Genomic DNA, 55,331 nt, shown 5'->3' with positions numbered 1-55,331 from the left:
GGACTTCCTCGCGACCTACCCCGGGGAGTACCACCTGCCCGACGCGGCTCCCGTCGGCATCCCGGCGTGGCTCGGGTGGCAGCACTTCTTCAACGCCTTCCTGATGGTGCTGATCATCCGCTCGGGTCTCACGATCCGCCGCGAGAAGCGCCCCGCCGTGTTCTGGGCGCCGAAGAACAACCCCAAGGGCAAGACGAGTCTCACGATCTGGTTCCACCAGGCGCTGGACATCTTCTGGCTCGTCAACGGCGTGGTCTTCGTTGTGCTGCTGTTCGTCACGGGGCAGTGGATGCGGATCGTGCCGACGAGCTGGGAGGTCTTCCCCAACGCCCTCTCGGCGGCGCTGCAATATGTGTCGCTCGACTGGCCCACCGAGAACGGATGGGTCAACTACAACTCGCTGCAGCAGGTCGCGTACTTCTCGACGGTGTTCCTCGCCGCGCCGCTCGCGGCGATCTCCGGATACCGGATGAGCGGCATGTGGCCCAAGGGTAACGCGAAGCTCAGCGCGGCGTACCCGATCGAGTGGGCGCGGAAGATCCACTTCCCGGTGATGCTGTACTTCGTCGTGTTCATCGTCATCCACGTCGCGCTCGTCCTGGCGACGGGGGCGCTGCGCAACCTCAACCACATGTACGCCGCGCAGGGGTCGGTGGATCCGACCGCCTACGCCGACAACTGGACCGGGTTCTGGATGTTCGTGCTGTCGCTCGTGGCCATCGCCGCCGCGTGGGTCGCGGCGCGCCCCCTCGTGCTCGCGCCGGTGGCTCGGCTGTTCGGCACCGTCAGCGGACGCTGACCCGCCCGATCACGGCCGCTGACCCGCCCGATCACGGGCGCTGACCCACCCGATCACCCCGCGCTGACCCGCCCCGGATCAACGCGCGCTGACCCGCTCGATCAGCGAACGAAGCGGACTTCGGTGAGGGTCTCGCCGAGGAACGGCTCGGTGTGGCTCGCGCCGTCCAGCGTGAAGCCGTTGCGCGTGTAGAAGCGGTGCGCGCGGGGGTTGTCCTCGGCCACCCAGAGGTAGAGCTCCTCGCCGGCGTCGACCGCGGCATCGAACAGGCGCTGGCCGGTCCCGGTGCCGTGGAAGGCGTCGAGCAGGTAGATGAAGTACAGCTCGCGCGCCCGCGGGGCGTCGCGATCGCGGGCAGGGCCCGAGCCGACGAACCCGACGATCTCGCCGCCGGACAGTGCCGCGAACATGCGGAAGTCGGGTCCCTGCACGGCCCAGTGCGTCCACAGCTCCGCCAGACGCTTGGGGGAGACGTTCTCGAGCGCCGCCGTGCTGATCAGGTGGTCGTACGTCTCGTGCCAGCACGTCGCGTGCACCCGCCCGAGGGCCTCGGCATCCACGTCGCGCACCGGACGGACGACGATGTCGGTCTGTGCTGTGGGTTCGATGGTGGCTTCCATGGCCAGACTCTACGTCCGGGCTCTGCAAACGCGAAATCGGCCGAAACGGCGTCGACGACGGATGCCGGGTAGCATCGCCGTTCGTGAATGTGTGGTGGCGGACCCTGCTGACGATCTGGCGTGCGAAGGTGCTGCTGCGGCGGCGCGGACCCATCCCTCCGGACAGCGTCGGGCGGGTGCGGCTGCGCACGCTCCCCACCGACCTCGACCTGCTGGGGCACATGAACAACGGCCGGTACGCGTCGCTGTTCGACCTGGGCCGGTTCGACCTGCTGATCCGCACCGGCATCTGGGATGCCATGAACGCGGAGGGCTGGTACGCGGTTGTGGCCAGCGAGACCGTGACCTTCCGGAAGTCGCTGCAGCTGTGGCAGCGGTTCACCGTCGAGTCCCGGCTGTACGGGCACGATGACAAGGCGGTCTACCAGATCCACCGCGCCGTGGTCGACGGGGAGATCTACGCCGAGATGATCGTGCGCGCCCGGTTCCTCCGCCGCACCGGCGGCGTCGTCAACACCGCGGAGCTCTTCGAGGCGCTGCACCGCCCCGACAACCTGCCTCCCCTGCCGCAGTGGATCGTGGACTGGGCCGCGGGCGCTGCCCTGCCGTCGACGAAGGCGCCGGCGCCGAGCATCTGGGAGTGAGGCGGCGGCAGCGGGTGCCGCTACCCTTGGCCTCGTGCTGACCGTCCTCGCCCGCGCCGCCCGGCTGCTCGGCGCGCACTGGCCGGCCCTGCTGGCATGGATCCTCGGCGGGACGCTCGTGCACTTCCTCGCGCTGAAACTCGCCGCGTTCGTCGGGGCGGGGAGCGCGGTCGGCGGCATCCTGCTGCTGCCGATCGCCGCGCTCGCCCTGCTGGTCGCCTACGTCGCCATGCTCCTCGTCGTCCGGGAGGGGATGCCTGCGCTCGGAGCGATCGCGCCGCTTCCGGACACCGCCCGCGAGCGGCGTGCGGCTTTCCTGGACGGCGTCCTCGGCGGCATCCTGCCCTTCGTGGCGTTCTATGCGGCGTGGGGATTCATCGCCGACGACGTCACCGCGTACATCAACGACGCGACCCAGTGGAGCTTCTGGTGGGGGATCGAGGCCGCGACGAAGCTCGAGGATTACGACTCCGCGGGTCGGATCACCGACCTCGGCCTGAACGCGACGACGATCGGCATCGTCGTGATCGCCTTCGCGGCGCGGTGGGCGTTCCAGCGCTACCGCACGCGCCTGCCGCGCGGGGCGACGCGGACCGTGCTCGGCATCGTCGCGGTGTACCTCGAGGTGCTGTGGGTCTATCTCGCGGCGTACGTCGTCACGGATCTCCTGGCGCTGGTGACCGACTGGGTGGAGAGCCGGCAGGCCATGGTGTGGCTCGGTGATTTGCGCACGGGCCTCACCGGATGGCTGACGCCGTTCGGGGTCCTGTGGGACGGCGTCGAGTGGTTCCTCGGCGAGGCGGGCGGCATCATCCTGCTGCCGGTGGCCTGGCTCACCATCGCCGGCGTCGTGTACGGCCAGGCGGTCAAGGCCGAGGCACCGCGGCTCTCGGGCGCCGTGGTCACCGCCGCGCGCACGCGCTACGCGTCGGTGCCCACGCGCATCCGTCGCCGGCTCGGCGACTTCTGGCAGTCCCTCACCGCGCCGTTCCGCTCGATCGGTGCCGCGCTGGTGCTGATGTGGCGCGCGGGGGCGGTGCTCATCGCGTCGTACATCCTGCTGTTCGCCATCGTCGAGTTCGCCGAGCAGTGGATGCTGGTGGGCGCGGGCCGGGCCATCGGCCCGCACGACGTGGCCTCGTTCTGGCTGCCGATGTCGGTCGGCCTCGTCGCCGCCGCGGCCGTGCTGACCGAGCCGGTGCGCGTCGCGATCATCGCGGCGACCTACGACGGTGCGCTCGCGTCGCTGCGCCCCGCGTCATCCGCCGGTCAGGTCGACGTCGAACCGCAGGTCGACGACGGTCCCGTCGCGCATGACGCTCATGGTGACGACGAAGGGACCGCTCGCGTCGGCGTTCAGGAGGAACGGCGCCGCGAAGTCGACGGCAGCGCCCGTCTCTGAGCGGCACGTCTCCTGCTGACCGGCGCCGGGCGTCCACCCCAGCACGAGACTCGCGACCCGCCAGGTGCGCCCCGTCGCAACCTCCGTGATCGTCGCGCCCTGGCAGCTCGTCGTCTCCACGGGGTGCGCCACCGGCACCGTCACGAGCACGGGCTGCGCCCCGGCCGGCACGTCGAGACCGTCGTCGTCGAGCGGCTGCAGGCGGGCCGGGCCGAAGCGGGCGCCGTCGACGGTCGTGCTCGTGCCGGCATCCACCGCCTGCTGCGGGTTGCGCGTCGTGCCGAACTCGATCGTGTCGAGCGCGAGCCAACTGGCGGGCACGAGGACCGCAAGAGCGACGAGCGCGACGGCGTTGCGGCGCCACCACCCGGCGCCCGGCACGCTCACGGTGCCGCCCCGTCCGCCGGGTCTGCCCAGGCGAGGCTCGGCAGCTCGATCTCGGCCTCGTACGCGAGCGCGCCGAAGTCGACGGGCAGGTCGATGACCGAGTCGGCGGTGCCGTCCGACATCGCCAGATGCAGGATGCCGCGCTCCTCGGTGATCGTGGCGGGCAGCTCGAACGCGACCGTCCCGGTGCGCGCGCCGGCCAGGAACAGCCCCGCCCGCCGCAGGCTCGCGTCGTGGTCGTAGAAACCTGGGCGCTCGCTCGCCGTGTAGGTCACCTCGCCCACCTCGATCCAGACGTCGGTGAGCGCGGCGGGTGATTCGGTGCGCACCGCCCAGGCGTCGAGGTCGACCACGAGCCAGGTGCCCTCCGCGAACCAGCCGCCGGTGGTGACGCGGTCGGCGAGCGTGAGGCTGTGCACCGTGACCCCGAGGTTGCGCCCCTCCGCGGGAGTGCCGACGGTCGCGGCGACGGGGAAGGGGTCGCTCAATCGCTCCTCGCCGTCCGGCGTGCCGCGGGCGACGAACCACGCGCCGATCAGCAGCACGGCCGCGACGGCCGCCGACAGCCACCGGCTCATCCTGCCGCCCCCGCTCCGACGTCCTCGATCTCCACGCTGACGTGCGCGGCCGGTTCCGGCGTGCCCCAGTAGTCGCCCGAGAAGAGCATCTGGCCGTGCTCCAGTGCGGCATCCTTCAGCACGACGGTGAGCTCCTCGCCGTCGCGGTACGCGGTGCCGGGGATGACCCAGCTGAAGGCGATGAGCGCGGGCACCCCGGGCTGCAGCACCGGGTCGAGGGTCTGGTCGTCCTCCCGGACGATGCCGTCGGCGACCGCGCCGTCGCCGGCGAGCACCACGTTGCGCCGGTAGGTCGCATCGAGCAGCCCCGCGAAGGCCGACGCGATCGCCGGCTCGCTCCAGCGGTTCTCCATCCGCACGAGGAGCACGAGCAGGCGCTCGCCCTTGTCGGCGTCGGGGAACGCCCCCGACCCGCTGAGACGATCGATGAGGACGGCGCGCTCGACCGTCATCGCCAGCTGCGCGCCGGTGTGGGTCTCGCCGACGGCGAGCTGTTCGAGCGGCTTCTCCTCCGCCGCGACGGGCGCGAGCCCGCCGAAGGCGGCCGTGACGGCCAGGAACAGGCCTGTGCCGATCGCGGCGAACCACTTCGTCGGCACCCGGTCGGTCGCCGCCTGCAGGCGCGCGAATCGGGAGCGCGGGGCGCCCGTCGCGGGTCCGTTCGGCGGTGGCGTGCTCACGCGTTCAGGGTAGCGGGGCGGGCGAAGGCCTCGGCGATGGCCTCGCGGACGAGGCGGATGCCGGGGCGCGGCGTGGCCCCGCGGCGCTCCGCCGTGAAGATCTCGCGCACGGGTGAACCCGGCAGATCGGTCAGCGCGATCCCGTCCGCCTGCGGGCGCCGGCCCGCCCACAGCAGGTCGGGCAGCAGGCCGACGGCGTGTCCGGCGGCGATGAGCTGCACGTGCGCGGCGAGGTCGGCGAGCTCGAACCGCACATCGGGCTCGAACCCGGCGGCGCGGCACTGCTGCACCGCCCATTCGCGCGCCGCGGTGCCGCGCGGCTCCATGACCCACGCACGGTCCGCGAGCATCGACAGCTCCACCCGCCCACCGCGGGCGCCCGCCCCGGCGCGGTCGGCGTCCGCCCCGGCCGCCGCGCCGCCGGCGGTCGCGATGCGGATCGGGTCGGTGCCGAGCGTCCGGCGCTCGAGTCCGCTGCGATGCTCGCGGGTGAGGCCCGGGTACTGCTCCGCGATCGCGAGGTCGAAGCCCCGGGCGGCCAGCTCGAACAGTCCCTCCTCCGGCGGGACCTCGGCCAGTTCCACCCGCAGTCGCGGCGCGCGCTCGGCGAGCAGCGTCAGCGCCGCCGGCATGACGGTGCGCGCCGCTGTCTGCAGCACGGCGACCCGCACGGGGGCGATGCCCGGCTGCAGGGCCTCGAGCTCGGCGCGGATCTGCTCGTCGGCCTCCAGCGCCCGCGCGGCGTGGGCGGCGAGCGCCGCGCCGTGCTCGGTGAGCCGCACCCGCCGACCCTCCGGCACGAGCAGCGGCACCCCGGCATCCCGCTCGAGTTGCGCGAGTTGCTGCGAGATCGTGGACGGGCTGTACGAGAGCGCCTCCGCGACGGCGGCGAGGGTGCCCCGCTGGGCCAGCTCGTGCAGCAGGCGCAGCCGGCGCAGCTCGAACACGGGTCACGTCCTCTCTCGCGAACCATCGGTGAAACCGAACGGTATCCGTCACGGATCATCGCTTTTGTCGAATCGTACCCGTGCCGCACCCTGTACGGATGGAGACGGTGCACTCTGGTGATGTGACTGACGCAACTGCACGCGCGGCCGAGGCCATCGAGCTCGCTCGCCGCTGGGTCGACGAGTCCGCGGCCGCCGACGTGGACCCTGCCGCGCAGAAGCTGGCGGGAGTGCTGAAAGACCCCAACGGGCTGCCGTTCACGATCGGCTTCGTCGACGGCGTGATGCGTCCGGAGTCGCTCGTGGCCGCGGCATCCAACCTGCGCCGCGTCGCCCCGCTCGTGCCGGAGTTCCTGCCCTGGTACCTGCGCGCCGCGGTGCGCGCCGGCGGCGCCGTCGCCCCCGCCCTGCCGAGCCCGGTCGTGCCGATCGCCCGACGGGTGCTGCGCGAGATGGTGGGCCACCTCATCGTCGACGCCCGTCCCGACAAGCTCGGCCCCGCCCTCGCCGCCCTGCGACAGCCTCAGGGCCGGGGCCTGAACGGCGCACGGTTGAACCTGAACCTCCTCGGCGAGGCGGTCCTCGGCGAACGGGAGGCGCTGCGCCGGCTCGAGGGCATCCACGACCTCATCCGTCGCGACGACGTCGACTACGTCTCGGTCAAGGTGTCGGCCATCGTCAGCCACATCTCCATGTGGGCGTTCGACGAGGTCGTCGACACGGTCGTCGAGCGGCTGCTGCCGCTGTACCTGACGGCATCCGCCACGGGCACCTTCATCAACCTCGACATGGAGGAGTACCGCGACCTCGACCTGACGATCGCGGTGTTCACGCGCATCCTCGAAGACCCGCGGCTGCAGCGGCTCGAAGCCGGCATCGTGCTGCAGGCGTACCTGCCCGATGCGCTGCCGGCGCTGCAGCAGCTGACGGCGTGGGCGCAGCAGCGCGTCGCCACCGGCGGCGCACGCATCAAGGTGCGCCTCGTGAAGGGCGCGAACCTCGCGATGGAGCGGGTGGATGCCGTCATGCACGACTGGCCGCTGGCGACGCACGCGTCGAAGCTCGACTCCGACGCCAGCTACCTGCGCTGCCTCGACATCGCGCTGCAGCCGGAGCACACCGCGGCGGTGCGGATCGGCGTCGCCGGCCACAACCTGTTCGACATCGCCTACGCCTGGCTGCTCGCCGGTGACCGGGGCGTCCGCGACGCGATCGAGTTCGAGATGCTGCTCGGCATGGCCCAGGGGCAGGTGCAGGCCGTCTCCCGCGAGGTGGGGCACGTCCTGCTCTACGTGCCGGTGGTGCGTCCCGACGAGTTCGACGTCGCGATCAGCTACCTCGTGCGGCGGCTGGAGGAGAACGCCTCGAGCGAGAACTTCCTCTCCGCCGCCTTCGATCTGCACTCCGACCCTGGCCTGTTCGCGCGCGAGCGCGACCGGTTCCTCGCCTCGCTCGAGCGCGCCGCCGACCCGGCGCTGCCCGTCGGCCCCAACCGCACGCAGGACCGGCTCCCCGCCGCGTCCGCGGCGGGGAGCGCTGCCGGGGCTGACGCTGACGGCGCCGCGGACACCGGCGACGACACCCGCACCCGCACCCGCCGCCCCGCCGACACCGCACTGACCCAGGTCGTCCTGGACCTCGCCCGCGGCAGCGGCGACGACGAGGAGGGAGGCGTCGCGGTGTTCGGCGGCGCCGAGGTCGTCGAGACCGCCGTCTTCGCCCCCCGCGAGCTCCCCGGTGGCGACCCGCGCACGCTCGGCGCCCCCGGGTTCGCGAACGCCCCCGACTCCGACCCGGCCCTGCCGGCCAACCGGGAGTGGGCGGCGGAGGTCGTCGCGCGTGTCGAGACCTCGACGGCGGGGGATGCCGCGATCAGCGCCGCCCGCATCGACGACCCGGCCGTCCTGGAGGAGACCGTCGCGCGGGTCCGCACCGCGGGCCAGTCGTGGGGCGCCCGACCCGCGGCGGAGCGCTCTGACGTGCTGAAAGCGGTCGCCCGCGCGCTGGAGGCCCGGCGCGGCGAGCTCATCGAGGTCGCGGCGAGCGAGACCGGCAAGGTGTTCGCCGAAGCGGACGTCGAGGTCAGCGAGGCCGTCGACTTCGCGAACTACTACGCCGCCACCGCGCGCGAGCTCGACCGCGTCAGCGGCGCGGTGTTCGTGCCCGCGCGGCTGACCGTGGTCACCCCGCCCTGGAACTTCCCCGTCGCGATCCCCGCCGGCGGCGTGCTCGCCGCGCTCGCCGCCGGATCGGGCGTCGTCTTCAAGCCCGCGCCGCAGGCGCGCCGCTGCGCGGCCGTCGTCGCGGAGGCGGTCTGGGAGGCGCTGGATGCGACGGGCGTCCCCCGCGACGTGCTCGCCCTCGTCGACGTCGACGAGGGGACGCTCGGGCAGCGCCTGGTGTCGCACCCCGAGGTCGACCGGGTCATCCTCACCGGCTCGTGGGAGACCGCGCAGCTGTTCCGCTCGTGGCGCCCCGACCTGCCGCTGTTGGCGGAGACGAGCGGCAAGAACGCCATGATCGTCATGCCGTCGGCAGATCTCGACCTCGCGGCATCCGATCTCATCAAGAGCGCGTTCGGCCACGCCGGCCAGAAGTGCTCGGCGGCTTCGCTCGCGATCCTCGTCGGGTCGGTCGCCCGCTCCGAGCGCTTCGCCCGCCAGCTGGTCGACGCCGCCGAGTCGCTGCGGGTCGGGCCGCCCTCCGACCCGCTGAGCGAGGTCGGGCCCGTCGTGGAGGTGCCCCGCGGCAAGCTGCAGTGGGCGCTGACGACGCTCGAAGAGGGCGAGCAGTGGCTCGTCGCGCCGCGGGAGGTCAACGATGCGCCGCCGGAGTACGCCGGTCGGCTGTGGCGGCCCGGCATCCGCGTCGGCGTCCGTCCGGGGTCGCGCACCCACCTGGAGGAGTTCTTCGGGCCGATGCTCGGGGTCATGCACGCGAACTCGCTCGCCGAGGCGATCGAGCTGCAGAACGCCGTCGCGTACGGGCTCACCGCGGGGCTGTACACGCAGAGCCCGGCCGACCTCGAGCTGTGGCTCGACCAGGTGCAGGCCGGCAACCTGTACGTCAACCGCGGCATCACCGGCGCGATCGTGCAGCGCCAGCCGTTCGGCGGCTGGAAGCGCTCGTCGGTGGGGGCGGGCACGAAGGCCGGTGGCCCCAACTACCTCGTCGGGCTGGGGTCGTGGCGACCGGCATCGGGCGGCCCGCCGTCGTCGACCCTGCATCTGCGCGGTCTCGACGCGCGCATCACCGACCTCATCGAGGCCGCCCAGTCGTCCCTGGACTACGAGGGTTTCGAGTGGCTGCGCCGCGCCGCGCTGTCGGACGCCGTCGCCTGGAGCCGCGAGTTCGGGCAGGTCAAGGACGTGTCGCAGCTGACCGTCGAGCGGAATCTGTTCCGCTACCGGCCCGTCGAGGTCGCGATCCGTGCGACGCAGGATGCCGCGTGGCCGGCGCTCCTGCGCGTCGTCATCGCCGCCGTGCGTGTGGGCGGCGCTTTCACCGTCAGTGCGCCCGTCGGGCTCCCCGCCGAGGTCCGCCGGGCGCTCAGCGGCCTGGACGTGGCCGTCCACGTCGAGACCGACGACGAGTGGATCGACCGGCTCCGTGTCACCCGCGACTCGGGCACCGCGCCGCGCGTGCGTCTCGTGGGGCCGGCGCCCTCCCGCGACGGCGAGACCGCGGCATCCGTCACGGCACTGCATCGTGCGCTCGCCGAGGCGACCGGCGGCGACCCCGACATCGCCGTCTACGACGGACAGGTGACGACGGCCGGGCGCATCGAACTGCTGCCGTTCCTGCACGAGCAGTCGATCACGATCACCGCGCACCGTTTCGGCAACCCCGATCGCTGGAGCGAGCAGGTCATCTGAGGCGGCCGGTGGCTGGACCCCGTCCAGAAACACCGCCCAGAGAGAAACAAGTTATCTTTCTGGCCTTGAGGTAGCGCGAAGGTCACCATATGAGTGGCGCATCTGGGGAGCGCCGACGGAGACCGGTTCCAGCACGGCAGAGCCGAAGGTCGAAACCGTCAAGACACACCGGGGGGAGTGTCGCTCTGGGGCCGGGGGAATCATCCGACCCCAGAGCTCCCGCCCCCGTCAGGGGGCCGGAGCGATCGGCGTCTCCGGTGTCACGGGCGCGTCCGCGAACGGCATCCGGGCGGCCGCGTCGATCGGCGTCATGAACTCGTTCACGAGCGCGCGCACCCCGAGCGCGAACAGCGTCCACTCGCCGGTGGGCACATCGTCGTCTTCGGCCGCGTGGTAAACGGGGTGCTCGAGCCCCTCCATCGCGCGCACCGCGAAACCCTCGCCCATCGCCGCCATCGCCTCGGTGAAGTCCGTCACCGTCAGCGGGGTCTTCATCCGCAGCCCGTACGCCTCCATCAGGTAGGCGTAGAACTCCGCGAACGCGGCGATCGACTCGTGATGGCGCTGCCGGCTCGCCTCCTTCAGCTCGGGCCATGTGTCGGCGGTCGTCCGCAGCGCCAGCGCGATGAGGAACTGCTGCGCATCGACCGCGTCGGTGGGGTCGGTCACGTCGACGGCCGAGGTGCGCACGTGCGCCTCGGCGGCGGCGCGGATGATGTCGTCTCCCCGCGCGCCATCGGCGATCAGCTTGTCCACGGCGACGCGGGCGTAGTCCGCGGGGCTGCTCAGACGCAGCCGCACCATCGCGACCGCCAGGTCGCGCTGGTAGTCGTTCTGGTCCGCCCACAGCCGATACGCCGCCCCCGTCGTGAGCCCGGCGCGGCGCAGCACCTCCTGCAGCCGGATGTGCTGCACTCCCGCCGACACGCCGCGTTCGAGCAGCATCTGCATCCCGACGCGCAGCAGCAGCGCCCGTGTCTCGTCCCCCGTACGTCTCCCCATGAGAAGAAATCTACTCACAACACCGACACGGGCAACCGGTGCGCCCGCGGGGCGGTCTGGCACAATGGATGCCGGCGTGCCCGGACCGTCGGCTCTCTCAGCTCCACCGGGCCTCTGGACAGCGTCCGCCGCCCCGCCCGGGAATCACCGGATAGAGCGAGAAGCCAGGAGCGAGAAGATGTCCACACCCCCGTCGCTGAGTGAGCGCAGCGAGACGCGACCCGATGCCCCCGCGCGCATTCAGCAGCACCGCCGCTACCTGATGTGCCGGCCCGAGCACTTCACCGTCAGCTACCGGATCAACCCGTGGATGGAGCCGGCCAAGCCCACCGACACGGCGAAGGCGCTCGCGCAGTGGCAGACCCTCTACGACACCTACGTCGCGCTCGGCCACGAGGTCGAGCTCATCGACCCGGTGCCGGGTCTGCCCGACATGGTCTACACCGCCAACGGCGGATTCGTCATCGACGGGCGCGCCCTCGGGGTGCGGTTCCGCGTCGACGAGCGGCGCGGCGAGGAGCGGCCCTTCATGGACTGGTTCGCCGCCCACGGCTTCGAGGTCATCGAACCGGTCGAGGTGCAGGAGGGGGAGGGCGACTTCCTGCTCGTCGGAGACACCATCCTCGCCGGCACCGGATTCCGCTCGGTCGGCGACAGCCATCGAGAGGTGGCGGACGTGTTCGGCCGCGAGGTCGTCTCGCTGCGGCTGGTCGACCCGCGCTTCTACCACCTCGACACCGCGATCTCGGTGCTCGACCCGGTCGCGGGCCCCGGCGGCGTCGACCGGGCGAACATCGCCTACCTCCCCTCCGCGTTCGACGAGGCCTCGCGCCGCATCCTCGAGGAGCGCTACCCCGACGCGATCCGGGTGTCGGATGCTGACGGTGCCGTGTTCGGGCTGAACTCGGCATCCGACGGCTACAACGTCTTCATCTCGCCGCGCGCGACGGGCTTTGAAACCCAGCTGCGCGAACGCGGCTACCACCCCGTGCTCGTCGACCTGTCCGAGCTGCTGCTCGGCGGCGGCGGGATCAAGTGCTGCACGCTCGAACTGCGAGGAACGCGATGACCACCACCGCCACCGACGACGTCACGACCGAGATCATCGCGGCCGAAGACGCTCACGTCGCCCACAACTACCACCCGCTGCCGGTCGTGATCGCCCGCGGCGAGGGCGCGTGGGTGACCGACATCGAGGGCAAGCGCTACCTCGACCTGCTGTCGGCGTACTCGGCGCTGAACTTCGGGCACCGGCATCCCGCCCTCGTCGCCGCGGCGACCGAGCAGCTGGGCCGGCTGACCCTCACGAGCCGCGCGTTCCACAACGACCGGCTCGGATCGTTCGCGGCGGCGCTGGCGGAGCTGTGCGGCAAGGATCTCGTGCTGCCGATGAACACCGGCGCCGAGGCCGTCGAGACGGGCATCAAGGTCGCGCGCGCGTGGGCGTACCGCGTGAAGGGCGTCGCCACCGGCGCGGCGAAGATCGTCGTCGCCGACGGCAACTTCCACGGCCGCACGACGACGATCGTCGGCTTCAGCGACGACCCGCAGGCCCGCGACGGCTTCGGTCCGTTCACCCCCGGTTTCGTCTCGGTGCCGTACGGGGATGCCGCCGCGATCGAGGCTGCGATCGACGAGAACACCGCGGCCGTGCTCATCGAGCCGATCCAGGGCGAGGCGGGTGTCGTGATCCCGCCGGAGGGATACCTGCGGGCGATCCGGGAGATCTGCGACCGCCACCGCGTGCTCTTCATCGCCGACGAGATCCAGTCGGGCCTCGCGCGCGTCGGCACGACCTTCGCGTGCGATCGCGAAGGGGTCGTCCCCGACGTGTACCTGCTCGGCAAGGCGCTGGGCGGCGGCATCCTGCCCCTCTCGGCGGTCGTCGCGGACCGCGACGTGCTCGGGGTCATCCGCCCCGGCGAGCACGGCTCGACCTTCGGCGGAAATCCGCTGGCGGATGCCGTGGGCCTGCGCGTCGTCGAGATGCTGTCGTCGGGGGAGTTCCAGACCCGCGCGCAGGCGCTCGGCGATCACCTCGGCGCGAAGCTCGGCGAACTCGTCGGCCACGGGGTCACGACGGTGCGGATCGCGGGCCTGTGGGCCGGCGTCGACATCGACCCGGCGATCGGCACGGGGCGCGAGGTCGCCGAGAAACTCCTCGCCCGCGGCGTGCTGGTGAAGGACACGCACGGTCAGACGATCCGCATCGCGCCGCCGCTCGTGATCCGCGCGACCGAGCTCGACTGGGCCGTCGAGCAGCTGCGCCTCGTGCTCGCCGGCTGAGCCGAGCCGCCTTCGGCGCCGCGCCCTTGGCGCCGCTCGCCTGGCGCCGAGCCTCTGCCGCCGAGCGGGCCCCTTCTCGCCGAGTGTGCCCGGTGCAGCCCGTCCACAGTGGGCGCACTCGCGGATAATGGGCGCACTCGGCGCAAAGGCTCGGCACAGAGGCGTGGGGTGGCGCGGTGGGGGGCAGAGCGGGCGGGGCGCGGCATCCGTCATATTCACGAAACACGGCCCGGGCTAGGCTCGTGACATGGGTGACCTCTTCGACGGATACGGCTCGACGGCGACGCCGCGCAAGACCGCGTCGGGGGTGCCGGCATTCGACGAGATGTTCGCCGCGCCGGCGTCGTCCGGGTCGACCGCCCAGTCCCGTCCGGCGTACCGCGAGCTGTATCAGGCCCTCGCGAAGATGACGCAGGAAGAGCTGCGGGGACGCACCGAGTCGCTCGCCAGCTCGTACCTCGCGCAGGGCGTCACGTTCGACTTCGCGGGCGAGGAGCGTCCCTTCCCGCTCGACGCGGTGCCGCGCGTCATCGAGTACGACGAGTGGTCGCGCATCGAGAAGGGCGTGCAGCAGCGGGTGCGCGCGCTGGAGGCGTTCCTCGACGACGCCTACGGGCACCAGCACTGCGTCCGCGACGGCGTGCTGCCGGCCGCGCTGATCGCCTCGAGCCAGTACTTCTACCGGCAGGCGGCCGGCATCCACTCCGCCAACGGCGTGCGGATCCAGGTCGCCGGCATCGACCTCATCCGCGACGAGCACGGCGAGATGCGCGTGCTCGAGGACAACGTGCGCGTGCCCTCGGGGGTCAGCTACGTGATCTCCAACCGCCGGGTCATGGCCCAGACCCTGCCCGAACTGTTCGTCTCGATGCGCGTGCACCCGGTGGGGGACTACCCGAACAAGCTGCTGCAGGCGCTGCGGGCGTCGGCCCCGCCCGGCATCGACGACCCGAACGTCGTGGTGCTCACGCCCGGTGTCTACAACTCCGCGTACTTCGAGCACACGCTGCTGGCGCGCCTCATGGGCGTCGAGCTCGTCGAGGGGCGCGACCTGCAGTGCATGGGCGGCAAGGTGTTCATGCGCACCACCCGCGGCCCCAAGCGCGTCGACGTCATCTACCGCAGGGTCGACGACGACTTCCTGGACCCGCTGCAGTTCCGCGCCGACTCCATGCTCGGCGCCCCCGGCCTGATGCTCGCCGCGCGGCTGGGCAACGTCACGATCGCCAACGCCGTCGGCAACGGCGTCGCCGACGACAAGCTGCTGTACACGTACGTGCCCGACCTCATCCGGTACTACCTGTCGGAGGAGCCGATCCTGAAGAACGTCGACACCTGGCGGCTCGAGGAGCCCGAGGCGCTCGCAGAGGTGCTCGACCGCCTCCACGAGCTCGTCGTCAAGCCCGTCGACGGCTCGGGCGGCAAGGGGCTGGTCGTCGGACCCGACGCCTCGCCCGCCGAGCTCGAGAAGCTCCGCAAGAAGCTCATCCGCGACCCGCGCGGCTGGATCGCCCAGCCCGTCGTCATGCTCTCCACGATCCCGACGCTCGTCGAGGACGGGATGCGCCCGCGCCACGCGGACCTGCGCCCCTTCGCGGTGAACAACGGCGACGAGGTGTGGGTGCTGCCCGGCGGCCTCACGCGCGTCGCGCTGCCGGAGGGTCAGCTCGTCGTCAACTCGAGCCAGGGCGGCGGCTCGAAGGACACGTGGGTCGTCGGGGGCGAGGCGCCTCGCCGCCGCGACTACGCCGTGCAGACCTCGGGCGGGCTCGCCGGCCTCGTCGCCGACCAGGCCTCGGTGACCGAGGCGATCCCGATCATCTACGACCCGCAGGGCGAGCAGGCCCACTCCCCGCAGGACCGGCCGCTGACCACGCGCGAGCAGCAGGAGCAACAGCAGCAGGCGCAGGATGCCGCGGCATCCGCCACCGGCCCCGCGCCCTCGTTGCGCTGGTCGGCCCCGTCGCCCTCGTCGCCCCCGTCGCCCCCGTCGCCGAGAGAACAACGGGCCGCCGAGAGTATGGGTGATAACCGTTCCCTCGGCGCCCAGATGTTCTCTCGCGGGGAGGGGGGTGGCGGATCATGCTGAGCCGCATTGCGGAATCCTTGTTCTGGATCGGGCGCTACATCGAGCGTGCCGACGGCACCGCCCGCATCCTCGACGTGCACCTGCAGCTGCTGCTGGAGGACCCCTGGATCGACGAGGACACCGCGTGCCGCTCGCTCATGGGCGTCATGGGCACGTTCCCGCCGGCGGATGCCGGGGCGGTCACCCGCTCCGACGTGCTCACGAGCCTCGCGGTGGACCGCGCCAACCCGTCGAGCATCGCCTACGCCGTGCAGTCGGCCCGCGAGAACGCGCGGCGGGCACGCGAGATCGTCTCGACCGAGCTGTGGGAGACCCTCAACACCACCAACTCGCGCATGCCGCGGCGCCTGAACAACGAGAAGGTGCACGAGTTCTTCCAGTGGGTGCGGGAGCGCTCCGCGCTCGCCGTCGGCATCACCGACTTGTCCACGAGCCGTGACGAGACGTGGCAGTTCCTCACCCTCGGTCGCTCCATCGAGCGCACCGACATGACGGCGCGGCTGCTCGCGACACGGGCGCTGACGGAGGCATCCGGCCCCTCGTGGACCACCATCCTGCGCTCGTGCGGCGCCTACGAGGCGTACCTGCGGACCTACCGGGGCATGCCGAGCGCGTCGAACGCGGCGGAATTCCTGCTGCTGGACCGCCTGTTCCCCCGGTCGGTGATCCACTCGATCGCGCAAGCCGAGAACTGCATGAGCGCGATCGATCCCGTCGCCGACCGCGTCGGGCACTCGAACACCGTGCTGCGGGCGCTGGGACGCATCCGCAACGACCTGGAGTACCGGCCGATCACCGAGATCCTCAGTGAACTGCCCGAGCACATGGAGCGCGTGCAGAAGGTGACGCGTGAGGCGTCCGAGGCGATCCGCGGCCGCTTCTTCCCGACCCACGCCGAGCCGAGCTGGATCGGAGAGACCTCGTGAGACGACTGCGGATCGAGCACACCACGGGCTTCACCTATCAGGGAGCCGTCGGCGCGTCGTACAACGAAGCGCGGATGCTGCCGAGCTCCACCGACACGCAGTTCGTGCTGAGCTCGCAGCTCGACATCGAGCCGTCGACGAGCGTCAACTACTACGTGGACTACTTCGGCACCCGCGTGGCGGCCTTCGACGTGCTCGCCGGCCACGCGGCGCTGGAGATCACGGCGCGCTCGCTCGTGGAGGTGCGGCGGCGTCCGCTGGAGTTCTCCGACCTGACGTGGGATCGCCTGGCCGCCGCGAGCGCGCGCTCCATCGCCACCGTCGAGATGCTCGGCACCTCGCCGCGGACGGCGGCGCACCCCGAGGTCGCCGAGATCGCCCGCTCGATCGCAGCGCAGCACGACACCCCCGCGCGCGCCGCCCACACCATCGCGGTGGCGATCGGCGAGGCCGTCGAGTACGTCCACGGCATCACCGGCGTGCACTCGACCGCCGCCGAGGCGTGGACCGAGCGCAAGGGCGTCTGCCAGGACATCACGCACATCACCCTGGGCGCGCTGCGTGAGGTCGGCATCCCGGCCCGGTACGTGTCGGGCTACCTGCACCCCAACGACCACGCCGAGGTCGGTGCGCCCACGGTGGGCGAGTCGCACGCGTGGGTGGAGTGGTTCGCCGGCGACTGGCAGGGGTTCGACCCGACCAACGGCATCGAGATCGGCGACCGGCACGTGCTCGTCGGCCGCGGGCGCGACTACAACGACGTCCCGCCGCTGCGCGGCGTGTACGCCGGGCCGCACAAGGGCGACCTGCACGTGCAGGTGCTGATCACGCGCGAGGCGTAACCGGCGTCCGCCAGCCGCGGCGGGCGGCTCAGCGCTGATCCTGGAGGAGGATGCCGGTGAAGCCGGCGAGCACGAGCGGCGGGCCGAACTGCAGGGCCATCGTGAAGCCCATTGCGGTCGCGTCGTTGTCGGTCAGACCGTTTCGCACCTTACGCCCGCGGGCGTGGGGTCAGGCGGGCGGGGCGTCGGGGTCGAGGGTCGCCAGTGTGTCCTCCTCGGCCGGGTTGTCGGCTTCGAGCTGGTCTTCCGTGGTCTCGTCGCCGCCGAGCGGCGCGTCGGGTTCGGTGTCGTCTGGTCGCTGATCAGTCATGTGCCCACGGTAGGCCGCCGTCCGCGGCCGGGACAGGGGGTTGCGCCGGGTCGGATTCCGAGGAGATGACGGATGCCGAGGAGCTTTCTCCCCGGCAGCGTCCTCGGAATCCTGCCATCTCCTCGGAATCGTTCACCGCCGGGCGACCGCCCGTCGGGGGCCGCGGGTCGGGGGCCGCGGGTCGCGTCCGGGCGGGCGCAGCGTCAGTCGGGTTCCACGCGCGCGACGACGGCGCCCCGGGCGACCCGGTCGCCCACCGCGACGTCGATGCGCACCGTCCCGGCCACGGCGGCGCGCAGCACGTGCTCCATCTTCATAGCCTCCACGACGACGAGGGCGTCGCCGGGCTCGACGTGCGCGCCGTCGGATGCCGGGATCAGCACGACGGTCCCCGGCAACGGGGAGACGGCCTGCGGCGAGGCTGCGGCGTCCGCCTGCCGCTCCGAGCGCGTGATGCGCTCGCGGACGCAGACCGTGACGCCGCCGCCGGCCACCCACAGCGCCGCGCCGTCCTGGGCGGAGACCACCTCGCGCGACACGTCGCCGATGCGGACCACCGCTCGCCCGTCGCCGAGGGTCGTGATGGCGGCGGGCGCCGGCGCGCCCTCGTCGACGGCGACCCGGAGGGTGTCGCCGGCTCCGCCCACGCGCACCTCGGCGCGTCGGTCGCCGGATTCCAGGGCGTAGCGCCGCGGCGCGGGCGGCCCCAGCCGCCACCCGTCGCACCGCCGCCACGGGTCGCCGAGGCCGGGGGCGGACGCCGCGGCATCCTGCACGAGCGCCGCCTCGGCGAAGAGGCGATCGGACACGTCGGCGAACCGCAGCTCGTCGAACGCGCGCGCGATGAGACCCGTATCGAGGGCGCCGGCGGCGACATCGGGGTGCGCCAGCAGCAGTCGGAGGAACTCGATGTTGGTCTCGAACCCCAGTACGACGGTGTCGGCGAGCGCGGCCGACAGCCGCCGCAGCGCCGTGGCGCGGTCGGGACCCCACGAGATCACCTTCGCGAGCATCGGGTCGTAGTCCACGCCGACCTCGAGCCCGTCTTCGAGCGCGGAATCGACGCGGATGCGCCCGCCGACTCCCGCGCCACCGCCTCCCGCGCCGCCGCGCTCATCCGTCTCCGGGTGCACGACGCACAGCACGCGGCCCCCGGTCGGCAGGAAACCGGACCGCGGATCTTCGGCGTACACGCGCGCCTCGATGCTGTGACCGGTGAGTGTCACGTCGTCCTGCGTGAACGGCAGCGGGTCACCGGCGGCGACCTGCAGCTGCAGCGCCACGAGGTCGAGACCCGTGATCTCCTCGGTGACGGGATGCTCGACCTGCAGCCGCGTGTTCATCTCCATGAAGAAGAACTCCTCCGGCCGGTCGGCCGACACGATGAACTCGACGGTCCCCGCGCCGACGTAGCCGACGCTGCGCGCGGTCTCGCACGCCGCCGCCCCGAGGCGCTCGCGGATCGCCGCGCCCTCGGCGAGGTCCGACAGCAGCGGGGAGGGCGCCTCCTCGATGACTTTCTGGTGCCGGCGCTGCAGCGAGCACTCGCGCTCGCCGAGGTGCACGACGTGGCCGTGCGCGTCGGCGATGATCTGCACCTCGATGTGGCGGGGCGTCGCGACGTAGCGCTCCAGGAACAGGGCGTCGTCGCCGAAGGATGCCGCGGCCTCCCGCCGCGCCGCAGCGAGCACCTCGGTCAGCTCCGCCGCGTGGGTCACGACGTGCATGCCCTTGCCGCCGCCACCGGCGGAGGGCTTGATCAGCACCGGGAATCCGACGGCGCCCGCGCCCGCGCTCAGCTCGCCGTCCGACAGGCCCGGCCGGGCGAGGCCCGGGACGGTCGCGACGCCGCGGGCCTCCACCGCCGCGCGAGCGGCGATCTTGTCGCCCATCACTTCGATGGCCCGGGCGTCGGGGCCGATGAACACGATGCCGGCGTCGGCGCACGCGCGGGCGAAGGCGGCGTTCTCGGCGAGGAATCCGAAGCCCGGATGGATCGCCTGCGCGCCGGTGCGCCGTGCGGCCGCCAGAACGCGCTCGATCGACAGGTAGCTCTCGGCCGCGGCCGCCGGTCCCAGTCGGACGGCCTCGTCGGCCTCGCGAACGTGGCGGGCACCGGCATCCGCGTCGCTGTAGACGGCGACCGATCGGATGCCGAGACGGCGCAGCGTCCGGATGATGCGGACGGCGATCTCGCCGCGGTTGGCGATGAGGACCGTGTCGATCCGTTCGCGGGACAGGGGGTGCACCATCGCCGTCACATCCGGAAGACGCCGTAGGCCGGCGCCGGGTCGATCGGGGCGCGCACGACGACGTCGAGCGCGAGGCCGAGCACGTCGCGCGTCTCGGCGGGCTCGATGATCCCGTCGTCCCACAGACGCGACGTGGAGTAGTAGGGGCTGCCCTGCCGCTCGTACTGCTCGCGGATCGGCTGCTCGAAGGCGGTGCGCTCGTCGGCGGTCCAGGGGGTGCCGGCGGCGTCCAGCTGGTCGCCGCGCACGGTCGACAGCACCGACGCGGCCTGCGGTCCGCCCATGACCGACACGCGCGCGCCCGGCCAGATCCACAGGAACCGCGGGGAGTAGGCGCGACCGCACATGGAGTAGTTCCCGGCGCCGAACGAACCGCCCACGACGACCGTGAGCTTCGGCACGCGGGCGCACGCGACGGCGTTCACCATCTTCGCGCCGTGCTTGGCGATGCCGCCCTGTTCGTACTCCCGCCCGACCATGAATCCGGTGATGTTCTGCAGGAACACCAGGGGGATGCCGCGCTGATCGCAGAGCTCGATGAAGTGCGCGCCTTTCAGCGCCGACTCGGCGAACAGGACGCCGTTATTGGCGAGGATGCCGACGCGGTGACCGTGGATGCGGGCGAAGCCCGTCACGAGGGTCTCGCCGTACTCGCGCTTGAACTCGTGGAAGGCGGCGGCGTCGGCGATGCGGGCGATGATCTCCCGGGCGTCGTACGGCGTCGTCAGCTCGACCGGCACGACGTCGACGAGGGTCGCGGGGTCGGCGGCGGGCGGCACGGCGCGCACCGGTCGCTCCAGCGGCGGCACCGGCTGCGGGGTGTCCGGGAGCGTCGCGACGATGTCGCGGACGATCCGCAGCGCGTCGGCGTCGTCGTCGGCGAGGTGGTCGACGACGCCGGAGATGCGGGCGTGGGTGAGTCCGCCGCCGAGATCCTCGGCGGTGACCTCTTCGCCCGTCGCCGCTTTCACCAGGGGCGGCCCGCCGAGGAAGATCGTGCCCTGGTTCCGCACGATGACCGTCTCGTCGCTCATCGCCGGGACGTACGCGCCGCCGGCGGTGGAGGAGCCCATGACCGCGGCGATCTGCGGGATGCCGTCGCGGGACAGTCGCGCCTGGTTGTAGAAGATGCGGCCGAAGTGGTCGCGGTCGGGGAACACTTCGTCCTGCAGCGGCAGGAACGCTCCGCCGGAGTCGACGAGGTACACGCAGGGGAGGCGGTTCTCGGCGGCGATCTCCTGTGCGCGCAGGTGCTTCTTCACGGTGAGCGGATGGTAGGTGCCGCCCTTCACGGTCGCGTCGTTGGCGACGACCATCACGTGCCGGCCCTGCACGAGGCCGATGCCCGCGACGACGCCCGCCGCCGGCCACGCGTCCTCGAGATCGCACGCCGCCAGAGGCGCGATCTCGAGGAACGGCGAGCCGCGGTCCAGGAGCGCATCGACGCGGTCGCGGGCGAGCATCTTGCCGCGCTCGAGGTGCCGGCGGCGGGATGCCTCGGGGCCCCCCGCTGCGGCCTCGGCGCGGCGGGCGCGCAGGTCGTCGATCAGGGCGGCGTATCCGGACGTCGTCGTCTCGGCCATCGGGCATCCTCGATTTGGTTAGGAATCATTAACTGAAGAGAGCGTATCCTCGCCGCCCCCGCGCGTCCACCGCCCCGGTGCCACACCGCGCGCCGCGCACGGGACAGAATGGGGGAGATGAGTGTCACCCCCGAGCAGCCGGCGTCGTATTGGTACGTCGAAGACGACGCGCGCTCCACGTCGGTCATGGAGGCGATGCGGTCCTACCGGGCGGCGGAGGTCGCGATGCGCCGCCGGACCCAGCAGGCGATGGACATGGGGGAGAACGAGCTCCTCGTGCTGCGCTTCCTCGCGCGAGCGCGCCTGCGCGGCGAGTCCGTCACGCCCGTCGCACTCAGCCGGTACCTCGGCATCACGTCGGCCTCGACGACCGCCCTCCTCGACCGGCTCGAGCGGTCGGGGCACGTCAGTCGCGGCCCCAACCCGACCGACCGGCGCAGCGTCCTGGTCACCTTGAGCGAGAAGTCGGACGACGAGATCCGGCATACCCTGTCCGCGATGCACGAGCGCATGATGGCGATCGTCCGCGGCATGGACCCGGATCAGCGCGCCACCGTGATCGGCTTCCTGGACGCGATGCGCGACGCGGTAGACCAGATCGACGCCTAGCGTCGATCTGGTCGGGGTGAAGGCGCTTCAGATCGACGCGTGACGCGGCTGCGGAGCGGCGCGCAGCGCGTCAGCCGGCCGCGACGTTGTCGGCGGCGGCGGCGACCTCGTCGAGGAAGGTGAGGATGCAGTCGCGGCCGTGGGCGTCGAGGCCCCCCGCGATCGCGGCGACACGGTCCGCGAAGGCGTCGACCAGATCGGCGACCGCCGTCTCGGCGTGCGCGGTCGGAGCGATGAGGATGCTGCGCCGGTCGGTGGGATGACTGACGCGTTCGACGCGCCCCTGCTTCTCGAGGCGGTCGAGGAGCGCCGTCGTCGATGCTGAGCTGATGCCGAGGTGGCGGGAGAGCTCGCTCGGGCGCACGACCGCCCCTTCGCGCCGACGCAGCAGCAGATACTGCAGCATGCGGAGCTCGTTGTCCCCGAGCGCAGAGGTCTCCCGGACGCGGAGGTGCATCGCCGCGTCGGCCGCGCGGAAGCGCTCGAGAGCGTCGAGCACGTCGTCCTTCGTCACCATGTTTTCGTCCATGGCGTTGTGACCCCCGATCGCACGTGAACAATATATCTCCCCACAAGGATAACTCGAAACATGTCTCGCTTGACTAACTACTTACCGACGGAATAACCTTTCGACGAACCGACCGTGATCATCACGGCGACCATATGAGGAGTCGACATGGGAAACCTGTACTACGGGAACAGCGCCGAGCCGATCACCGTTCCGGACGTCGAGCTGGCCCATCTGAAGATGGTGGCGACGACGAAGCTCCGCCGCTCCGAAGGCTTCAGCATCTCGTTCTCGTCGGCGCGCACCGGCCGATCCACGCTGTGGGTGCACTGCGCGATCCCGCTGCGCTTCGACTTCGACTCCGCCGAGCCGGTGAAGCTCGACCCGGCCTACGTCAACCAGCTCGCCCAGGACGCGACGTCGGCGATGGGGATCGTCATCGACCTCGACGCGTCGCGCATGGCGAAGCGGGAACTGGCGGCGGTCGCATGAGCGCCATCCTGAACGCGCCGGCGACGATTCCCGCTCCGACCCGCACGACGGGCGGCCGCGTGACGTGGATCCACGTCGAATCGGGCTTCCACGTGGCATCCTGTGCGGGAGAATACGTCGGATTCGCCGAGCGCACGCCGGACGGGCACTTCGTGGGATTCGACGCCCGGTCCACGCCGGTCGGCCGTTACGCCGACCTCGGCGAGGCGAAGGACGCCGTCGTCAGTGCGCGCAGGCACGCGATGACCGAATCCAAGTCGCCTCGCGTGCAGGCGGCGCTGCACACCGCCGCGGCGGCAACGGGGCTCGTCGCCCTGGGAACGCTCGCGACCGCCGTCGCGACGCTGCCCGGCTTCTGAGCAGGCGGCCACGACAGCGGCGGATCAGGCCTTCGCGGCCATGGCCTCGTCGGTGCGCACCTGCAGATAGTCGCAGAGTCCCGCGACGACGAGGAGGTCTTCACTCAGCTGCGCCACGCCCGCGGCGTCCATGTCGAATCCCTCGGTGCGGGGCTCGAACGTCACGAGCCAGTGCGGGCCCGTCTCGTCGACACCGGCCTGGATGTACGTGATCGTGGAGACGTTTCGCAGCGCGACGACGACCATGCCGGATTCGGGACCGGGGGTGAAGTCCTTCTCGAGGACCGTGACGGAACCGGTGCGCTCAGGGTGCTGGGCGAGGTAGTCGTCCACCCAGCCCTGGACGGTGGCCTTGTTGCGGTACGGCATCGAACCTCGGATCCTCCCCGGGAGCGTCCCGGGATTCTTCGCGCCGAACGGCACTACTCCAGTATGCGGGATGTGTGAACCGATTCCGGCTGATTCCCGCGGCGCCCGTGAATGTGCTACGCCGCGGGCGCGGGCCGCAGCACCGCGCTCAGGAGTGCCCCCATCGCCGCGACCGGATCCGTGCCGTCGGCGAGCCAGCGGATCTGGATACCCTCCCAGCCCGTCACCACGAGTCCCGCGAGCTCGAGGGGGTCGCCGTAGGTCGTGAGCCGGCCGGCAGCGACGTCGTGCGCGATGAGCGCGGAGTACGTCGCGGTCACCGACGCGTAGCGGTTCTGCAGCCAGTCGTGGGCCTCGTGGCCGGGGTACGTCGCCTCCGCCGAGACGATCGAGAACATCCGAGCCCGTGGCATCCATGATGTCGATGCACTCGAGGTGGTGATCGATCGCCTTCTGGCGGATCGCCGCATCGTGGTGCGTGAGGGCGCCGAACTTGTAGTCCTCGTCCTGGAAGGTGTTGGAGTTGATCGTGCCGAGGGTGACGCCGAGGTCTTCGGCGTGGCGGCGCAGCGCGCTGTAGTCGTCGACCTTGTCCCACGGGATGTGCAGCGCGACGCTCGGGGCGAGGCCTCCCAGCGTGCGGCGACCTCGGAGGACGCCAGATACGCCTGCGCGGCCGCGTCGTCGTCGGTCTCGTAGTATCCGAACAGGGTCGCCGTGGATCGGTCGAGGAAGATCGAGGAGTTGCGGCGGCCGGACGCCGCGATCTCAGCGAGCATCTCGGGCCAGACGGGACTGTGCCGGGCGATGTACTCGTCGATGAGCTCGGGGCGCACCGTCAGCGAGAAGGCGACGCGTGCCATGACTGTCCTTCCAGTGGTGAATCGTTTCAAACGATAGTGTGAGTGAAACGATTCGTCAAGCGCGGATCCGAGAGGGGTGGAGGCGCCGTGGCAGTGAGCGTGAAAGACGTGGCGGTCGCGGCATCCGTTTCGGTCGGCACCGTCTCCAACGTGCTGAACCGGCCCGAGAAGGTGGCGCCCGAGACCGTCGCCCGGGTTCAGGATGCCATCGTGCGACTGGGGTTCGTCCGCAACGACGCGGCGCGACAGCTGCGCGCCGGGCGCAGCCGGTCGATCGGGCTCGTCGTGCTCGATTCCGCGAACCCCTTCTTCGCCGAGGTCGCCCGCGGCGCGGAAGAGCGGGCCGCCGCGGAGGGCATGTCCGTGCTGCTGGGCAACAGCGATCAGAACCCGGAGCGCGAGGGCGCCTACCTCGATCTCTTCCGCGAGCAGCGGGTCAACGGTGTGCTCCTGACCCCGGCCGAGCTCGACGCCACACCCGTGCAGCGGCTGGCGGATGCCGGCATCCCGCTCGTGCTCGTCGATGGGGAACTGCCGGGCGCGGAGGTCTCATCCGTCTCGGTCGACGACGTCGAGGGCGGGCACCTGGCCGTCGCCCACCTGCTCGCGCTCGGTCGGCGACGGATCGCCTTCGTCGGCGGACCCCTGTCGATCCGGCAGGTCGCCGACCGCCTCGAGGGCGCGCGGCGGGCGCTCGCCGAGGTGCCGGGCGCGACCCTCGAGGTCATCGAGCTGGGCGCGCTGACCGTGCTCGCCGGGCGCGCAGCGGGCGAGGAGGCCGCGCACCGGTCGGCGGACGCACGGCCCGATGCGGTGTTCTGCGCGAACGACCTGCTCGCGGTGGGCGTCATGCAGGGGGCGGCGATCTTCGGCGGCATCCGCGTGCCGGACGACATGGCGCTCATCGGGTACGACGACATCGACTTCGCGCAGGCGACCGTCGTGCCGCTCAGCTCGGTGCGCCAGCCCGCGCGCGAGATCGGCGCGACTGCGGTCGACCTGCTGTTCGAAGCGCTCGCCGCCCCGGAGGCCGCGCCGCGGCACGTGCGCTTCCGGCCCGAGCTCGTGGTTCGCGCCTCGACCGCGGGGTAGCCGCGCGGCGTCACGGGGCCTTGCGCGCGCACCCGCCGCACGCGAGAAACCACATTCGTGGCGAGAAACCACGCGTGGCATGGTTTCTGGGCGGGATGTGGATTCTCGCGGGGCTGGCGCGGCGCGCGCGTGTTGCCTCAGCGCGGCCCCGCCCGCGTCAGCGCCGGACCGGCCCAGGGAGGGTGATCGGCGTGGTGCCGGCGACTTCGTCGCTGAACTCCTCGGGCGCGACCACCGAGATCGGCCGCGTCTCGTCGAGCGTGAGGGCGAAGCGGCGGGTCTCGTGGCGGTGCAGGCGACCGGACAGCAGCATCCACCCGAATCCGATTGCGAAGGCGACGAACGCGCCGGCCGCGCCGAGCCAGATCGCCGCGCGCGGGCCGAACTCGGCAGCGACCCATCCGACGATCGGCGCACCGATCGGGGTGCCGCCCATGAGGATCGCCATGTACAGCGCGAGCACCCGGCCGCGCAGTGCCGGATCGGTGGTCGTCTGCACGTACCCGTTCGCCGTGGTCATCGTCGTGACGACCGCGAAGCCTGTGAACATCAGCGTCACCGCGTACAACACGTACGACGGCATGACGGCGCTCACGGCGGCGGCGACCGCGAAAAGCCCCGTCCCGACGACCACCATGCGGATGCGGGCGCGGTCGCGCCGCGCCGCGAGCAACGCGCCCGCCAGCGAGCCGATCGCGAGGATCGACGAGAGCAGGCCGTAACCGTCGGCATCCTTTCCGAACTCCAGCGCCATCGTCGACGCGAAGATCGGGAAGTTCATGCCGAACGCGCCGAGCAGGAACACCATCGCGAACGTCACGATGAGGTCGGGGCGCCGCCGCACGTAGCGGAATCCGTCCGCGAGGCGATTCGCGCCGGGCGCCTTCACACGCGGCACGAGCTCGTCGGTGCGGATCAGCAGGAGCGCGACGATCATGGCGAGGAAGGTGGCCGCGTTGACGAGGAACACCCAGCCCGTGCCGACCGCCACGATCATGACGCCCGCAGCGGCGGGCCCGATCATGCGGGCGCTGTTGAAGGATGCCGCGTTCAGCGCTACCGCGTTCGACGCGTTCTCGCGGGCCACGAGGTCGGACACGAACGCCTGCCGAGCGGGGTTGTCGAACGCCGCGACCAGCCCCAGCACGAACGCGAACAGGTACATCAGCGGCAGGGTCATGACACCGCGCAGGATGAGCACGCCGATCACGGCGCCGATCACGAGCAGCAGCGACTGCGTCAGCATCAGGAGGCGGCGCCGGTCGAACCGGTCGGCCACCCACCCGGTGACTCCGACCAGCAGCAGGGGCGGCGCGAACTGCAGCGCCATCGTAATGCCCATCGCGCCCGCGTCGTTGTGCGTCAGCTGCGTCAAGACGACCCAGCTGAGGGCGGTGCCCTGCATCCACTGCCCGACGTTGGAGACGAGCGCGCCGATGAACCAGACGCGGTAGTTGAAGACCGAGAACGACCGGAACATGGAGGAACTCATCGGCTTGCCACCTCCCGCATCAGCTCGGCGGCATCGTGGAGCAGCTCGCGCTGCGCCGGGGTCAGGTCGGCGAGGGCCTGCTCGAGCCAGGAATCGCGGCGGCGCACCGTCTCGGTCACGACGGCTCGCCCGTCGTCGGTGAGGGCGATGTTGACTTTGCGTCGGTCGGCTTCGTCCGGAGTGCGGGTCAGGTAACCCGACTCCTCGAGGCAGTTGACGGTGCGGTTCATCGACGGGGCCGACACACGCTCCCGGTCGGCAAGTTCCCCGAGGGTGTGCGCGCCATGCATCGAGAGCGCCGCCAGCACCGCGAACTGCCCGTCGCTCATCGTGTCGACCGCGCGCTGGGACCGCAGCCGTCGCGCGAGCCGGAACGTCGCCATCCGCAGGGCGGAAGCGTCAGTCGCGAGGGAGGGGTCGGATGGGGGCGCGGGGTCGGCGTTCTCGATGCTCATACAGACACTTAGCATAGCTCATTAGTCTTGCTAAGTAAATGCGGGCGCGTGGGGGCGGGGCTGCCGGTTCATCCGGCGCAAATGGCGGTTATGGGGCGTTGTGGTCTCGTTTTGCGTCGGGTGAAGCGTGAGAGGACTCCCCGGCATCCCCGCCGGCGGGGCGGGGCACGCGGCCGAGCGGGATCGTCGCGATCAGGCCCACAACGAGGAATCCCGCGGCGGTGAACGCGGCGAGCCGCGTGGCGTCGGAGAAGGCCTGCTTCGCGGCATCGGCCACCGCTGCCGTCGACGGATCGGCCGCGAGTCCCGCGATCGCGGACCCCGAGCTGTCGACGACGGCGGACACCACCTGGTCGCGCTGCGCGGCGGGCATCCCCTGGTCGTCGAGCGACGTGGAGAGCAGGCCGGCGGTCCCGGAGAAGAGAACGGTGCCGAGGATCGCGATGCCGAGAGCGGACCCCACCTGCCGCGCCGTGGACTGGGTGCCCGACCCCTGACCGGACAGCTGCACCGGCACGTCCTGCAGGATGACCCCCGTCAGCTGCGCCGTCGCGAGTCCCACGCCGAGGCCGTAGATGAACAGGGCCGGCAGCAGCCATCCCCACGCGGTCTGCGTCCCGGCATCCAGCCCCACGACGATGCCGACCAGGACGACCCCGACGACCTCGGCGGCCAGGCCCGCGCGCACGACGAGCACGGGACTGATCTTGCCGCTCGAGGCGCCCGCGATGCCGCTCGCGACGAACGAGCCGACGGCCAGGGCCACCAATAACTGGACGCGCCAGACCCGGCTGAGACCCAGCGGGATGCCGCGAGGCGGCGTGCTGACGCACGTCGTCGACAGCGGGGAGCGCTCGCTGCCGGCCGGCACGGTGACGGTGACCGCCACCCGTCAGGTCGACGGCGTGGGGCACACCTCCACGTACGCGCTGGACTACCGCGGCGCCTCCTGCCGACGCTGATGCCCGTGCGATAGGTTGTGGTCCATGACCGCACCCGAAGCGCGCTCGTTCACCGATGCCCACGGCATCCGCATCTTCTATGACGTCCACCCCGCGCGGGTCACCCCGCGCGGGGTGGTGCAGCTGCTGCACGGCGTCGGCGAGCACGCGGGCCGGTACGGCGCGCTGATCGCGCAGCTGACGGATGCCGGGTTCACGGTGTACGCCGACGACCACCGCGGGCACGGGCGTACCGGCATGGCGCAGTGGAACGGCGACGCGTCGCGGCTCGGCCGGCTCGGCCCCGGCGGGCATCGCGCCGCCGTCGGCGCGGTCTGGCAGTTCACCCAGCTCATCCGCGGCGAGAACCCCGACCTGCCACTGGTGATCCTCGGGCACTCGTGGGGATCGTTCCTCACCCAGATCCTCGTCAACGACCACCCCGACGCCTACGACGCCATCGTGCTGAGCGGCTCATCGCTGCGGTGGCCGGGGGCGCTGAACTCCGGCGACCTCAACAAGAACTGGAAGGCGCCGGGGGCGCTCGGCACCGAGTGGCTCTCCAGCGACCTGACGGTGGGCCAGGCCTTCCTCGACGACCCGCTGACGACGACCACCACCCTGCCGCAGCTGTTCGGCTGGCGCGACGTGCTGCGCCTCATCGGCAAGCCGCGCAAGGACCTCGGTGTCGACCCGCCGCTGCTGCTCATGGTGGGCCGCGACGATCCCGTCGGCGGCCCCCGCAGCGTGCACCGGCTCGCCGACGCGTACCGCATCCGCTCCGGCCTGACCGACGTGACGACGCTCGTCTACCCCGGCGCCCGCCACGAGATCTTCAACGAGACGATGGCCGCGGAGGTCTTCGCCGACCTCCTCGCCTGGCTCGACGCCCGCATCCCGGTGCGGGACTGACGCGTGGCGCGCCATCGACGTCGACCGTCCGCGGCCCCGGCATCCGTCCCCTTCGACGTCGACCCGGCGTGGGCGGGTCGCCCCTGGGGTGCAGTGCGCGGCGCCGTGCTGGCGCTGGCCGCGCTGACGGCGATCGCGTTCTGGGCTTTCGAGCCGCTGTCCGGTCCCGACCGCGTGTTCTGGCTCATCGTCGGCCTCGGCGCGGGCGCCGCCGGCCTCGCCTCGTCGTCGCGGATCGCCGGTCTGCCGCCCGAGAGCCTGGTCGCGCGGGAGCGCGTGAAATCGATGACGGCGGATGCCGCCGCCCGCGCCGCCCGCGCCGCTCGCGCACGGCGCCCGGGCGAGGGATCGTCGTGGGGCGATGTCGCGGGCGTCCTCGTGCCGCGCACGATCGGCGACGCCGCGGTCGCGACACTCGTGACCACCGTCGGCATGGCCGTCTGGGTCGCGATGCGCGTCGTCGACGGCGGCTGGACCGCCGGGCTGGTCAGCAGCCTCATCACGACGCCCATCGCGACCTTCGTCGTCTTCGTGTCGCTCCTCGTCGTCGGGTGGCTGCTCGTCTTCGCCGCGCGCGGATTCGCTCTGCTGCGCCGGATGCCGCGGGGAGAGGCCCCGGCATCCGCCTGGTGGGTCTTCGGTGCGATCGCGGCGGGCGCCCTCGCCGCTGTGGCCACGCTCGCGGTCGGTCTCACCGACACCACGCCGGTGACCGGCGACGGCGGCGAGGCGCTCGTCGCGTTCCTCTTCGGCGCGGTGTCGTTCGACCAAGCGTGGCAGGCCGTGGCGCTCTGGGCCGCACGCCTCGGCATCCTCGCCCTCGCGGTGTGCCTGATCGCCGTGTCCGTGGCGCGGGCGCGGGCGCGCCGCTGAGAGCCAGGCGCCGCCCGCGGCGCTCGACTCTAGGCTGGAGGCATGCACGGGGAGTACAAGGTTCCGGGCGGCAAGCTCGTCGTCGTCGATCTCGAGGTCCGGGAGGGGCGCATCGCGGACTTCCACCTCGCCGGTGACTTCTTCTTGGAGCCCGACGACGCCCTCGCCGACATCGACGCCGCCGTGACTGGACTGCCGGTCGAGACGGATGTCGCGGGCATCGCGGCGGCGGTGCGCGCGGCGCTGCCGGAGGGCGCGCAGCTCCTCGGGTTCACGCCCGAGTCGGTGGGCACAGCGGTCCGCCGCGCCCTCGTGACGGCCGCGGGGTGGCGCGACTTCGAGTGGGAGGTCGTACACGAGAAGGCCGTCTCACCGCGCATGAACCTCGCCCTCGACGAGGTGCTCACCACCCGCGTCGGCGACGGACGCCGCAAGCCCACGCTGCGCATCTGGGAGTGGGACGAATCCGCGGTCGTCATCGGATCGTTCCAGTCGTACCGCAACGAGGTCGACCCCGAGGGCGCCGCCCGGCACGGCTTCGATGTCGTGCGGCGGATCTCCGGTGGCGGCGCGATGCTCATGGCCGCCGGCTCGATCGTGACGTATTCGCTGTACGTGCCGGCATCCCTCGTCGCGGGGATGACGTTCGCCGACTCGTACGCCTTCCTCGATGACTGGGTGCTGCAGGCCCTCCGGTCCCTGGGGATCGACGCCGTGTACCAGCCGCTGAACGACATCGCCTCGCCGAGCGGCAAGATCGGCGGCGCCGCGCAGAAGCGGCTCGCGGGCGGCGGTGTGCTGCACCATGCGACCCTGTCGTACGACATGGACGGTCAGGTCATGACCGAGGTGCTGCGCGTCGGGCGGGAGAAGCTCTCCGACAAGGGCACGACGTCGGCCGCCAAGCGGGTGGACCCGCTGCGCAGCCAGACGGGCCTGCCGCGGGAGGCCATCATCCAGCGGCTCATCGAGACCTTCACGAAGCTGTACGCGGCCGAGCCGGGTCACATCACCGATGAGGAATACGCCGAGGCCGAGGCGCTCGTCGCGTCGAAGTTCGCGACCGACGCGTGGCTGCACCGGGTTCCGTGACCGTCGAGATCATCCACGGCGACAATCTCGAGGTCGCCCGGTCGCTGCCGGACGCGAGCTTCACGCTCGTCTACCTCGACCCGCCCTTCAACACCGGGCGTGCGCAGGGCAAAGCGGTCGAGTCCGCGTTCACAACTCCTTCGATCGGTGACGCAGACGGGGCGCAGAGCCGGAGATCGGGCGATCCGGCGTCGGATCGAAGGAGTTACGCGCAGGCGCCGGTCAAGACAGGGTTCCGGGGGACCAGCTACGCGCGGCTGCGGGGCGAGCTGCGGCAGTACGACGACCGGTTCGACGACTATTGGGACTTTCTCGAGCCCCGGTTGCGCGAGGCCTGGCGGCTGCTCGCCGACGACGGCACCCTGTACCTGCACCTCGACTACCGCGAAGCCCACTACGCGAAGGTGCTGCTGGATGCACTGTTCGGGCGCGAGTGCTTCCTCAACGAGCTGATCTGGGCCTACGACTACGGGGCCAAGAGCCGGCGGCGCTGGCCGACCAAGCACGACACGATCCTCGTGTACGTGAAAGATCCGGCCGGGTACTGGTTCGACTCCGAGGCGGTGGACCGGGAGCCGTACATGGCCCCCGGGCTCGTCACGCCCGAGAAGGCGGTGCGCGGCAAGCTGCCGACCGACGTGTGGTGGCACACGATCGTCCCGACGAGCGGCCGCGAGAAGACGGGGTATCCGACGCAGAAGCCGGAGGGCATCCTGCGGCGCATCGTGCAGGCGTCGACCCGTCCTGGCGACCGCGTGCTCGATCTCTTCGCCGGCAGCGGCACCACGGGCGCGGTCGCCGCCGCGCTCGGGCGCGACGCCGTGCTCGTCGACGACAACCCCGAGGCGGTCGCCGTCATGCGCCGACGGATGCCGGAGGCCGTGCTGCGGTGAGCACGACCGCCGGAGTCCGGGGCGACGACGGCGACCGGCCGGAGGTCACTTCGCGAGGGTGAACCCGCCGGTCCAGCCGATCTTCTCGGACGCGGCGAGGGTCAGCTGGAGGAAGCCCAGCGCCTCCAGCTCGTGCGCGCGCGACAGGGCGCCGGCGTCGATTGCGGCCAGGCCGCCGGCCTGCACCGCGTCGATGAGCGCGGTCTTGGCGGCCGCGTCGTCGCCGGCGACGAGCACCGTCGTCGGCTGGCCGCCGACCGTGCCCGACGCGAGCGTCGCGGCGAAGTTGGTGTTGAACGCCTTGAGCACCTTAGCTTCGGGCAGGCGCTCCTGCAGGCCCGCGGCGGCGGAGCTGCCCACGGGCACGACGAGCGCGTCGAAGGTCGAGAAGTCGAGGGGGTTGGTGATGTCGACGACGGTCTTGCCGGCGAGCTGGTCGCCGTAGGAGTCGGCGATCGCGGCGAGCGCGGGGTAGGGGACGGCGAGCACGACGATGTCGCCGGCGATCCGGGCGTCGGTGTCCGAGCTGCCGACGTGCTGGATGTCGGCGCCGCCGCGCGCGAGGACGCCGGCGATGGCCTGACCCATGTTGCCGGTGCCGAAGATGGTGATGGAGGTCATGGCGAATCCTTTCCGAGCAGATGTTGTATCTGCAACTACCCTCGTCAACCTCGTTGTGCCGACAAGTATTCCTAGAATGTCGAAATGACGTCGTCTCGCTTCTACACCCCCGATGAGCTGGAGACGTGGATCCCCCTCGCCGCGCTCCTGGAGCTGCTGCCGCGGGAACTCGACGCCCAGCTGCTGCGCGACGCCGACCTCACTCACTTCGACTACTTCGCGCTCTCCATGCTCGCCAACGCCGTCGGTCATCGGCTGCAGATGAAAGAGCTCGCCTCGATGACGAACGCCACCATGCCGCGCCTCTCCCACGTCGTCAGTCGCCTCGAGCGGCGCGGTCTCCTCGCACGCGAGCGCAACAGCGCCGACGGCCGCGGCGTCGATGCCGTCATCACACCGGAAGGCCGCCGAGCGCTGCTGCAGGCCACGCCGGGGCACGTCGCGCAGGTGCGGAGCCTGGTGCTCGACGCGTTGGATGCCGGGCAGCGCGCGCAGCTGCGCGAGATCACCGCCGCGGTGCTCGCGCGACTCGATCCCGACGGGCGGATGGCCGCCAGTCGTCCGCGCCCGCGCGTCGCCGACGCCTGAGGTCGCTGGGGGCTGGCGTTGCCGGGCTGACACCGCAGCGGAGCGGCATGCGCTACCCTCGCGGATGCCGTCGATTTCGTCGTCGGCGCGGCTGTCGGCTGGCCGCAGTGGCGCGATCGCCGGACGGCCCGCGTGTACGACGAGCCGGTGCGCGAGGTGCCGGACGCCTACGCGTCGGTGGCGGCGCTGCGCGGCTGATCACCGGGGGCGGCCAGCACGAGGGAGAACAGCGCGTCGACGGCGGCGGCCATGTCGACGTCGGGGTCGACCATCCACTGCAGCTGCATGCCGTCGGCGACGGCCTGCATGATGCGCGCGATGAGCTCGGCGTCGACGGCCGTGGTGAGTGAGCCCTCGGCCTGCGCGCGCCGCAACGCCTGGACGTACAGGTCGCGGAGCCCCTGTCTGCGGCTGAGGAAGTATTCGTGGGCCGGATGCTGCGGGTCGGTCGCCTCGACGGCCAGTCGCGAGAACAGCTGCACGAGGCCGGGGACCTCGGCGTTGTGGTGGACCACCGCGACGTAGCCGTTGCGGAGCGCATCCGCCTGGACGTCGTTCACGTCGACGGTGCCGAAGTGCGCGGCATCCACCTCATCGCGCTTGCGGAGGATCTCGGTGAACAGCTCATCCTTCGAATCGAAGTAGTGCAAGAGGCCCGCCTGACTGAGCCCGACGGCGTCGGCGATCGCCTTCACCGATGCCCCGGCGTAGCCCTCGGCGGCGATCACCTCGAGCGCGCGGGAGAGGATCTCCTCGCGCTTGGCGATGCCTTTCGCGTACGACCCGCGGCGGCGCTTCTCGGTCATAAGGGAAGTAAACCGAACACTGCTTGATTTCCCAAAACCTAGTGGCGTATGGTTTTGCCGCAGGCCTCCATGGTGGATGCGAAAGGACCCCACGACGATGTCGTTCGCGAAGGACCCCGGCGTCGTCAACATCGCCGCGACGCTCCCGCAGACGCTCGCCCCCGGCGTCGCCGGCGCGATCGTGCTCGCTTTCGGCTACGCCGCCCTGTTCCCGGTCGCGATCGTCCTCGGCATCCTCGGCGCCTTCGCGATCTGGCCCATCAAGAGCGTGCGCTGACGCCCCCCCTCGTCAGCGACTGGGGCGCGGTCAACGACCGCGTGAAGGGGCTGGCCGCCGGGATGGATCTCGAGATGCCGTCCTCGAGCGGACGCACCGATGCGCAGCTGGTCACCGCCGTCCGCGACGCATCTCTCGCCGAGTCGGCGCTCGACGTCGCGGCCGGTCGCGTCATCGACCTGGTGCGGAAAGTGCAGGCGGATGCCGGGACCATCACCGGCCCGCTCGACGTCGACGCCCACCACGCGCTCGCGCGGGAGGCGGCGGGCCGGTCGATCGTGCTGCTGCAGAACGCGCCCGTCGCCGGCGGCGGCGCCCTGCTGCCGCTGCGGCGCGACGCGCGCCTCGCCGTCATCGGCGCGTTCGCCGAGAAGCCGCGCTACCAGGGCGCGGGCTCGTCGATGATCAACCCGACGCGTCTGGACACCGCGCTCGACGCGATCCGCGACGCCGCGACGGGCGATGTGTCCTACGCGCCGGGGTTCAGCCTCGCCGTCGGGGTCGACGAGGTCGAGACGGCGGCGCTGCGCGAGGCGGCGGTGGCCGCGGCATCCGGAGCCGATATCGCCGTCCTCTTCCTCGGGCTGCCCGCGCGGCTGGAGTCGGAGGGCTTCGACCGTGAGGACATCGACCTGCCGGCCGACCAGCTCGCGGTGCTCGACGCCGTGCTCGCCGTCACCGAGAACGTCGTCGTGGTGCTCTCCAACGGCGGCGTCGTGGCGCTCCCGTTCGCCGAGCGGGTGCCCGCGATCGTCGAGGCGTGGCTGCTGGGGCAGGCCGGGGGATCGGCGACCGCCGACGTGCTGTTCGGCGACGTCACCCCGTCGGGAAAGCTCACCGAGACCATCCCGCTGCGCCTGTCCGACACCCCCGCCTACCTCGACTTCCCGGGCGAGTTCGGGCACGTCCGCTACGGCGAGGGCCTGTTCGTCGGTTACCGCTGGTACGACGCCCGCGGCCTTGAGGTCGCGTTCCCGTTCGGACACGGCCTGTCGTACACGACGTTCGCGTATGCGGATGCCGCGGCATCCGTCACCGCCGATGGCGACATCGAGGTGCGGGTCACGGTGACCAACACGGGTGGCGTGGCCGGCCGCGAGGTCGTGCAGGTCTACACCGGCCTGGCGGACTCTCGCGTGCAGCGGCCCGAGCGCGAGCTCAAGGCGTTCGCGTCGATCGCGCTGGAGCCGGGCGAGGCGCGCGAGGTCGTGCTCACCGTGCGGCGCGAGGACCTCGCGTACTGGGACATCCGCGTCGGCCGCTGGGTCGTGGAGGGCGGCGAGTACGCCGTGGAGGTCGCGGCCTCGAGCCGGGACATCCGCGCGACGGTGTCGGTGCCGGTCGACGGCGACGCGGTCACGGTGCCGCTGTCGGCGGAGTCCTCGCTCGGCGAGGTCATGGCACACCCGATCGCCGGTCCCGTCGTGCAGGCCGCCATCGCCCAGATGATGCAAGGCATGGAGGGCGTGGAGTCGATCATGCCCGAGGGTGTGGACATGACGAAGATGATGGACTCGTTACCCCTCGGCCGGGTGTCGATGATGGCGGGAGACGCGGCGAGCCCGGAGATGATTCAGGGTCTCATCGCGATGGCCAATGCCGGGAGCGCGCCCGCGTCCGGCGCCTGAGTGTCCCGGGCGGCGGGGTCGCGCGGCGATCGTGCGTCGCGGCATCCGCCCGCCGCGCGGCGGTGCTCAGGAGCGCAGGAACGCGAGCAGCGCCTCGTTGACCTCGGCGCCGTGCGTGCGCAGCAGGCCGTGCGGGGCTCCTTCGATCTCGACGTAGGTCGCCTCCGGCAGGAGCTCGCGGAACCGGCGGGCGGTCTTGTCGATCGGCAGGATGTTGTCGGCCGTGCCGTGCAGGATCAGCGTGGGCACCGTGATCGCCGGGATGTCTGCCCGGAAGTCCGTCGGCCACGTCAGCGGCGCCGCGGCGATCGCGGCGTTGCCGGCCTGGTTCGCCACCTGCACGCTCGCGTCGAGGGCCTCCTGCGAGATGCGCTCGCCGAGGGTGTCGTCGAGGTTGTAGAAGTCGTGGAAGAAGCCGGTGAGGAACGCGTGCCGGTCGGTCGCGACCGCCTCGGCGGTGCCGTCGAAGAACGCCTGGTCGCCGGCGCCGTCGGGGTTGTCGTCGGTGATCAGCAGATACGGCTCGAGCGACCCGAGGAACGCGGCCTTCGCGATGCGCCCCGCGCCGTAGCGCGACAGATACCGGGCGATCTCGCCGGTGCCCATCGAGAATCCGACGAGAACCGCGTCGTGCAGGTCGAGGTCCTCGATCAGCGCGTGCAGGTCCGCGGCGAACGTGTCGTAGTCCGAGCCGCTCGCGGTCTTCGACGAGGCGCCGAACCCGCGCCGGTCGTAGGCGATGACGCGGTATCCGTTCGCCCGCAGCGCCCGGCTCTGCAGATCCCAGGACTCGCCGTTCAGCGGGAATCCGTGGATCAGGACGACCGGCTGGCCGTCGGCCGGGCCCTGGTCGGTGTAGAACAGCTCGACGTCGGTCGAGTTCTCGGTCGCGACGGTGATGTAGGCCACGGGTGCACCCTTTCCGGCGCGGGCGGTCGCCGGCGCCGCCTCCGACGCTACGACGGTTGCGCCCCCGCATCCACCCCTTACCCGCTTACCCGCCAACCCTCACTCCTCCGAACCTTCACCCCTTCCCCCGCGAACCCTCACTCCTGCGCCGAACCCTCATCTCTGCGGGCGCAGGGAGCTGAGGGTTCGGCCGAGAGATGAGGGTTCGGCAGGTGCAGGTGGGGAAGCGCGTCAGGCGTCACGGCGGGCGCCCTGGGACGGGTGGACGGTGAAGATGTGCGGCGCGCCGTAGCCCGCGTCGGCGAACGCGGCGGCGATCGCGGCGGTCGTGGCCGGCACGAGCGCGCGGTCGATGAGCGCGATCGCCGACCCGCCGAAGCCGCCGCCGGTCATGCGGGCGCCGATCGCGCCCGCGTCGCGCGCGACGGCGACGGCGAGGTCGAGCTCGGGCGTGGAGATCTCGAAGTCGTCGCGCATCGAGGCGTGCGAGGCGTCGAGCAGCCCCCCGATCGCGCGCGGCCCGTCCTCGCGGAGGGTGCGGACGGCGTCCCGCACCCGCTGGTTCTCGGTGACGACGTGGCGCACGCGCCGGAACGTCACATCGTCCATCAGCTCCTGCGCGCGTGGCAGGTCGCCGACGGCGATATCGCGCAGCGCGCCCACGCCCATGATCGCCGCGCCCCGCTCGCACGCCGCCCGGCGCTCGCCGTAGCCGCCGGTCGCGTGCGCGTGGCTCACCCGCGTGTCGACGACGAGGACGTCGAGGCCCGCCGTGTCGAACCCGAGCTCGACGATCTCGGCGTCGAGCGAGCGGCAGTCGAGGAAGATCCCGGCATCCGCGCGCCCGAGCATCGACGCCATCTGGTCCATGATCCCGGTCGGCGCGCCGACGGCCTCGTTCTCGGCGCGACGCCCGGCCTGGGCGAGTGCGACCCGGTCGAGCCCGAGGCCCCACACATCGTTGAGGGCGGATGCCGTGGCGCCCTCGATCGCGGCCGACGAGGACAGCCCGGCGCCCACCGGCACGTCGGAGGCGATCGCCAGGTCGACGCCGACGGCGTCCGCGGCATCCCGGCCCGACAGCAGCGCCCACGCGACGCCGAGCGGGTAGCGGGCCCACTCGACGATCTCGTCGCGGCGGTCGGGGAACAGTGCGTCGAGGTCGTCGAGCGCCACCTCGACGGGCACCTCGTCGAACGTCGACACCACGCGGATGCGGCGGTCGTCGCGCGTGCCGAGGGCGACGACGGTGCGTCCGCCGATCGCGAAGGGGAAGACGAACCCGTCGTTGTAGTCGGTGTGCTCGCCGATGAGGTTGACGCGGCCGGGCGCGGACCAGAGGCCCACGGGGTCGGCGGCGGCGAGGGCGGTGAACAGCGCGCAGGCGGCGGCTGCGGGGGTGGTGTCGGTCACAGCTGGACTCCATCGATGGCGGCCCGCAGCTTCTCCGCTGCGGTCTCGGGGGGCACGTCGCCGATCCAGGCGCCCATGGCGGCCTCGGACCCGGCGAGGAACTTGAGCTTGTCGGCGGCGCGGCGCGGGCTCGTCAGCTGCAGGTTCAGGCGCACTGTGTCGCGGCCGCGGTGCACGGGGGCCTGATGCCACGCCGCGATGTAGGGGGTCGCGTCGCCGTAGAGGGCGTCCACGCCCCGTAGCAGCCGCAGGTACAGCGGCGCGAGCTCGTCGCGCTCGGCGTCGGTGAGCCCCGCGAAATCGGGCACCTGGCGGTGGGGGAGCAGGTGCACCTCGATCGGCCAGCGTGCCGCGAATGGGACGAACGCCGTCCAGTGCTCGCCGCGCAGCAGCACGCGGGGTCCCGCCTGCTCGAACGCGAGGATGCGCGCGAACAGGTCGGGCGAGGTGCGGTCGATCGACTCGAGCAGCCGCGTCGTGCGGGGCGTGATGTACGGGTAGGAGTAGATCTGCCCGTGCGGGTGGTGCAGCGTCACGCCGATCGCCTCACCGCGGTTCTCGAACGGGAACACCTGCTCGATGCCCGGGAGCGCCGACAGTGCGGCGGTGCGGTCTGCCCACGCCTCGATGACGGTGCGGGCGCGGGTCACGCTCTGCGTGCCGAACGAGCCGGCGTGCTCGGGCGAGAAGCACACGACCTCGCAGCGACCGACGCTCGTGCGGCTGCGACCGAGGTCGAGGTGGGCGAGGTCGTCGAGTCCGCGAGGGGGGTCGGATGCCGCGGGCGCGTCGTCCGTGGCCTCCGCCAGCGCCGGGCCGAACGACGGCGAGCGGTTCTCGAACACGGCGACGTCGTAGACGGAGGGAACCTCCGACGGGTTCGTGGGCGTTTGCGGCGCGAGCGGGTCGAGCTCGGCGGGCGGGAGGAACGCGCGGTTCTGGCGGGCCGCCGCGACCGAGACCCAGTCGCCGGTGAGGACGTCCTGGCGCATCGTGGCGGTCGCCGGCCGCGGGTCGAGCGTTCGGGCGTCGACGGCGCGATCCGGGCCGAGCGTCGTGCCGGGGTCGTCGAAGTAGATCAGCTCGCGACCGTCGGCCAGGCGCGTGCTGCGCTTGAGGACGCCGGCGCCGAGAGGCTGGGTGTGCATCGCCGCGGTCTTCACGCCCTCACCCTAGCCCGCCATCGTGTTATCGTCAACACAGGCGGAAACTCCGGCATCCCGCCCTAGGATGGCGACATGGCGCGACGAGTCTCGATGGCGGATGTGGCCGCAGCGGCGGGGGTCTCGGCGCAGACGGTGTCGCGAGTGGTGAACGCCAGCCCGCGGGTCGATCCGGCCACTCGTGCGAGCGTCGAGGCCGCGATGGCCGAGCTCGGCTACCGCATGCATCGCGCCGCCCGGGCGCTGCGCACCGGTCGCACCGACACGATCGGCCTCGTCGTGTCGACCCTCGCCACCGTCGGCAACTCGCGGATGCTGCAGGCGATCGCCGACGCGGCCGCGGCGCGCGGATTCGCGCTGACCGTCGTCACGGCCTCGGGTCGCGACGCCGTCGCCGACGCGTTCGAGCGGCTGCACGACCAGGGCATCGACGGCGCCGTCGTCCTCAACGAGGCCACCGCCCTCGCCCGCGGACTGGACCTTCCCGAGGGGCTCGCGGTCGTCGTCGTGGACGCGCCGCCCGACGGGGCGTCGGCCACCACCGGCACCGTGCAGACCGACCACGCCGCGGGTGCGCGCGCTGCGACGGCGCATCTGCTGGCTGCCGGTGCGGCGAGCGTCCACCACCTCGCCGGTCCCGTCGGCTCGTTCGCCGCGGCGGAGCGCGAGCGCGGCTGGCGTGAGGCGCTCGCGGAGGCGGGCGTGCCGGCGCCGGAGATCGTGCGCGGCGACTGGACCGCGGCATCCGGCCATGCGGCCGTCGCCGCCCTGCCGGAGACGATGGCGGCCCTGTTCGCCGCGAACGACCAGATGGCGCTCGGGGCGCTGCGCGCGCTCGCCGAGGCGGGCAGGCAGGTTCCGGCGGACGTCGCGGTCGTCGGCTTCGACGATGTCGAGGATGCCGCGGACTACCGGCCCCCGCTGACGACACTGCGCCAGGATTTCGACGCCCTGGGTGCGGCGGCCGTGGCCTCGCTCGTGTCGCTCATCGGCGGCGACACCGTCGCGCCGGTGGTGCTCGCACCGCAGCTCGTGGTCCGCGCGAGCGCCTGACGCGGGCCTCTCCTACGGGCAGTTCGCCGAGCACCTCGGCCGCTGCGTCTACGAGGGACTCTGGGTCGGCACCGATTCCCCGATCGCCCACCACAACGGCATCCGCACCGACGTCGTCCAGGCACTGCGCCACATCAAGGTGCCGCTCGTGCGCTGGCCCGGCGGCTGCTTCGCCGACGAATACCACTGGCTGAAGGGCGTCGGCGACGAGCGCCAGCCGATGGTCAACACGCACTGGGGCGGGGTCATCGAGCCCAACATGTTCGGCACCCACGAGTACTTCGAGCTGCTCCACCAACTCGACGCCGAGGCGTACATCAACGGCAACGTCGGCAGCGGATCGGTCGCCGAGATGCACGACTGGATCGAGTACATGACCCTCGACTCCACCGCCCCGATGGCGGAGCTCCGCAAGCGCCACGGGCGCGAGCAGGCCTGGAAGGTCGAGTACTTCGGCGTCGGCAACGAGAGCTGGGGATGCGGCGGCAACATGCTGCCGCTGCACTACGCCAACCTGTACCGCCAGTACCAGACCTACGTCCGCACCTACGGCGAGGCGCCCATCCAGAAGATCGCGTGCGGCGCGAACGCCGACGACTACGAGTGGACCGAAGTGCTCATGGCCCGCGCCGCCGAGCACATGGACGGCCTGAGCCTGCACTACTACACGCTTCCGACCGGCGAGTGGTCGGCCAAGGGCGCCGCGACGGGCTTCAGCGACTTCGAGTGGCACGAGACGCTCCGCCAGACCCGCCGCATGGACGAGATGCTCACGCATCACAGCCGCATCATGGACCGCTACGACCCGGCGAAGCGCGTCTCGCTCATCGTCGACGAGTGGGGCACCTGGTACGACGTCGAGAAGGGCACGAACCCCGGCTTCCTCTACCAGCAGAACACGCAGCGCGACGCGATGGTCGCGGCGATCAACCTCAACATCTTCCACCGCCACGGGGCGAGGGTGCGCATGGCGAACATCGCGCAGATGGTGAACGTGCTGCAGTCGATGATCCTCACCGACGGGGCGCGGATGCTGACGACGCCGACCTATCACGTGTTCGACCTGTACACCGATCACCAGGATGCCGAGTACATCCCGACCGCCGCGGGCGCCCTCGGTGCCGAGAGCGAGCTGACCGTCTCGCGCAAGGACGGTGCGTTCACGATCAGCGCGGCGAACACCTCGCTGACCGACGGGCTCGACGCGGCGTTCGAGCTGCCCGGGCGGGTCGGTGAGGTGCTGCGCGCCCAGGTGCTCGCCTCCGACACCCCCGACGCGCACAACACGTTCGACGCGCCCGAGGCCGTCGCCCTCCGCGACCTCGACGTGCAGGTCGACGGTGCGCAGGTGCGCTTCACGCTGCCGCCGCACGCTGTCGCGACGGTGCGGGTCGCCAACGCTGGATAGGGTTGCCGGATGCCGACGATGCAGGACGTCGCCCGCCACGCGGGCGTCTCGGTGATGACTGTCTCCAACGTCATCAACGACCATCCGCACGTGCGGGCGACGACGCGGCAGAAGGTGCTGGAGTCCATCTCGGCACTCGGCTACCACGTCAACACCGCCGCGCGGAGCCTGCGTCAGGGCAAGACCGGGGTGATCGGCCTCGCCGTCCCCGACATCGACCGGCCCTACTTCGGCATGCTCGCCCGGCTGCTCATCGACCGCGCCGCCGCGCACGGCTACGAGCTCGTCATCGAGCAGACCCACGCGAGCCGTGAGCGCGAGGTCGACGCCATCAGCCGGTCGCGGCTGCGCAGCTACGACGGGCTGTTCCTCTACGCCGCCGAGCTCCGCGACGACGATGCGATGCTGCTGCGCGGCGAGTTCCCGATCGTCGTGTTCGGCGAGCACGCGTACTCCGGCCCCATCGACCACGTCGAGATGGCGAACGCCGACGGCGCGCGGCTCGCCACCGCACACCTGATCGAGAGAGGATGCCGACGCGTCGGCATCCTCGGCGGACGCATCGGCGACCCGGACGACATCGGTGTCGCGACGCTGCGCACCCGCGGCTACCGCGAGGCGTTGGAGGCGGCGGGGATCGCGTTCGACCCGGCGCTGGTGCGCGACGCCGAGTACTCCTACGAGGGCGGCAGCGCGCAGGCCGCCGCGCTGCTGGCCGAGGTCGACGACCTCGACGGGCTGTTCTGCGCGACCGACGTCATCGCGATCGGGGCGATGCGGGCGCTGCACGAAGCCGGTCGCCGGGTGCCGCAGGACGTGCGCGTCGTCGGCTTCGACGACGTCTCGCTCGCCGCGTTCACGACGCCGTCGCTCACCTCCATCGCGCCGGGGCACGACGAGATGGCGGATGCCGCGATGGAGATGGTCCTGGGACGCATCTCCGGAGAGCGCGCCGCGGACGACTACCGCTCGTTCACGGGGCCGGCCCGGCTCGTCGAGCGCGAGTCCACGGCATCCGTCGTCTGATCGCACCGACCTTCCGACCGTCACGAGAGGCTTCGCCATGGCCGACGTCATCCGCCCGCCGATGGGCTGGAACAGTTGGGACTGCTACGGAACAACCGTCACCGAGGCGGAGGTGATCGCGAACGCGGAATTCCTCGCGGAGCATCTGCTGCCCTACGGGTGGGACACCGTCGTGGTCGACATCGACTGGGCCGATCCCACGGCCCGCAGCCACGGCTACAACGACGGCGCGCCGCTGCACATCGGCGCGTACGGGAGGCTCGTCCCCGACCCGGGGCGCTTCCCGAGCGCCGCAGGCGGTGCGGGGTTCGAGCCCCTCGCGGAGCGGCTGCACGGGATGGAGCTGCGGCTCGGCATCCACACGATGCGGGGGATCCCGCGCCGCGCCGTCGCGGCGAACACGCCCGTCCTCGGCACCGAGGCGCACGCCGCGGACATCGCCGATGCCGGCAACGTGTGCGAGTGGAACCCCGACATGCTGGGACTCGATCACTCCCACCCGGCGGCGCAGGCGTACGACGACAGCGTGCTCGCGCTGTACGCGCAGTGGGGCGTCGTCTTCATCAAGGCCGACGACATGCTGTGGCCGTACCAGGCCGCCGCCATCGAGGCCTACGCCCGGGCGATCGGCCGCAGCGGCCGCGACATCCAGCTGAGCCTGTCACCCGGGCGCGACCTCTCGCTCACACGACTGGAGCACCGGCGGGAGCACGCCACGATGTGGCGCATCTGCGACGACCTGTGGGACCGGTGGGAGGACGTCGAGGCCAACTTCGCCCGCTTCGCACGGTGGGCTCCGCACGCCGGACCCGCGGGGTGGCCCGACGGCGACATGCTGCCGCTCGGCCGCGCCTCCGCCGCCATCCGTGTCCCGAAAGCAGGCTAGATCGACCGAAACCGGCCGCCGCGACCCCGGATGGGCCGTTTCAGCCTGCTTTCGCGACGGCGAGGCCCGGCACCCCGCCCGGGTCCGGTCCGGTCCCGGGCCGCCGCCCGTCGCCGCCCGCGCCTCCGCTGCCACGCGCGCCTCCGTCGCCACCCGCGCCTCCGCCGCCATCCGCGTTCCGAAAGCAGGCTGGATCGACCGAAACCGGATGCCGCGACCCGCGATGGGCCGTTTCGGCCTGCTTTCGCGACGGCGAGGCCCGGCATCCCACCCCGGTCCCGCCCGGTCAGGCCCGCCGCCCGCACCCCTGCCGTCGCCCGCGCTCTCCCGCCACCTGCGTTCCGAAAGCAGGCTGGATCGACCGAAACCGGCCGCCGCGACCCCGGATGCGCCGTTTCAGCCTGCTTTCGGGACGGCGGGCGACCGGCACACATCCGCGGGGCTGGCGCCGGCGCGCGTCACGCGGCTCGGATGCCGGCAGGCGTCACGCGGTCGCCGCGCGGCGGGCCTCCCAGCCGGTGCGGACCATCTCGTCCACCGTGTAGCGGTTCTGCCACTCGAGGTCGCGCGCGGCGAGCTCGCCGGTCGCGACGATGCGGTCGGGGTCGCCGGCGCGACGCGGACCGATGACTGGCGTGAACGGGATGCCGGTGACCCGGGCCATGGCATCCATGATCTCCTTCACGCTGAGGCCGTTCTGCGACCCGAGGTTGTACGCCGGCTCCACGCTCTCCCCGGCGGCGAGGCGCTGAGCCGCGACGACGTGCGCCGCGGCGATGTCGCCGACGTGGACGTAGTCCCGGACGTTCGTGCCGTCTTCGGTGTCGTAGTCGTCGCCGTTGATCTGCGGCGTCTCGCCCGCCAGCAGCTTCTCGAACACGATCGGGAAGAGGTTGTGCGGGCTCGTGTCGTAGACGGCCGGATCGGCCGACCCCACGACGTTGAAGTAGCGCAGCGACGTGTGCCGCAACGGAGCGTCGGATGCCGCGGTCGCGACGCCCTGGTCGCGCAGGAGCCACTCTCCGATGAGCTTCGACTCCCCGTACGGCGACGCCGGGCGCTTGGGCAGATCCTCCGTGACCAGCGGCACGTCGGGGGTACCGTAGACCGCCGCGGAGGAGGAGAACACGATGCTCGTGACCCCGGCATCCGCCATCGCCTGCAGCACCACGCGGGTGCCTTCGACGTTCTGTTCGTACGTGTGCAGCGGTCGCTGCACCGAGACCCCGGCGTACTTGAAGCCGGCCACGTGGATCACCCCGGTGACCCCGTGCTCGCGCATCGTGGCCACCAGCAGATCGCGGTCGAGGATCGTGCCCTGCACGAACGGCACGCCCTCCGGCACGAAGTCCGCGTGCCCGCTGGAGAGGTCGTCGACGACGACGGGGTCGAGCCCGGCATCCTGCAGGGCGCGCACGACGTGCGCCCCGATGTATCCCGCGCCTCCGGTGACCAGCCAGCTCATGTCGCTCCTCACGTCGAGGGTTCAGCCTACCCGGCCGATCCCCGGGTGTTTACGATAACATGGAGGGCATGGGCAGGCACTCGTTCGCGATCGGTGAGCACGACTTCCTTCTGGACGGCGAGCCGCACCGGGTGATCTCCGGAGCCCTGCATTACTTCCGCATCCACCCCGACCAGTGGCGCGACCGCATCCGCATGGGGCGCATGATGGGCCTCAACACGATCGAGACCTACGTCGCCTGGAACGAGCACAGCCCCGAGCCGGGCGTGTTCGACACGACCGGGCGGCTCGACCTCGCCCGGTTCCTGCGCGAGGTGCAGGAAGAGGGCCTGCACGCGATCGTGCGCCCCGGCCCCTACATCTGCGCCGAGTTCGACGGCGGCGGATTCCCGGCCTGGCTCTTCCGCGACCCCGAGGTCGGCGTCCGCACGCTCGAACCGCGCTACATGGCGGCGGTCACCGACTACCTGCGCGCCGTCATGGACATCGTCGCGCCGCTGCAGATCGACCGCGGCGGTCCGGTCATCCTGCTGCAGGTCGAGAACGAGTACGGCGCGTACGGATCCGACCACGCCTACCTGCAGGCGCTCACCGACCTGTTCCGCGAGACCGGCGCCACCGTGCCGCTGGACGGGCTGGCGGCGGCATCCGCTTTGCCGTCCGCGCCGCTGGCGGCAGGGGCGAACGTGTTCCAGGCGACGGTGACGCTCCCGGCATCCGCCGATCTCGCGCTGTCGACCGAGGGACTCGGCAAGGGGCTCGTCTGGGTGAACGGGTTCTGCCTCGGGCGCTACTGGCGGGCCGGCCCGCAGCACACCCTGTTCGTGCCCGGCCCCGCGACGCGCGTCGGCGAGAACCTCGTCACGGTGCTCGAGCTCGAGGCGCTGACGGCCGACGCCCTGCGCTTCGTCCCCGACCTCGATCTGGGACACACCGACTCCTGAGACGCGCGAGCCGGTGCGGACTCGCGCGCGGGTGGTCAGACGCGGCGGGTGTTCCGACGCCGCGGGTGTTCCGAAAGCAGGCGGATCCGGCCCCGTGGGGCGCTCGGCGGCGGCGAACGGTCGATCCAGCCTGCTTTCGCGACGCGAAACCGCCCGCATCGACGCGAAGCCGCCCGCATCCACGCGGCGAAACCCCCGCATCCACGCGACCAAACCCCCGGTACCCGACAGCCCCGGGGTTCACGACCGGGCGGGGCCGGCGATCCGGGCGGCGAACAGCGCGAGATCTGGGCGACCGAGCCGCTCGAAGCGGTCCGCCGCACCGCCGTCGGCTTCGCCGCCGCGGTCTCCCCCCACCTCCTAGAATCGCGATCGTGACCGACACCTCCGAACCCGTGCGCCCCGATGCCGTGCGCGCCGGCGCCGTCACCCTCCATGACGTGGCGCGCGAAGCCGGGGTGTCGCTGGCGACCGCCTCGCGCGCGCTGAACGGCTCGACGCGGAAGGTCGCCGATTCGTACCGCGAGCGCGTCGAGGCCGCCGCGGCGCGGCTGGGGTACACCGCGAACCTGTCGGCTCAGGCGACGGCGCGCGGCACCTCGGCGGTCATCGCGCTGCTCGTCGCCGACATCGCCGACCCCTACTTCGGCGAGATCGCCTCGGGCGTGGCGCGCGGCGCCGACGAGGAGGGCCTCGTCGTCACGGTCGCCATCACCGAGCGCGACCCCGCCCGCGAGGTGCGCCTGGTGCGCGCCCTGCGCGGTCAGCGTCCGCGGGGACTCATCCTCGCGGCATCCCGCGCATCGAAGGACATCGCGCCGGACCTCTCCGCCGAGCTCGACCAGTTCGCCGCCGCCGGCGGTCGTGTCGTCGCGCTCGGAACCGGCAGTGAGGTCGTGCGCGGCGTCGCGATCGACAACCGCGGTGGCGCCGCCGAGCTCGGCGCGGCGCTCGCCGCGCGGGGATACCGCACCGCCGTCGTCCTCGCCGCCGCGGAGGGCGTCGTGACGAGCGACGACCGCGTCGCGGGCTTCGCCGACGGGTTCGGCGCCGGCGGGGGAGAGATCGGCGCCGTGCTGCGCGGCGGCTTCACGCGCGAATCCGGTCACGACCTCATGGCCCAGGCGCTCGCCGCGGGCGTCGCGCCCGGCACCGTCGTCTTCGGCATCAGCGACGTCGTCGCGATCGGCGCACTGTCGGCGCTGCGCGAGGCAGGCCGCTCCGTGGGGGACGATGTCGCGCTCGCCGGCTTCGACGACATCCCGACCGGTCGCGACGTCACCCCGGCGCTGACCACGGTGCGGATCCCGCTCGAGGAGGTCGGCTACCAGGCGCTCCACGCCGCGACGGATGCCGAGTGGGAGCCGGCGGCGCTGCGCCTCGAGGTGCTGCTGCGCGACTCGACGCCGCTGCGCGACGCCGGCGCATGACGCGCGTCGTCGTCGCCGTCGACAGCTTCAAGGGCTCGATCGGCGCGGCCGATGCTGCGGCCGCGGTGCGGGATGGCTGGTCTGTGGCGCGCCGCGGCGACGAGGTGGTGCTGCGTCCGATGGCGGACGGCGGCGAGGGAACCCTCGACGCGTTCGCCGCCGCAGTGCCCGGCGCCCGACGCATGCCGGTGACGGTATGCGGGCCGCACGGGCGCGAGATCCCGGCATCCTGGCTGCTTCTGCCCGATGGCACCGGGGTCGTGGAACTGGCGTCGACGAGCGGAATCGAGCTGTTGCAGGCCGACGGCGGAGGCGGCCTGCGGCCGTGGGATGCCGGCACGCGCGGCTTCGGCGAGGCGATCGCCGCGGCCCTCGACCACGGCGTGGAGCGGCTCGTCCTCGGCATCGGCTCGAGCGCGTCGACCGATGGCGGGGTCGGTGCGCTCACGGCGCTCGGCGCGCGCTTCACGGATGCCGCGGGCGCGCCCGTCGCCGCGGGCCTGCGCGGCGTCGCGACGCTCGCACGCGCCGACTTCTCCGGCCTGCGCCCGCTGCCCCCCGGCGGGGCGGTCGTGCTGGCGGATGTGACCAACCCGCTGTGCGGGCCGGCTGGTGCCGCCGCGGTCTTCGGCCCCCAGAAGGGCCTGGATGCCGAGGGTGTCGCCGCCGCCGACGCCGCGCTCGCCCGGTTCGCGTCCCTCGTGAGCGCCGCCGCCGCCGCCGCCGAGCGCGCCGGTTCTCGCCGAGAGCGCCCGTTGCGCATCGACCACAGCGGGCCCGCTCGACAGCATCCGGCGCACTCGGCACATGTGTGGGATGCCGGGACGCCCGGCGCGGGCGCCGCCGGCGGGACGGGATTCGGGCTGCTGGCGTGGGGGGCCGAGCTCGGCCCGGGCGCCGAGCGGGTCGCCGAACTCATCCGCCTCGCCGACGCGATCGCCGGCGCGGACCTCGTGATCACGGGGGAGGGCTCGTACGACGGGCAGTCCGCGGCCGGCAAGGTGCCCGCGTTCGTCGCGCGGCTGGCGTCCGCGGCAGGCGTGCCCGCCGCGTTGGTGGCCGGACGCATCACGGCGGATGCCGACATCTCGGCCTTCGCGGCATCCGTCTCGCTGACGGAGCTCGCCGGGTCGCCGGAAGCCTCGCTGGCGGCGCCCGCCGACTGGCTGCGCGCCGCCGGCGCGCAGCTCGCGGAGGCCGCCCCCGCCCGCTGACCCCGCCACCGCGGGACCCAGCGGGCGCGGGTCAGACCCCGCCGAGGGCCTCTGCCACGACGGCGCGCGCCTCGGCTTGGACCGCGGCGAGGTGCTCGGGTCCGCGCAGCGACTCGGCGTAGAGCTTGTACACGTCCTCGGTGCCCGAGGGGCGCGCCGCGAACCACGCGTGCTCGGTCTGCACCTTGAGGCCGCCGATCGCGGCGCCGTTGCCGGGGGCGTGCGAGAGCTTCGCGGTGATCGGCTCGCCGGCCAGCTCCATCGCCGTGACGGCCTCGCCCGAGAGCCGGCCGAGCGCGGCCTTCTGCGCGGGGGTCGCCGGGGCGTCCACGCGCGCGTACGCCGACCCGCCGAACTCGGCCTCGAGCTCAGCATAGCGCTGCGACGGCGTCTTTCCCGTCACCGCGAGGATCTCGGCGGCCAGCAGACACAGCAGGATGCCGTCCTTATCGGTCGTCCACACGGAGCCGTTGAACCGGAGGAAGGATGCCCCCGCGGACTCCTCTCCGCCGAACACGACCGACCCATCGAGCAGGCCCGGGACGAACCACTTGAACCCGACCGGCACCTCCAGCAGGCGACGCCCCAAAGAGGCCACGACCCGGTCGATGATCATCGACGACACGAGCGTCTTCCCGACGGCGGCATCCGCCTGCCACTGCGGACGATGACGGCAGAGGTAGTCAATCGCGACGGCGAGGTAGTGGTTGGGGTTCATGAGGCCGGCATCCGGCGTGACGATGCCGTGCCGGTCGGCGTCGGCGTCGTTCCCAGTGAGCAGGTCGTATTCGTCGCGACGAGCCAGCAGCGACGCCATCGCCCACGGCGACGAGGGATCCATGCGGATCTTCTCGTCCCAGTCGAGCGTCATGAAGCGCCAGGTCGGGTCGACCTCAGGGTTCACGACCGTGAGGTCGAGCCCGTAGCGCTCGCCGATGAGCGCCCAGTACTCCACCGAGGCGCCCCCGAGCGGGTCGGCGCCGATGCGGATGCCGGCGCGGCGGATCGCCTCGACGTCGATGATGTTCACGAGATCGGCGACGTACCCCTCGCGGAAGTCGTACGTGCCGAGGGAGTCGCCGTCGATGTCGGCGAAGCGCGTCCGCTGCACGCCCTCCAGTCCCGCGGCGATGAGTGCGTTCGCGCGGTCGGCGATCCACCCGGTCGCGTCGGTGTCGGCGGGACCGCCGTGCGGGGGGTTGTACTTGAACCCACCGTCGCGCGGGGGGTTGTGCGACGGCGTCACGACGATGCCGTCGGCCCGGCCGGGGTCATCGGCGGCGCGGGCGTGGTTGTACGTGAGGATCGCGTGGCTGAGCGCCGGCGTCGGCACCCACGAGTCGCGCGAATCCACCCGTACGTCAACGCCATTCGCGACCAGCACCTCGACCGCGGTGCGCTCGGCGGGCAGTGACAGGCCGTGGGTATCGCGTCCGAGGAACAGCGGGCCGGTGATGCCCTGCGACGCGCGGTAGTCCACGATCGCCTGGGTCGTGGCGAGGATGTGGTCCTCGTTGAAGCTCGTCGACAGGCTCGACCCGCGGTGCCCGCTCGTCCCGAACGCGACGCGCTGCTCCGGCACCGAGGCATCGGGTTTGCGGTCGTAGTAGGCGGCGATCAGTTCATCGATGTCGATGAGGTCGGATGCTTCGGTCGGCTGTCCTGCGCGGCTCATGCCGACAGTCTGTCACTGCCGCCACGGCGACGCACCGCGACGGCGAAACACTCCCGCCACGGCGGCGCACTGAACACCGCCCCGTACCGCGGGGCGAACGCTCAGCGGCGGTGGAGGACGCTCGTCGCGGTGCCGCCCGCGATCGCGCTCTCGAGCGTCAGCGTGTCGCCGCTGCAGGTGTAGGAGGCGTCGGTCACGGGCGCCCCGGCGATCTCCTCGCTGACGGCCCCGGCATCCGTCGGCGTGCCGTCGATCGTGGCCGACACCTGCAGCCCCGCGGTGTTCTGGGTGGCGGTGGAGACGTGGTCGGCCGTCGCGGTGTAGGTCCCGTCGATCTGGCCGCCGAAGGTGATGAGGATCGTCGTGCCCGACACCGCCGCCGTCACCGTCGCGGCCGGCGCCCATACGAAGGTGCCGTCGGCGCCGAGGGTGAGGTTCGCGCTGCCCTCGGGGGTGAAGTTCACGCCCGCGCCGGCCATGAGGGAGTTGACGTCGTCGTAGAAGCCGACGAGCTCCTCCTGGCCCATCGTCCAGTCCCCGACGAGGCACGACGCGTCGGGCGTCGCCGACGGGGTCGCGGAGGGGGTGGCGGATGCCGAGGCGCTCCCGGTCCGCGTCGACGTCGCGGTCGGGGTGGGCGACGATTCCTCGGGGGCGCACGCGCTGAGCGCGAGCGTCCCGGCGGTGAGGAGGGCGGCGGCGACGGCGAGGGCGGCGAGTCGGCGGTTCACCCCTTCAGCGTAGGCTGTCGTCCGTGACTTCCGCGCCCCCGATGACCGTCGCACCGGCGGCCTCCGCCCCCACCCGCCGCACCTACAGCTACCTGGGGCCGGCGGGCACCTTCACCGAAGCGGCGCTGGCGCAGGTGACCGAGGCGCGCGACCAGATCTGGCGGCCCGTCCGCAACGTCGGCGAGGCGCTCGCCGATGTCGTCGAGGGGCGGTCGGATGCCGCCATGATCGCGATCGAGAACTCCGTGGACGGCGGGGTGTCCACCGCGCAGGACGCGCTGGCGACGATGCCCGGGCTGCGGATCGTGGGGGAGTACCTGGTCCCGGTGAGCTTCGTGCTCGTCGGCCGGCCCGGGACGCGGCTGTCGGAGGTGTCGCTCGTCGCGGCGCACCCCGTCGCGTACGCGCAGTGCCTGCAGTGGCTGAGCGCGAACCTCCCGGAGCATGCTCACCTGCCGGCGGCGAGCAACGTGGCCTCGGCCGTCGGCATCGTCGATGGTGTCAGCGACGCCGACGCGGCGATCGCGCCCCCCGGCATCCTGGAGCACTATGACCTCGAACTGCTCGCGGAGGGCATCGGCGACAACGTCAACGCCGTGACGCGGTTCGTGCTGGTGAGCCGCACGGTGCCGCCGGCACCGCCGACCGGCGCGGACAAGACCTCGCTCATCGTGGAGCTCCCCGAGGACCACCCGGGCGCCCTGCTCGAGCTGCTGGAGCAGTTCGCGACCCGCGGCGTCAACCTGTCGCTGCTGGCCTCGCGGCCGATCGGCGACGCACTCGGCCGCTATCGCTTCGTCATCGACGCCGACGGCCACATCGAGGATGAGCGGATGGCCGATGCCCTCCTGGGCCTGCGCCGATTCAGCCCCAAGGTCATCTTCCTCGGGTCGTATCCGCGCGCCGATCGGGCGGTCGTGCACTACCCCGACCGGTACTCCGACGAGGTGTTCGTCGAGGCGCGCGACTGGCTGCGCGGTCTCATCTCCGGCGAGCCCGGCGCCTGACCCCGTCGGGACTCTCCCGCCGGGGCGCTGCCCCCGGGCTCCCTCCGGGCGCCCTCCCGCCGGGGCTCTCCCGCCGGGGCGTCTCCCACGCAACTGCAAGGCCGTTGGTGCGACACGCCGCCGGAGGGGACGCGCCCGCGGCGTGTCTCCCACGATCCCTTGCAGTTGACGTGGCTTGACGTGGCTTGACGTGGCTTGACGGGGCTTGACGTGGCTCCGCGCTCAGCCGGCGAGCAGCTCCAGCGTCTGCGCGCGGCCGTCAGCGGTGTCCATCGGCTCGGCGTCGTAGGCGCCGGCGACCGGGGAGATCATGACCTCGTCCACGCCGTGCGCCTGCGCGAACGCCGCCAGGCGCTCGCGCACGTCCGGAGCCTCGCCGACGAACCAGCGTCGGCGCAGTGCGTCGAGCAGAGGAGCGGCGAGGGCGTCGGATGCCTCGGCCGCCGCGGCCTGTTCGACGGTCTCGAGCGCGGTCAGCGGGCGACCGCCGCGCAGGCGCGCCATCATGCGGGCCTGCGGCAGCATCCGCTCCTCCGCCTCCTGCGCGGTCGCGGCGACGACGGCGTTCGCGGTGAGGAACGTGCGCGGCGCGGCGAGCGTCTCGGACGGCTGGAAGTTCTGCCGGTACAGGTCGAGCGCGCGCTCGAGACCGTCGCCGGAGAAGTGGTTCGCGAAGACGTACGGCAGACCGAACGCGGCGGCCAGCTGCGCCGAGTAGTCGCTCGAGCCGAGCAGCCACAGCTCCGGCATGCCGGTCGCGGCGGGGGTCGCGTGGATCGCATACCGGTCGTCGCCGTCGGGGCGGCCGGTGAGTCGCACCGTCGCGCCCTCGGGTGAGGTCAGCGCGAGGATGTCGCGGATGTGGTCGGGGAAGCGGTCGACGCCGCTTGTCGTGCCGCTCATCCGCAGCAGCTGGGTGATCACAGGGTCGCTGCCGGGCGCGCGTCCGATGCCGAGGTCGATCCGGCCCGGGGCGACGGCCTCGAGGGCGGCGAACTGCTCGGCGACGACGAGCGGGGAGTGGTTGGGCAGCATGACCCCGCCCGACCCCACGCGGATGCGGCGGGTGCGGGCGGCGGCGACCGCCGTCAGTACGGGCGGGCTCGTCGAGGCGACCGCGGGCATGTTGTGGTGCTCGGCGAACCAATAGCGGCCGTAGCCGAGTTCGTCGGCGCGGGCGGCGAGGGCGAGCGAGGCGGCGACCGCCTGCGCGCTGGTCTGGCCGGTGCGCACCGGGACGAGGTCGAGGACGGAGAGTGCGGGGGCGTTCATCACCTGAGGCAACGCGTCCCGGCATCCGGTCATTCCGCGCGTGCGGCGCGCTTGACGTCCTCGTACCGGTCGAGGGCCTCGCGACGGGTGGCGGCGAGGTCGACGATCGGGGCGCGGGAGGCGGCATCGGGTGCCCACTGCGCGATGTACGCGCCGTGCGGGTCGAAGCGCTCGGCCTGCCGGGCGGGGTTGAAAATGCGGAAGTAGGGGGCGGCGTCGGCGCCCGAACCGGCGACCCACTGCCAGTTGAACGGGTTGTTCGCGGCATCCGCGTCGACGAGGGTGTCCCAGAACCATTCCTCGCCGATGCGCCAGTCGACGAGGAGGTTCTTCGTGAGGAAGGATGCTGCGACCATCCGCACCCGATTGTGCATGTAGCCGGTGCGCCAGAGCTCGCGCATGCCGGCGTCGACGAGGCCGATGCCGGTCTCGCCGCGCTCCCAGGCGCGGAGGTGCTCGGGGTCGGGGTGCGGCCAGCGGAACGCGTCGAAGCTCGCGCGCCAGTTGCGGGTCGCGAGGTCGGGGAAGTGGAAGAGGGTGTGCCAGGCGAACTCGCGCCAGCCGAGCTCGGAGAGGAACCGATGGGCCGAGGCCGCGTGAGCGCCGGTGCCCGCGGCCTGCAGCGTGTCGTGCCAGACGGTGTGGGGACTGAGCTCGCCCCACCGCAGGCGTGGCGACAGCAGGCTGGTCGCTCCGGCGGCCGGTTCGTCGCGGGCGCGGTCGTAGGTGCCGAGGTCGTCGTCGAGGAAGTCGCGCAGCCGCCGGCGGGCGGCGAGTTCTCCGGGCCGCCAGCGTTCGCGCAGGCCCTCCGCCCAGTCGGGAGCCGTCGGCAGGAGACCCCACTCCTCAAGCGCGTCGGTGTCGGGCGCCGTCGCCGGCCCCGGGATCTCGCGGGGCTCGGGCAGCGGCGTGCGCGGCGCCGGCAGGTTCCGGCACGCGTTCCAGAACGGCGTGAACACGGAGAACGGGGTGCCCGCGCCGGTGCGGACGGTCCACGGTTCGAAGAGGACGGATGCCGCGGAGGACTCGACCGTGACGCCGTCTGACCGCAGTCGGGTCTTGAGGTCCGCGTCGATCGCGCGCTCCGCTCCGCCGTAGCGGCGGTTCCAGACGACGGCGCCCGCGCCCGTCTCGGCGACGAGCCGGGGGATCTCCTCGGCCGCGGCGCCGCGCCGCAGCACGAGGACCGATCCGCGTTCCGTGAGACGCGCGCCGAGGTCGGCGAGCGAGTGATGCAGCCACCAGCGGGCGGCGCCACCGAGGGGGCGGATGCCGGGGGAGACCTCGTCGAGCAGGAAGACGCCGATCACCGGCTCGCCGCGGTCGATCGCCGCGCGCAGCGCGGGGTGGTCCGCAAGGCGCAGGTCGTCGCGGAACCAGACGAGGGTCGGGGATGCCGGCATCCGTCCATCGTCGCCGGTCAAGGGGGCGCATGCACCCCCTTGACGTGGGCTACAGCTTGGGCGAGGTGTGGCCGTGCGGGACGGCGAGGTGCAGTCCGCCGGCGTGGATGCGGACGTCGATCGCCGTCGCCTCGCCGAACTCGTCGCCGTCGAGCTGCACCGGGTGGGCGGCGTCGGCGGCGAGCTGGATGCCGGTGCCGCGGGCGTAGCGCACCGAGTTGTCCTTCGTGCGCAGGCGCA

53 protein-coding genes and 4 pseudogenes (2 of these 57 only partly in view) are annotated in these 55,331 nt (G+C 72.2%); 30 read left to right on the top strand and 27 right to left on the bottom strand.

All coding sequences use genetic code 11. The annotated features are described in order from the left end of the window. Window positions 1-799, top strand: partial view of a cytochrome b/b6 domain-containing protein gene (locus ACPYN4_RS07055; protein ID WP_424445988.1) — the end only. It extends 1,043 nt beyond the left edge of the window; the window shows 799 of its 1,842 coding nt (coding positions 1,044-1,842); its start codon lies off the left edge, out of view; the stop codon is at window positions 797-799. 101 nt (window positions 800-900) lie between these two features. On the opposite strand, the gene ACPYN4_RS07050 is transcribed toward ACPYN4_RS07055, so the two are convergent. Beyond that, complete coding sequence (locus ACPYN4_RS07050; protein WP_239282015.1) at window positions 901-1,419, bottom strand: GNAT family N-acetyltransferase; 519 nt, start codon at window positions 1,417-1,419, stop codon at window positions 901-903. 83 nt (window positions 1,420-1,502) lie between these two features. Here ACPYN4_RS07050 and ACPYN4_RS07045 point away from each other — a divergent pair, with 83 nt between their 5' ends. Next, window positions 1,503-2,063, top strand: a complete 561-nt coding sequence (locus ACPYN4_RS07045; RefSeq protein WP_239282013.1) for an acyl-CoA thioesterase — start codon at window positions 1,503-1,505, stop codon at window positions 2,061-2,063. Between the two features lie 34 nt (window positions 2,064-2,097). Continuing rightward, the gene (locus ACPYN4_RS07040) at window positions 2,098-3,465 is read left to right on the top strand and encodes a hypothetical protein (RefSeq protein ID WP_424445987.1); all 1,368 of its coding nucleotides are present in this window, start codon (window positions 2,098-2,100) and stop codon (window positions 3,463-3,465) included. Between the two features lie 383 nt (window positions 3,466-3,848). Here the strand turns inward: ACPYN4_RS07040 and ACPYN4_RS07035 are convergent, their stop codons facing one another. The 3 genes from ACPYN4_RS07035 to ACPYN4_RS07025 are packed head-to-tail and all read right to left on the bottom strand — an operon-like array spanning window position 3,849 to window position 6,057. After that, complete coding sequence (locus ACPYN4_RS07035; protein ID WP_424445986.1) at window positions 3,849-4,430, bottom strand: hypothetical protein; 582 nt, start codon at window positions 4,428-4,430, stop codon at window positions 3,849-3,851. Next, window positions 4,427-5,110: a hypothetical protein gene (locus ACPYN4_RS07030; RefSeq protein WP_281652535.1), complete on the bottom strand. Its 684-nt coding sequence runs from the start codon at window positions 5,108-5,110 to the stop codon at window positions 4,427-4,429. The genes ACPYN4_RS07035 and ACPYN4_RS07030 overlap by 4 nt, the downstream gene beginning before the upstream one ends. Next, window positions 5,107-6,057 carry a LysR family transcriptional regulator gene (locus tag ACPYN4_RS07025; protein WP_424445985.1) on the bottom strand — a complete coding sequence of 317 codons (951 nt, stop codon included), beginning with the start codon at window positions 6,055-6,057 and terminating at the stop codon, window positions 5,107-5,109. The genes ACPYN4_RS07030 and ACPYN4_RS07025 overlap by 4 nt, the downstream gene beginning before the upstream one ends. A 98-nt stretch (window positions 6,058-6,155) precedes the next feature. Between ACPYN4_RS07025 and ACPYN4_RS07020 the strand changes: the two genes are divergently transcribed. Continuing rightward, complete coding sequence (locus tag ACPYN4_RS07020) at window positions 6,156-9,932, top strand: proline dehydrogenase family protein (protein ID WP_424445984.1); 3,777 nt, start codon at window positions 6,156-6,158, stop codon at window positions 9,930-9,932. Between the two features lie 228 nt (window positions 9,933-10,160). On the opposite strand, the gene ACPYN4_RS07015 is transcribed toward ACPYN4_RS07020, so the two are convergent. Continuing rightward, on the bottom strand, window positions 10,161-10,934 hold the full coding sequence (locus tag ACPYN4_RS07015; protein ID WP_424445983.1) for a hypothetical protein: 774 nt from the start codon (window positions 10,932-10,934) through the stop codon (window positions 10,161-10,163). A gap of 178 nt (window positions 10,935-11,112) precedes the next feature. Here ACPYN4_RS07015 and ddaH point away from each other — a divergent pair, with 178 nt between their 5' ends. The 5 genes from ddaH to ACPYN4_RS06990 all read left to right on the top strand — a co-directional run bounded on the left by ddaH (window position 11,113) and on the right by ACPYN4_RS06990 (window position 17,077). Continuing rightward, window positions 11,113-12,003 carry a dimethylargininase gene (ddaH, locus tag ACPYN4_RS07010; RefSeq protein WP_281652539.1) on the top strand — a complete coding sequence of 297 codons (891 nt, stop codon included), beginning with the start codon at window positions 11,113-11,115 and terminating at the stop codon, window positions 12,001-12,003. Further along, complete coding sequence (rocD, locus tag ACPYN4_RS07005) at window positions 12,000-13,220, top strand: ornithine--oxo-acid transaminase (protein WP_281652540.1); 1,221 nt, start codon at window positions 12,000-12,002, stop codon at window positions 13,218-13,220. Before ddaH ends, rocD begins: the two co-directional genes overlap by 4 nt. 247 nt (window positions 13,221-13,467) lie before the next feature. Continuing rightward, window positions 13,468-15,309, top strand: a complete 1,842-nt coding sequence (locus tag ACPYN4_RS07000; protein ID WP_424445982.1) for a circularly permuted type 2 ATP-grasp protein — start codon at window positions 13,468-13,470, stop codon at window positions 15,307-15,309. Further along, the gene (locus ACPYN4_RS06995) at window positions 15,303-16,235 is read left to right on the top strand and encodes an alpha-E domain-containing protein (protein ID WP_315549635.1); all 933 of its coding nucleotides are present in this window, start codon (window positions 15,303-15,305) and stop codon (window positions 16,233-16,235) included. Before ACPYN4_RS07000 ends, ACPYN4_RS06995 begins: the two co-directional genes overlap by 7 nt. Then, a complete protein-coding gene (locus ACPYN4_RS06990; RefSeq protein ID WP_239282000.1) occupies window positions 16,232-17,077 on the top strand; it encodes a transglutaminase family protein in 846 nt (281 codons plus the stop codon). Before ACPYN4_RS06995 ends, ACPYN4_RS06990 begins: the two co-directional genes overlap by 4 nt. 169 nt (window positions 17,078-17,246) lie before the next feature. Here ACPYN4_RS06990 and ACPYN4_RS06985 read toward each other — a convergent pair whose 3' ends face one another. From ACPYN4_RS06985 to ACPYN4_RS06975, 3 genes are all read right to left on the bottom strand, one after another. Continuing rightward, window positions 17,247-17,387, bottom strand: coding sequence for a hypothetical protein (locus ACPYN4_RS06985; RefSeq protein WP_198159113.1), 141 nt, complete (start codon window positions 17,385-17,387; stop codon window positions 17,247-17,249). Between the two features lie 203 nt (window positions 17,388-17,590). Next, complete coding sequence (locus ACPYN4_RS06980; RefSeq protein ID WP_424445981.1) at window positions 17,591-19,639, bottom strand: biotin carboxylase N-terminal domain-containing protein; 2,049 nt, start codon at window positions 19,637-19,639, stop codon at window positions 17,591-17,593. Window positions 19,640-19,644: 5 nt separating this feature from the next. Next, a complete protein-coding gene (locus ACPYN4_RS06975) occupies window positions 19,645-21,222 on the bottom strand; it encodes a carboxyl transferase domain-containing protein (protein WP_424445980.1) in 1,578 nt (525 codons plus the stop codon). A gap of 117 nt (window positions 21,223-21,339) precedes the next feature. On the opposite strand from ACPYN4_RS06975, the gene ACPYN4_RS06970 reads away from it, so the two are divergent. Beyond that, a complete protein-coding gene (locus ACPYN4_RS06970) occupies window positions 21,340-21,831 on the top strand; it encodes a MarR family winged helix-turn-helix transcriptional regulator (protein ID WP_424445979.1) in 492 nt (163 codons plus the stop codon). Window positions 21,832-21,901: 70 nt separating this feature from the next. Here the strand turns inward: ACPYN4_RS06970 and ACPYN4_RS06965 are convergent, their stop codons facing one another. Further along, a complete protein-coding gene (locus tag ACPYN4_RS06965; protein ID WP_424445978.1) occupies window positions 21,902-22,360 on the bottom strand; it encodes a MarR family winged helix-turn-helix transcriptional regulator in 459 nt (152 codons plus the stop codon). Window positions 22,361-22,507: 147 nt separating this feature from the next. On the opposite strand from ACPYN4_RS06965, the gene ACPYN4_RS06960 reads away from it, so the two are divergent. Both ACPYN4_RS06960 and ACPYN4_RS06955 read left to right on the top strand, forming a co-directional pair. Beyond that, on the top strand, window positions 22,508-22,831 hold the full coding sequence (locus ACPYN4_RS06960; protein WP_239281993.1) for an RNA polymerase subunit sigma: 324 nt from the start codon (window positions 22,508-22,510) through the stop codon (window positions 22,829-22,831). Continuing rightward, complete coding sequence (locus ACPYN4_RS06955) at window positions 22,828-23,190, top strand: peptide ABC transporter permease (RefSeq protein WP_239281992.1); 363 nt, start codon at window positions 22,828-22,830, stop codon at window positions 23,188-23,190. Before ACPYN4_RS06960 ends, ACPYN4_RS06955 begins: the two co-directional genes overlap by 4 nt. A gap of 24 nt (window positions 23,191-23,214) precedes the next feature. Here the strand turns inward: ACPYN4_RS06955 and ACPYN4_RS06950 are convergent, their stop codons facing one another. From ACPYN4_RS06950 to ACPYN4_RS06935, 4 genes and pseudogenes are all read right to left on the bottom strand, one after another. After that, on the bottom strand, window positions 23,215-23,559 hold the full coding sequence (locus ACPYN4_RS06950; protein WP_239281990.1) for a protein-L-isoaspartate carboxylmethyltransferase: 345 nt from the start codon (window positions 23,557-23,559) through the stop codon (window positions 23,215-23,217). 116 nt (window positions 23,560-23,675) lie between these two features. Next, a complete protein-coding gene (locus ACPYN4_RS06945; RefSeq protein WP_239282024.1) occupies window positions 23,676-23,972 on the bottom strand; it encodes a hypothetical protein in 297 nt (98 codons plus the stop codon). After that, a pseudogene (locus tag ACPYN4_RS06940) lies at window positions 23,959-24,186 on the bottom strand (L-rhamnose isomerase); the annotation flags it as partial. The gene ACPYN4_RS06945 and the pseudogene ACPYN4_RS06940, both read right to left, overlap by 14 nt. A gap of 56 nt (window positions 24,187-24,242) precedes the next feature. Continuing rightward, a pseudogene (locus ACPYN4_RS06935) lies at window positions 24,243-24,422 on the bottom strand (L-rhamnose mutarotase); the annotation flags it as partial. Window positions 24,423-24,509: 87 nt separating this feature from the next. Between ACPYN4_RS06935 and ACPYN4_RS06930 the strand changes: the two are divergent. Beyond that, window positions 24,510-25,514, top strand: a complete 1,005-nt coding sequence (locus ACPYN4_RS06930; RefSeq protein ID WP_239281989.1) for a LacI family DNA-binding transcriptional regulator — start codon at window positions 24,510-24,512, stop codon at window positions 25,512-25,514. Between the two features lie 157 nt (window positions 25,515-25,671). On the opposite strand, the gene ACPYN4_RS06925 is transcribed toward ACPYN4_RS06930, so the two are convergent. The 3 genes from ACPYN4_RS06925 to ACPYN4_RS06915 all read right to left on the bottom strand — a co-directional run bounded on the left by ACPYN4_RS06925 (window position 25,672) and on the right by ACPYN4_RS06915 (window position 28,227). Further along, entirely contained in the window at window positions 25,672-27,006 is a 1,335-nt protein-coding gene (locus ACPYN4_RS06925) for an MFS transporter (protein WP_239281987.1), read from the bottom strand. After that, complete coding sequence (locus ACPYN4_RS06920) at window positions 27,003-27,461, bottom strand: MarR family winged helix-turn-helix transcriptional regulator (RefSeq protein WP_239281986.1); 459 nt, start codon at window positions 27,459-27,461, stop codon at window positions 27,003-27,005. The genes ACPYN4_RS06925 and ACPYN4_RS06920 overlap by 4 nt, the downstream gene beginning before the upstream one ends. Before the next feature lie 88 nt (window positions 27,462-27,549). After that, window positions 27,550-28,227: a hypothetical protein gene (locus ACPYN4_RS06915; protein ID WP_424445977.1), complete on the bottom strand. Its 678-nt coding sequence runs from the start codon at window positions 28,225-28,227 to the stop codon at window positions 27,550-27,552. 40 nt (window positions 28,228-28,267) lie between these two features. Here ACPYN4_RS06915 and ACPYN4_RS06910 point away from each other — a divergent pair, with 40 nt between their 5' ends. Genes ACPYN4_RS06910 through ACPYN4_RS06890 form a run of 5 tightly spaced genes read left to right on the top strand, consistent with a single transcriptional unit; the run spans window position 28,268 to window position 32,172 of the window. Beyond that, the gene (locus tag ACPYN4_RS06910; RefSeq protein ID WP_315549987.1) at window positions 28,268-28,423 is read left to right on the top strand and encodes a hypothetical protein; all 156 of its coding nucleotides are present in this window, start codon (window positions 28,268-28,270) and stop codon (window positions 28,421-28,423) included. Between the two features lie 24 nt (window positions 28,424-28,447). Next, window positions 28,448-29,314 (top strand): alpha/beta hydrolase, encoded by an 867-nt coding sequence (locus ACPYN4_RS06905; RefSeq protein ID WP_315549662.1) that lies wholly within the window; start codon window positions 28,448-28,450, stop codon window positions 29,312-29,314. Window positions 29,315-29,317: 3 nt separating this feature from the next. Continuing rightward, window positions 29,318-30,187: a hypothetical protein gene (locus ACPYN4_RS06900; RefSeq protein ID WP_424445976.1), complete on the top strand. Its 870-nt coding sequence runs from the start codon at window positions 29,318-29,320 to the stop codon at window positions 30,185-30,187. Window positions 30,188-30,229: 42 nt separating this feature from the next. After that, complete coding sequence (locus ACPYN4_RS06895; protein WP_424445975.1) at window positions 30,230-31,279, top strand: lipoate--protein ligase family protein; 1,050 nt, start codon at window positions 30,230-30,232, stop codon at window positions 31,277-31,279. Beyond that, window positions 31,276-32,172 carry a DNA-methyltransferase gene (locus ACPYN4_RS06890; protein ID WP_424445974.1) on the top strand — a complete coding sequence of 299 codons (897 nt, stop codon included), beginning with the start codon at window positions 31,276-31,278 and terminating at the stop codon, window positions 32,170-32,172. The genes ACPYN4_RS06895 and ACPYN4_RS06890 overlap by 4 nt, the downstream gene beginning before the upstream one ends. Before the next feature lie 45 nt (window positions 32,173-32,217). On the opposite strand, the gene ACPYN4_RS06885 is transcribed toward ACPYN4_RS06890, so the two are convergent. Further along, window positions 32,218-32,793: an NADPH-dependent F420 reductase gene (locus tag ACPYN4_RS06885; RefSeq protein WP_239281772.1), complete on the bottom strand. Its 576-nt coding sequence runs from the start codon at window positions 32,791-32,793 to the stop codon at window positions 32,218-32,220. 84 nt (window positions 32,794-32,877) lie between these two features. Between ACPYN4_RS06885 and ACPYN4_RS06880 the strand changes: the two genes are divergently transcribed. Continuing rightward, the gene (locus ACPYN4_RS06880) at window positions 32,878-33,381 is read left to right on the top strand and encodes a MarR family winged helix-turn-helix transcriptional regulator (protein ID WP_281653578.1); all 504 of its coding nucleotides are present in this window, start codon (window positions 32,878-32,880) and stop codon (window positions 33,379-33,381) included. A 167-nt stretch (window positions 33,382-33,548) separates the two neighbouring features. On the opposite strand, the gene ACPYN4_RS06875 is transcribed toward ACPYN4_RS06880, so the two are convergent. Beyond that, window positions 33,549-34,187: a TetR/AcrR family transcriptional regulator gene (locus ACPYN4_RS06875; RefSeq protein WP_281653577.1), complete on the bottom strand. Its 639-nt coding sequence runs from the start codon at window positions 34,185-34,187 to the stop codon at window positions 33,549-33,551. Window positions 34,188-34,284: 97 nt separating this feature from the next. Here ACPYN4_RS06875 and ACPYN4_RS06870 point away from each other — a divergent pair, with 97 nt between their 5' ends. Both ACPYN4_RS06870 and ACPYN4_RS06865 read left to right on the top strand, forming a co-directional pair. After that, window positions 34,285-34,464, top strand: coding sequence for a hypothetical protein (locus ACPYN4_RS06870; protein WP_281653576.1), 180 nt, complete (start codon window positions 34,285-34,287; stop codon window positions 34,462-34,464). A 74-nt stretch (window positions 34,465-34,538) separates the two neighbouring features. Beyond that, window positions 34,539-36,092: a glycoside hydrolase family 3 C-terminal domain-containing protein gene (locus ACPYN4_RS06865; RefSeq protein ID WP_281653575.1), complete on the top strand. Its 1,554-nt coding sequence runs from the start codon at window positions 34,539-34,541 to the stop codon at window positions 36,090-36,092. Between the two features lie 66 nt (window positions 36,093-36,158). Here ACPYN4_RS06865 and ACPYN4_RS06860 read toward each other — a convergent pair whose 3' ends face one another. From ACPYN4_RS06860 to galT, 3 genes are all read right to left on the bottom strand, one after another. Continuing rightward, complete coding sequence (locus ACPYN4_RS06860; protein WP_424445973.1) at window positions 36,159-37,001, bottom strand: alpha/beta fold hydrolase; 843 nt, start codon at window positions 36,999-37,001, stop codon at window positions 36,159-36,161. Between the two features lie 231 nt (window positions 37,002-37,232). Further along, window positions 37,233-38,414: a galactokinase gene (gene galK / locus ACPYN4_RS06855; protein WP_424445972.1), complete on the bottom strand. Its 1,182-nt coding sequence runs from the start codon at window positions 38,412-38,414 to the stop codon at window positions 37,233-37,235. Continuing rightward, entirely contained in the window at window positions 38,411-39,562 is a 1,152-nt protein-coding gene (galT, locus tag ACPYN4_RS06850) for a galactose-1-phosphate uridylyltransferase (protein WP_424446053.1), read from the bottom strand. Before galT ends, galK begins: the two co-directional genes overlap by 4 nt. Before the next feature lie 90 nt (window positions 39,563-39,652). Between galT and ACPYN4_RS06845 the strand changes: the two genes are divergently transcribed. The 4 genes and pseudogenes from ACPYN4_RS06845 to ACPYN4_RS06830 all read left to right on the top strand — a co-directional run. Further along, entirely contained in the window at window positions 39,653-40,630 is a 978-nt protein-coding gene (locus tag ACPYN4_RS06845) for a LacI family DNA-binding transcriptional regulator (RefSeq protein WP_287270675.1), read from the top strand. Next, window positions 40,533-42,038, top strand: a complete 1,506-nt coding sequence (locus tag ACPYN4_RS06840) for an alpha-N-arabinofuranosidase (protein WP_424445971.1) — start codon at window positions 40,533-40,535, stop codon at window positions 42,036-42,038. Before ACPYN4_RS06845 ends, ACPYN4_RS06840 begins: the two co-directional genes overlap by 98 nt. Window positions 42,039-42,047: 9 nt before the next feature. Then, complete coding sequence (locus ACPYN4_RS06835) at window positions 42,048-43,064, top strand: LacI family DNA-binding transcriptional regulator (RefSeq protein ID WP_281653570.1); 1,017 nt, start codon at window positions 42,048-42,050, stop codon at window positions 43,062-43,064. Between the two features lie 37 nt (window positions 43,065-43,101). Next, window positions 43,102-43,914 (top strand): annotated as a pseudogene (locus tag ACPYN4_RS06830) (alpha-galactosidase); the annotation flags it as partial. Window positions 43,915-44,434: 520 nt separating this feature from the next. Here the strand turns inward: ACPYN4_RS06830 and galE are convergent. Then, window positions 44,435-45,415, bottom strand: coding sequence for a UDP-glucose 4-epimerase GalE (gene galE, locus ACPYN4_RS06825; protein ID WP_281653569.1), 981 nt, complete (start codon window positions 45,413-45,415; stop codon window positions 44,435-44,437). A gap of 68 nt (window positions 45,416-45,483) precedes the next feature. On the opposite strand from galE, the pseudogene ACPYN4_RS06820 reads away from it, so the two are divergent. From ACPYN4_RS06820 to ACPYN4_RS06805, 4 genes and pseudogenes are all read left to right on the top strand, one after another. After that, a pseudogene (locus ACPYN4_RS06820) lies at window positions 45,484-46,044 on the top strand (beta-galactosidase); the annotation flags it as partial. Next, the gene (locus tag ACPYN4_RS06815; RefSeq protein ID WP_348649267.1) at window positions 46,036-46,359 is read left to right on the top strand and encodes a hypothetical protein; all 324 of its coding nucleotides are present in this window, start codon (window positions 46,036-46,038) and stop codon (window positions 46,357-46,359) included. The pseudogene ACPYN4_RS06820 and the gene ACPYN4_RS06815, both read left to right, overlap by 9 nt. Window positions 46,360-46,733: 374 nt before the next feature. After that, window positions 46,734-47,789, top strand: a complete 1,056-nt coding sequence (locus tag ACPYN4_RS06810; protein WP_424445970.1) for a LacI family DNA-binding transcriptional regulator — start codon at window positions 46,734-46,736, stop codon at window positions 47,787-47,789. After that, entirely contained in the window at window positions 47,786-49,003 is a 1,218-nt protein-coding gene (locus ACPYN4_RS06805; protein WP_424445969.1) for a glycerate kinase, read from the top strand. The genes ACPYN4_RS06810 and ACPYN4_RS06805 overlap by 4 nt, the downstream gene beginning before the upstream one ends. Window positions 49,004-49,034: 31 nt before the next feature. Here ACPYN4_RS06805 and pgm read toward each other — a convergent pair whose 3' ends face one another. Both pgm and ACPYN4_RS06795 read right to left on the bottom strand, forming a co-directional pair. After that, the gene (gene pgm / locus ACPYN4_RS06800; protein WP_424445968.1) at window positions 49,035-50,678 is read right to left on the bottom strand and encodes a phosphoglucomutase (alpha-D-glucose-1,6-bisphosphate-dependent); all 1,644 of its coding nucleotides are present in this window, start codon (window positions 50,676-50,678) and stop codon (window positions 49,035-49,037) included. Window positions 50,679-50,779: 101 nt separating this feature from the next. Beyond that, window positions 50,780-51,409, bottom strand: coding sequence for a hypothetical protein (locus tag ACPYN4_RS06795; RefSeq protein ID WP_281653565.1), 630 nt, complete (start codon window positions 51,407-51,409; stop codon window positions 50,780-50,782). 41 nt (window positions 51,410-51,450) lie between these two features. Between ACPYN4_RS06795 and pheA the strand changes: the two genes are divergently transcribed. Continuing rightward, window positions 51,451-52,416, top strand: a complete 966-nt coding sequence (pheA, locus tag ACPYN4_RS06790; protein WP_281653584.1) for a prephenate dehydratase — start codon at window positions 51,451-51,453, stop codon at window positions 52,414-52,416. 222 nt (window positions 52,417-52,638) lie between these two features. Here the strand turns inward: pheA and ACPYN4_RS06785 are convergent, their stop codons facing one another. The 3 genes in view from ACPYN4_RS06785 to ACPYN4_RS06775 are tightly spaced (at most 49 nt apart) and all read right to left on the bottom strand, a layout consistent with a single transcriptional unit that may run on beyond the window. Beyond that, entirely contained in the window at window positions 52,639-53,688 is a 1,050-nt protein-coding gene (locus tag ACPYN4_RS06785; RefSeq protein ID WP_424445967.1) for an MsnO8 family LLM class oxidoreductase, read from the bottom strand. Window positions 53,689-53,717: 29 nt separating this feature from the next. Beyond that, window positions 53,718-55,091, bottom strand: a complete 1,374-nt coding sequence (locus ACPYN4_RS06780; protein WP_424445966.1) for a cryptochrome/photolyase family protein — start codon at window positions 55,089-55,091, stop codon at window positions 53,718-53,720. A gap of 49 nt (window positions 55,092-55,140) precedes the next feature. Next, window positions 55,141-55,331, bottom strand: the end of a protein-coding gene (locus ACPYN4_RS06775; RefSeq protein ID WP_424445965.1) for a diacylglycerol/lipid kinase family protein. The gene runs 814 nt beyond the window's last position; only the last 191 of its 1,005 coding nucleotides appear in the window; the start codon falls outside the window, past its right edge — the gene reads right to left on this strand; it ends in the stop codon at window positions 55,141-55,143.

It is taken from the genome of Microbacterium sp. CH-015 (assembly GCF_049707015.1).
In the GTDB taxonomy this organism is placed as follows: Bacteria; Actinomycetota; Actinomycetes; order Actinomycetales; family Microbacteriaceae; genus Microbacterium; species Microbacterium aurum.
This window is presented reverse-complemented; position numbering and strand designations above follow the sequence as displayed.

Bases quoted from the DNA above. Each gene is read 5' to 3' on its own strand.
- galT (WP_424446053.1), bottom strand. From the start codon at position 39,562: ATGCACACCCAGCCTCTCGGCGCCGGCGTCCTCAAGCGCAGCACGCGC.
- ACPYN4_RS06805 (WP_424445969.1), top strand. From the start codon at position 47,786: ATGACGCGCGTCGTCGTCGCCGTCGACAGCTTCAAGGGCTCGATCGGC.
- ACPYN4_RS06965 (WP_424445978.1), bottom strand. From the start codon at position 22,360: ATGGACGAAAACATGGTGACGAAGGACGACGTGCTCGACGCTCTCGAG.
- ACPYN4_RS06895 (WP_424445975.1), top strand. From the start codon at position 30,230: ATGCACGGGGAGTACAAGGTTCCGGGCGGCAAGCTCGTCGTCGTCGAT.
- ACPYN4_RS06785 (WP_424445967.1), bottom strand. From the start codon at position 53,688: ATGAACGCCCCCGCACTCTCCGTCCTCGACCTCGTCCCGGTGCGCACC.
- ACPYN4_RS06945 (WP_239282024.1), bottom strand. From the start codon at position 23,972: ATGCCACGGGCTCGGATGTTCTCGATCGTCTCGGCGGAGGCGACGTAC.
- ACPYN4_RS06975 (WP_424445980.1), bottom strand. From the start codon at position 21,222: ATGGCCGAGACGACGACGTCCGGATACGCCGCCCTGATCGACGACCTG.
- ACPYN4_RS06885 (WP_239281772.1), bottom strand. From the start codon at position 32,793: ATGACCTCCATCACCATCTTCGGCACCGGCAACATGGGTCAGGCCATC.
- ACPYN4_RS06970 (WP_424445979.1), top strand. From the start codon at position 21,340: ATGAGTGTCACCCCCGAGCAGCCGGCGTCGTATTGGTACGTCGAAGAC.
- ddaH (WP_281652539.1), top strand. From the start codon at position 11,113: ATGTCCACACCCCCGTCGCTGAGTGAGCGCAGCGAGACGCGACCCGAT.
- ACPYN4_RS06845 (WP_287270675.1), top strand. From the start codon at position 39,653: ATGGCGCGACGAGTCTCGATGGCGGATGTGGCCGCAGCGGCGGGGGTC.
- ACPYN4_RS07050 (WP_239282015.1), bottom strand. From the start codon at position 1,419: ATGGAAGCCACCATCGAACCCACAGCACAGACCGACATCGTCGTCCGT.
- ACPYN4_RS06875 (WP_281653577.1), bottom strand. From the start codon at position 34,187: ATGACCGAGAAGCGCCGCCGCGGGTCGTACGCGAAAGGCATCGCCAAG.
- ACPYN4_RS06870 (WP_281653576.1), top strand. From the start codon at position 34,285: ATGTCGTTCGCGAAGGACCCCGGCGTCGTCAACATCGCCGCGACGCTC.
- pheA (WP_281653584.1), top strand. From the start codon at position 51,451: ATGACCGTCGCACCGGCGGCCTCCGCCCCCACCCGCCGCACCTACAGC.
- ACPYN4_RS06950 (WP_239281990.1), bottom strand. From the start codon at position 23,559: ATGCCGTACCGCAACAAGGCCACCGTCCAGGGCTGGGTGGACGACTAC.
- ACPYN4_RS06955 (WP_239281992.1), top strand. From the start codon at position 22,828: ATGAGCGCCATCCTGAACGCGCCGGCGACGATTCCCGCTCCGACCCGC.
- ACPYN4_RS07020 (WP_424445984.1), top strand. From the start codon at position 6,156: ATGGAGACGGTGCACTCTGGTGATGTGACTGACGCAACTGCACGCGCG.
- ACPYN4_RS06995 (WP_315549635.1), top strand. From the start codon at position 15,303: ATGCTGAGCCGCATTGCGGAATCCTTGTTCTGGATCGGGCGCTACATC.
- ACPYN4_RS06865 (WP_281653575.1), top strand. From the start codon at position 34,539: ATGCCGTCCTCGAGCGGACGCACCGATGCGCAGCTGGTCACCGCCGTC.
- ACPYN4_RS06910 (WP_315549987.1), top strand. From the start codon at position 28,268: ATGCCGCGAGGCGGCGTGCTGACGCACGTCGTCGACAGCGGGGAGCGC.
- ACPYN4_RS07035 (WP_424445986.1), bottom strand. From the start codon at position 4,430: ATGAGCCGGTGGCTGTCGGCGGCCGTCGCGGCCGTGCTGCTGATCGGC.
- ACPYN4_RS06905 (WP_315549662.1), top strand. From the start codon at position 28,448: ATGACCGCACCCGAAGCGCGCTCGTTCACCGATGCCCACGGCATCCGC.
- galE (WP_281653569.1), bottom strand. From the start codon at position 45,415: ATGAGCTGGCTGGTCACCGGAGGCGCGGGATACATCGGGGCGCACGTC.
- rocD (WP_281652540.1), top strand. From the start codon at position 12,000: ATGACCACCACCGCCACCGACGACGTCACGACCGAGATCATCGCGGCC.
- ACPYN4_RS06780 (WP_424445966.1), bottom strand. From the start codon at position 55,091: ATGCCGGCATCCCCGACCCTCGTCTGGTTCCGCGACGACCTGCGCCTT.
- ACPYN4_RS07000 (WP_424445982.1), top strand. From the start codon at position 13,468: ATGGGTGACCTCTTCGACGGATACGGCTCGACGGCGACGCCGCGCAAG.
- ACPYN4_RS06960 (WP_239281993.1), top strand. From the start codon at position 22,508: ATGGGAAACCTGTACTACGGGAACAGCGCCGAGCCGATCACCGTTCCG.
- ACPYN4_RS06835 (WP_281653570.1), top strand. From the start codon at position 42,048: ATGCCGACGATGCAGGACGTCGCCCGCCACGCGGGCGTCTCGGTGATG.
- ACPYN4_RS06880 (WP_281653578.1), top strand. From the start codon at position 32,878: ATGACGTCGTCTCGCTTCTACACCCCCGATGAGCTGGAGACGTGGATC.
- ACPYN4_RS07015 (WP_424445983.1), bottom strand. From the start codon at position 10,934: ATGGGGAGACGTACGGGGGACGAGACACGGGCGCTGCTGCTGCGCGTC.
- ACPYN4_RS06980 (WP_424445981.1), bottom strand. From the start codon at position 19,639: ATGGTGCACCCCCTGTCCCGCGAACGGATCGACACGGTCCTCATCGCC.
- pgm (WP_424445968.1), bottom strand. From the start codon at position 50,678: ATGAGCCGCGCAGGACAGCCGACCGAAGCATCCGACCTCATCGACATC.
- ACPYN4_RS06985 (WP_198159113.1), bottom strand. From the start codon at position 17,387: ATGACTGATCAGCGACCAGACGACACCGAACCCGACGCGCCGCTCGGC.
- ACPYN4_RS06925 (WP_239281987.1), bottom strand. From the start codon at position 27,006: ATGAGTTCCTCCATGTTCCGGTCGTTCTCGGTCTTCAACTACCGCGTC.
- ACPYN4_RS06920 (WP_239281986.1), bottom strand. From the start codon at position 27,461: ATGAGCATCGAGAACGCCGACCCCGCGCCCCCATCCGACCCCTCCCTC.